This is a genomic window from Geminisphaera colitermitum TAV2 (assembly GCF_000171235.2).
In the GTDB taxonomy this organism is placed as follows: Bacteria; Verrucomicrobiota; Verrucomicrobiia; order Opitutales; family Opitutaceae; genus Geminisphaera; species Geminisphaera colitermitum.
This window is the reverse complement of record NZ_ABEA03000094.1, coordinates 57,012-110,241: the sequence shown is the minus strand read 5'-3', so window position 1 is coordinate 110,241 and position 53,230 is coordinate 57,012. Positions and strand designations below refer to the sequence as shown.

Sequence of the window (53,230 nt, the reverse complement as noted above, 5' to 3'; positions counted from 1 at the left end):
GAAGACACCCGTCCGGCCTCCCCCCCCCCCGCCGGAACCATCACGGAAAACGGTTACCACCAAGACCACCTCCAAACCTCCGGTCGTATAAGGAGGGCGGGTCTCCCGACCCGCCAGACGCGGCGCAGCCGCGCCCATCCGTAACACTACGCGTCGTCGCGCAGGTCAGGAGACCCGCCCTCCTGACAAAAAACCTCAGACGGACTGCGCCCGAATTTTTTGCGAAACGCCCCTGCGAAATGTTGCGACGTGGCGAAACCCGTTTCCATCGCCACCTCCGTGACCGACCGCCCTCCATCCTCCAGCAATTGCTTCGCCCGCTCCAGGCGGATCGTCCGAAACCGCGCGCACGGCGACTCCCTGCGATACGCCAAAAACAACCGCCCCAACGCCGACCGCGACATCCCTGACAACGACGCCAATTCCTCCAGCCGCAACGCATTGCCCGTGTTGGCTGTCATCATTTGTTCGATACGCTCGACACGCGCCAGATCCTCCGCCACCGCCCGAGCCTTTCCCGGCTCCTTCGCGCCATTGCCCGCGGGCAGCCGGTCAAACCACTTCCCCGGCAGCACCCGCAGACACAAATGGTGAAACAAAACCGCCACCCGCAAATTCGCCGTCACCACCCCACGAAACGCCGCCAGCGCCCGCGCATCCGCCAGCGCCTCGTGATCCAATTTGCAAACCATCCCGCTCCCCGCGCCCAACTCTGCCCACGGCGGCGTGAAATCCACCACCATATATTCCCCCGACCGACTCTCCGCGCGCGGCTCCCGTTCCAGCCCCGGCGCAATCCACACACCCTCGCCCGCGCGCAACCGGTGCACCGTGCCCTCCACCCGTTGCGCAACGACGCCCTCCAGCACGCAATAAAACTGGTGAAACGCCTGCGTGTGTGCGCGAAACGAATACCCCGCCTGAAACCGATGCGAATGCAGGCGGATCGACTGAATGGGAAAATACAACGGACAACTCACAACACCCGCATCTCATGGCACCACGCCCGCTGCGCGTCGAGCCATGTTCAGAAACCACCCGGCCAGACGACGTCAGGATTTACCACGACGCTCCTCGAGCAAACGCCGTGTCTCGCGCGCCCGCGCCTCGGTAATTGGGAAAAAATACAACAACACCAGCGCCGGAATCGCCGTGACCGACGGGATGAAATAAAAACAATAACGCATCTTGTCGATAACCCCCGCCGCCTGCTCCGGGCCGGCGGCGGAAATGTAGCCGGTGGCCGTAAGAATCACACCCGCCAAAACAGCAGTCGCCGACGTTGAGAGCTTGGAAATCCACGCCGAAATCGACGCGATCGAACCCTCGCGACGCAGCCCCGTGCGCAACTCGTCGTCATCACAAATATCGGCCTTGATCGACGTGATCAGCAGCCAGAAACCCATCCCCGCCGGCACCGTGAACACCAGCACGCCAAGACTCAGGTAAGGATTTGCCGGATCATAAAGCGCCCACTTCGCAAACGAACTCACAATCAAAAGCACCAGACAAAGCGCGAGGGATTTCCGTTTTCCGATACGTTGTGAAAGCCGGTTGAGCAAGAACACCGACACGACGCCGACCACCAGTGTGGCGTTGCCAAAAATCCCATTGTAAATCCCCTGCTTCGCCGTGTCGCCATCGAACAAATAATACAGGCCGATGTAAAATCCGAGGTACTGCACCGTGCGCGACCCCACGACGGTGAACAGAGTGATCGCCACCATCATCATGAACGGCTTGTTGCGCAGTGTCATGCCGATGCCTTTGAAGAGCCCGGTTTTTTCCTGTTCCCTGGCTTTGCCGAAATTGCGTTCGCGCAGGAACAGGATTGGGACGAGCCCGCTGACGATAATCAAGACCCCCACGCACACCCCCATCCAGCGTGCGCCGACGATCGTGTTGCCGCCCCAGACAGGCATTTGTGTGAACGCGTAAGTCCACGGCACTACAAGGCTGACGGCGGTGCCGAGGTAGGCGCGCCACTCCATGATGCGGGTGCGCTCGTTGTAATCGGGCGTCAGTTCGAATCCGAGCGCGGTCCACGGGATCGTGAAAAAAGTCTGGCAGGTGAAAAACAGCATCGCCCCGAGCGTGAACCAAATAAACAGACCCATGCTCCCGATGCCTTGGGGAACGAGCCAGACCAAGGGGAAAACGAGTCCCGCACCAATCGCGCCCGCCAGCATGAACGGACGTCGGCGCCCCCAACGCGTGCGTGCGTTGTCCGAAATGACGCCGACAATCGGATCGGTGATCGCATCCCAAAGCCGGCAAATCCCGATGCCCAATCCGAGCAAACGCGGGTCAAGATGGAGCGCGATATTGAAGATCGGGTTGGCGTTGCTGATGAGGGAATCGGTGCCGATGTGGTCCGAAAAATTCCCCATGCCAAACGCCATGCGACGTCCCACCGGCACACGATCCTCAGGTGCCGTCGGCTCTACCTTGTGAACCAGCCCCGAAGCTGCGGAAGCCGCAAGAGGAGCAGAAGTGGCAGGAATGGCGGGGGGGGGGAGGGATTGGGACATGCTTAGGTGATTTAGGTAATCGCTGTTAGTTCGCGTGGCTGACAGGTGGTCTTGTTGTGGAAAGTGGATTGAGAAAATTCCGTTCTGTATGGCTGTGTGGGGGGGGGGGGGGCGGAGAAGACGCGTCAGCGCCTGGGACCGCCGGCATCTTGCTGATGGCAAAGTGGCGCGGGCGTCCCGCCCGCATTCTGTTCCGAAGCGGGCGAGATGCCCGCGCCACTTTTGATGCCGACCCAACGACGCTGCGCATCGTCAGCCGGCAAGATGCCGGCGGTCCCAGGCGCTGACGCGTCTTCTCCGTCCCCTTACAATGGGAGCATTTTTAAAAACCAAAAAGATCAGCGACGTGCGCGTCGCCATACGAACACGCCAAGCAAACCACCAAAACCAAGCAACAGCGCCACCGTAGCCGGTTCAGGAATGGCGGAGGTGTATGTGACGGTGACGTTGTCGATGTCGAAGATCGTCCCATTGTCTGAACCTGCCCGATAGTAACCTATGAAAACCGCATCAAATGTGTAAGGATCATCATCTTTATTTTGAAGCGCATCCGCCGCGACGCTGTAAGTGCGAACAAATGACACATTATCCGTCACGTTGGTAAACACTGTCTTAAGCAGGAGTCCGTCGTCCGCCATGCGGGTGATGGAAAAGCTGAAGGACAGATGGTCTGTGCGATTGGTGCCGTTGGTGGAGAAAGCCGTTCCGACCGAATCACTCCCATTAGCTGTGAAGGTGGTTGTCCCACGCACAGTGCCATTCATCACTTGGGCTATCGGCGCAGTGGTTGCTGAACGGCTGTCTTCTTCCAGACGCGTGGAAATCCCATACCCAAAGGTGTCGGCGATGGAAAATGTGGACGTCGTGCTGCCCAACAGCCCGAAAGTGAAATAATTGCCAGAGTTACTTTTGTAAGCGGTTTCGGTTCCCTGAAAATCGAAATTCAACGTGAGCGAGTCGCCCTTGGACAAGTAGGTGGACTCAGTTAATTGCGAATAGTTCACCCCGTTTTTGGCGGAATGTTGAGTCGTAAGGTAACGCAATGCACCTCCGGTTCCGGCCAATAAAGACGTGGGAGTGCTGCTGCTGGTGACGGCTTCGCGGGTGTTCTCAATTTGTTTCCAATTGGCGGAGATTCCGCTGTCGAAATCCTCGTTAAGACGGTTGCCAATTTGCGCCTGCATCACAGCGGGCAGGGCGAACGACAAAAGCGCGGCAAGAGCGCTGAAATGGCGGATGAGACGAGATGTTGTTTTCATGGGTGTAATGGTTTTTCAGTTACAGAATGCGGACGGATTTATGTGCGTTCAGTGGGGGGATGTGTCGTCCGTTTGCGACGGGCAGACGGAGCGACACAAAACACATCAAGACGACCTGATTCAGGTTTCGCCACCCACTGCTTACTATACGTAAAGTTACACATTAGAGCATTTAAAATTGAGATGTAGCCGTTGTCTTAACGGTAGGGAGGCATCTCCGAGGCCTCCGAAACCACGCTCCAAGCACCTATGAGTTTCGTATTCACCCTCACACTACGCACGGCGGAGGCCTCGGACGGAGCGCAGCAGCGCGCAGATGGCATCGCCGAAGGCGATGGCCCAAAGGGCTGCCCTCGGCAGAGGGCACAAAGGCCTCCCTACCAGGGATCAAATGGCTACAGTTTAAATGAAACTGCTCTAATGGGCATCCCTTGAATGACAGGATGACTATGGAGCTTCCTTCGATGGAGCAGCCTTTGACCTGCTTGGACCAAAATGTGGCATACGCCGCAACTGAAGTAAGAGGTATTTCACACGGAAGCGCCCGTAGCGCAGGGCGGGAGGTCTTGCCTGCACTACGGGCAATCCCGCGCCACTTTCCGGCACAACAAATTCCCTGCTTCTCGCTGAAAACGTCGAAGCACCAATCCTACTGGGTTGTTTCTCCATCTGTGCGGAAGGGCGCGGCGGGCAGACCGGCTTGATTAAAAAGCGTGGCAACGGGGTCGTTGATCCACGCGTAACGAACATGGAGAGGCGCAGTCACGGACGGGTTCGTCAGGACGATGGTGTTGTCGCCTTCCAGCGTGACGCGGGCCGGGAAAAAAACGCCGTCGGCTCCGGCGATTTGGAAGGCCGGAGGAGTTGTCGCGTCGGCAGCAGCGGGGGCGGCGCGCAAGACGAGCGGTGAACCGCCGGTGTCGAAAGTCAGTCGGAGCCTTGCGTTTTTTGCGTCAGGCTTGGCGTCGAGCAGACGCGGGCTGGATGGCACATTTTTTTCACCGCAGGCAATGGCGCGGGCGAGCAAGGCGAGGCGTTCGCCGACCTCGCGTTTTTTGACAGGATGGACCGTGCCAGACTCGCCGACGTCGATAGTGATGGCCATGCCGGTTGCGGGTTCGGACAAGACGCGGGCTTGTTCATCGCGAAAGGCTGCCCAACCGGTGCCAAGCGGTTTGTGCGAGGCGGCATAGTTGGGGAGTTGCACGTAGAGGAAGGGCAGCGAAGGCGATTCCCAACGCGCGCGCCAGTCGCGGATCAGGCTGCGTTGAAGCGCGGCGTATTCACTCGATCGTGGCGTGTTGTTTTCGCCCTGATACCAGATCATGCCAGCGAGGGCGTAGGGGATGAGTGGGTGAATCTCGCCGTTAAAAATCACCGAGGGTTCGGAGCTGCTGCCGGGGCCAACGGGAGCGCGTGGTTTGCGTTGTTTGAAGTTGGCGAGCGTTCCGGCGGCCTCCGCTTCGGCGCGTGCTTTTTCCCAAGCAGCGAAGTCGGTTTTGTGTTTCTGCGCGCGTGCCGGGTAATCGGTGGCGAGTTCACGCCAGCGGGCACGCACGGCGGGACCAACGGGTGATGTATCGATGGATTCACTACTGATCCAGGCTTCGATGTCGGTGCCGCTCCAAGCGGTGTTGATGAGGCCAACGGGTGTGCCGCCGCGTTGCTGATGCAGGGCGCGTCCGAAGTAAAATGCAACGGCGCTCCAGCCGCGCACGGTTTTGGGTGAGGCAACTTGCCACTCGCCTTCGAGTTCGGTGAGCGGTGTGGGGGATTTGGCGCGCGTCACCTTAAAATGTCGGAGCGCGGGGAAGTTGGCTGTCTTTGCGTCGTCGCGTCCGCCCTCGGCCTGATTGACGTGCCAGACCATGTTGCTCTGGCCGGAACAAAGCCAGACATCGCCCGCAATCACATCGGGGATGGTGAGGGTGCTGTCGTCGCCCGCGATGATGAGATCGGCGCTCTGGCCGGATGGCAGCGCGGGCAATATCACGCGCCAGCGTCCGTCGTCAGCAGTAGTGGTTTCGGCTGAAACATCACGCCAGCTTACGCGGATTTTCTCACCCGGATTGGCAGTGCCCCAGACGGGCACGGGTTTGCCTTGCTGGAGAACGGCGTGTTCGGAAAACAGCGCGGCAGGTTTTGGCGCCGCAATGCATGAGAAACTGGATACAAAGAGCGTGAGGGCAAAGAATGTCGCGACGTAGTTCATGAGCGGATGAAGGGCGGTGTGGGGGGGGGGGGGAGATGTGGTGTCCGATGTAGGGGCTTCGCTTGCGAAGCCCGCGAGTGAGGTTGTGTGCTCCGTCCGGCTGGCACGGGCTTCGCAAGCGAAGCCCCTACGGGATTAGCTGATTTGCACGTTTTCCAAAGTCACTCCGGCGGCGTGCGTGAGGGTGGCGGGACGGGTGGCGTGGAGACGAAGATTGCGCAGGGTGATCGACTCGGGCGGGAGGGCGGCGTCACCGGTGATATCAAGCGCTTTGCCTGCGCTGGCGCAGGTGACGTCTTCGATGAGGATGTTGCGCATGCGTGTGGGCGAGGGTGTGTTGGATTGGAAGGCGCTGCCAACCTGTCCCTTGGCTACGCTGCCGTAATCCATGTGGATGATGATGGCTTCGTCGATGATGTCGCTCATGCGGATGTTACGCATGTGGATGTTTTCAACAAAACCGCCGCGTCCGGGTGCGCTTTTGATGCGGATGCCGCGTTCGGTGCCGCTGAAATCGCAGTCCTCGACCAGCACGTTGCGGATGCCGGAGGAGAGTTCGCTGCCGAGCACGATGCCGCCGTGACCGCGTCGCGTGCGTATCCGGCGAACAATGACGTTTTCCGTGGGACGGTTTTCGGCCCAGCCGTCTTGGTCGCGTCCGGATTTGAGGCAGATGCAGTCGTCGCCGGTATCGACCAGGCAGTCTTCGATCAGGACGTTGCGGCAATATTCGGGGTCGATGCCGTCGTTGTTGGGTCCGTTGCCGAGGATGCTGAGGCCGCGCAGGGTGACGTTTTCGCAACCGACGGGATGGACGAGGTAGGCGGGGCTGTCGCGCAGGGTGACGTTTTCAATGAGCACGTCGCGGCAGTTGATAAATTCGAGCATGTTGGGGCGAACGCAGTCGGCCACGGTGCCGAAGATGCGTTCGGCGATGGGCACGCGGCGCGCCACCATGTCGATGAGGCGACGAACGCCGTCTTCGTTTTTTTTCCATTCCCACCAGGCGTCGCCTTGTCCGTCAAAGGTGCCCCGGCCTGTGATGGCAATGTGCGTGGCGTCGCGGGCGTAGAGCAGCGGGTGAAAATTCATTACCCAGCATCCGGCGCGGTGGGCGAGGACTGGCGGTTGGTAGTCGGCGTGTTCGCGGCTGAAAACGACGTGCGCGCCGGTTTCGAGGTGGAGGCGGATGTGGCTGCGGAGGCAGATGGGGCCGGTGAGCCAGCGGCCTGCGGGGACGGTGAGGGTGCCGCCGCCTTGCGCAGCGAGGGTGTCGATGGCGTTGGCAAAGGCTGTCGTGCAGGATTGGATACCGCCTTCCTGCGCGCCGTGTTCAAGGAGGTTGGTCGCAGCAGGCGGAATCTGGAGCGGCGGGAGAGCGGCGAATGGGAGAGATGTCATTGCTCAGCGGGCGGGGACGGGGGCGGGAGGATGGCGTTGCGGCGGAGGAAGTTTTCGATCTTGCCCAGACCGTCCTTTAGGAGAGCAGGGTCTTTGCTGATGTAGCCGTGGTCGCCGCCTTCGTGCGGGTAAAATTCGCAGGTGTTGCCAGCAGCGAGCATGGCGTCGTGGAATTTTTGCGCGTTGGCAAAGGGGACAGTGCGGTCAGCGGTTCCGTGAAAGAGGATGGCAGGCGGAAGGCCGGAACGAACGTGGTCAACGGGGGAGAGTTCTTTCCAGCGGGCACCGATCTTTTTGTTTCCGTAGCCGGTGCGCGACGTGTCGATGACGGGGTTGAAAAAGATGAGCGCGTTGGCGGCACAGGAGATGGAAGTGTCTTCGCCGGGTTCGTCGATGTCGGGACCGATGAGGAGCGTGGTGGAAGCGGTGAGGTGTCCTCCGGCGGAGCCTCCGGCCACGGCGATGCGGGCGGGATCGATGCGGAGTTCGGCGGCGTGGGCACGCAGGTAACGCATGGCGGAACGGGCGTCGCGCACGCTGTCAAAAACAGTATTCTTGTCCGAGATGGTGCCACCGTAGGCGTTCTTTTCGGCTTCGCTCTGCTTGTGCATGTCCTTCCAGCCGGGGATCAAGCGGTATTGGAGCGCGAAGGTGACAAGGCCCATGTCGGCAAATTTTTTGGCGAGTTCGACGGCATTTTTGCGCGTGGGGCGTCCGTGGTCCCAACCGCCGCCGTGGATAAAGAGAAGCGCGGGACGGGCGTCAGCGGAGGGGGGGGAGGAGGCTGGTTCGTAAATGTAGAGGTGAAGCGGGATGTCACCTGCGGTTTTGTAAACGACTTTGTCCGGGAGCGGTGTGGTGACAGCGGGAGCAGCAGTCGCAGCGGTGACGGCGGAAAGGGTGGCGGTCACGATGATCGCAGCGAGAAGAGGTAATATGCGGAGAGGGTTGAGTTGGTGTTTCATAACAGGGAAAGGATCACATGTGCGTTGGGAAAAGAGAAGCGCACATCAGCGCGCTGGGCCTTTTGGAATGCGGTGATTTATCACCGCTTTGGACAACGCGATTTATCGCGTCGCCCGATGACACATCGAGGAGATGAAAGGGCTGGAGGGGCGGGCCGTTAAAACGGCCCGTCAAAGCGGCGATGAATCGCCGCACTCCACAATCGCGGGCGAGACGCCCGCGCCACGTCTTCTGATGCGTCATTGCGTAAGCTTGGCTTCCACGTTTGCGGCGCAGATGGCGCGGTCGGTGCCGGTGGAGTCTGACCAGCGGGCGACAAGTGGATAGAGCCAGTTGCGTTTTAGTGCGGAGGCTTCGGCAGGCGGAGTGACAGTGAAGGTGACTTCCGTTGCTTGGTCGGTGGGAATCTCGGCGGGCGTCACGGTCCAGCCTTGCACGGCGGCGAGACGGAGTTTTCCAGCAGTTGTGGTCGCGGAGGCGGCAGTCTGATCCACGAGTTGCACTTTGACTTGGAAGGGGACGCCGGGACGGATGCGGGCAGCGTGTCCGTCGATGGCGCGATCGGGCGTATCTATCTTTGGGATACCGATGAGCGGCGAGTAGTTTTTTAGCAGATACAGCACGCCGGCGCTTTCGATGGCGGGGAGTTTTACGCGGTGATGGTTTTTGTCGCCTTTGAGCGACGTGACTTCGACGGGGACGAGTCCGGCGTCTTCGGCGGGAGCCCAGAGGGCGCGAGTCCATGGGCCGCCGGGAAGGGGGAGTTCGAGCGTGGTGGCGGGAACGCGTTCGGCGGGGTCGGCTGAGCCGCGCACGGTGGCAACAATGGCGAGGTTGCCTCGGGAATCGACAACGGGTTGCTCGACGCGAATGATGGCGGCATCGGCTGCGGTGATGTTGCGTCCGCGCAGTTTGTAGGCGGGCGCGACTCCGGCGTCGCGCAGGAGCGAGGCGAGCCAGCGGCTGATGGCGCCGCCGGGTTGTGGCGTGGCGGCGTCGCCGGTATCGGCAGTTTCATTACCGTGAGAGGAGGCGAATGTGGAGACTTCGACGGGGAGGTTCACGTCTTCGCGAAGGTCGCCAGTCATGAAGGCGAGGTGTATGACGCGGCCGTTGCCAGCGGTGTTGGTGGTAACGAGCGGGCGAGCGTCGTCAGTCGCGAGGAGGGTTTTTGTTGTGGAGGTAGTGGTGCGCACGTCGAGGCGTCCGGTGGCGCGGACTCCAGTGAGCGGTGCCTGGCGTTTGCCGAAGGTGAAACGAGAGGCGGGAGTGTTGTCATAACGACCGAGCGCGACGCCGAGGATGGGTTCGAGCTGGCGTTTTTCACGGTGGAGTTCGTCGAAGTGGCCGGGGCGTTCGTCAGCAAGGAGGACGCCGCCGTTGCGAACGTAATGGGTGATGGCGGCGGCTTCGGTTTCGGCAAGGTGTTCGGCTCCGATGAGAACGAGTGCGTTGTAGTTTTTTGTCAGATACGCAGCGTCGAGCTTGGTTTCGGGAATGACGTCCACCCAGTAGCCTTGTTCGCGCAGCCAGCCGTAAACCATGACGCGGTGATTCATGGGGTATGCCCATTTGGATACACGGCGGTCGGTGCGTTCGGAGAGGACCGAATCGCGGCGGGGGAGGAGGAGGGCGAGGCGGGGGAGGCCGGGCGCGGGGGCGGATTCTTTCCAGAGGGTTTCGGTGCGGTGAACCATGTGCGCCCAGCGGGCGGCGTAGAACATCTTGGAGCGGGGTGTGCCGTCGGGCGCGAAGTGGCCGAAGCTGGCGTAGTCGCCTTTCGCGCCTTCGTAACCAGTGGTGAAGAAGTTGACGGCTTTGAGGCCGTTGGGGAGCACGCGCCAGAAGGTGGCCGCCCATTGGTGGCCGGGACCGCCGTGGTTGTTGGTTTCGGGGCACATGGTGCCGTAATCGCCGGGGTTGCCGTCAAGGGGGCGGATGATGTTGGTGATGTAGTTGATTTCGTAGGATTGACGGTCACCGGCACCGTAGATGTTGGAGCCTTGGAGTCCGCCGCTGATGGAGCGGGTGCGTTCGCCAAAGATGACGTTGTCGTAGGGTTTGTTGCGGTGGGTAAAGGGCATGTCGATCGTCTGCTGGGTGGATTTGTAGACGATGGGACGGTGTTGCGGATCAGCGGTGTGGAGGGTGTGGGCGAGGTCGGCGAGGAGAGTGGTGAAGTGTTCGCTTTGGAAGGTGTGCCAGGCGAGGTACTCGGCGGGGCGCTTGGCAAAGTCGTTGGGGGGGGGGAGGAGGTAGCTGGCGGAGTCGGCGATGGCGGCAAAGCTGGGGAGTTGGGTGCCCCAGGTGCGGTTGAGGTCGTCGATGTTTTTGAATTTTTTTGGTAGCCAGGCAGCGTAGGCAGCGCGGGCTTGGGGGGAGTGGTCGGGGTAGGCTTCCCATTCGTTGTCCATGCCCCAAAAGAGGGTGGGGCGGGCAGTGGGAGTGGCGGACCAAGGGGAGTCGGCACCGAGTTTTTGCATGTAGTCGGTGAGGTAAGCGCGAGTACCGGGGTAGTAGGTGTTGGCTGCGTTTTTGTGGGCGCGTGTTTTGAAGGGGGTGCCGTCGGGGGTTATGAGGGGGGGGAAATTGCCGTATTTGCCGACCGGGCCGGGAGGGCTCGGTTTTTTGCGGGTGAGGGAGTTGGCGGCGCGGGCTTGGGTGTAGTAAAGGAGTCCGTGGTCGGTGTTGAAGGAAAGGGCGTCGTCGGGGAGTTCAAAGGGGGAACCCGCGTAAAAGCCGTAATTGTCGGCTTGGGCTTGCCAGAGGTTGAATCCGGCTTGGACCACTTGGTGCGGCTGGCCGGGCCTCATGCCGATTGGCATGTAGCCTGACAAGGGAACTCCATCGGCACCGATTTGTAACGAATACGCGGATACGTGATCAAGGGGATCGCTTGGTGCCGCGTGAATAGACAGGAAGTGAATACCAGTCGCAAAGCAGATGGCTGCACGACTGGTTTGGATGAGGGAATGGAGCGTCATGGTTTAAAGAAAAAGGGCTCTCCAGGGACTTTCCAATTGATGCCGCCTTCGGCATAGGGAATGGCAGTGTCGTCAACAGTCTCGTCGGGATTGTCGTTGCCGCGACGGGTCACGATTGCGCCGGAAACCATGAGACAGTTCATTCTGCCATGATGGCGGTACTTGGGTGAAGTGCCTGTTTCGCCAGGTTTGCCTGATATGTCGTCACCATTGACGCCAAAACTCCGAGCTTCCCACAAGAGGAGCGTGCGGGAGGGCGCGGGAAGAGCAGAGTAGTGGAGCGATTTTTCAAAGTTTTGTTTGTCCTTCTCGCCAGTGCCCAGATTGAGGTTCTTGTTGTAGCGATAGCCGCGGCGGGTTTCGTGATATTCAGGATTTGCCGCATATTCTGCGGAGCAGCGGGAAAGCAGGGTGGGACAGGAGGCGCTACGACCAACCGCTTCGGTCCGTTTGATAACGGACATGTAGTAGCCGATTCCATCCACATTAAGCCACTTGGGATTGTTACTGCTGCCTTGAGGGAAGCGATCCTTGTTATCCACGACGAACATATTGAATGCCACGCCGTATTGGCGAAGCGTGGACACGCAGACGGATGCGCGGGCGGTTTCGCGCACACGGTTGACGACAGGAATGAGGATGCCCGCCAAGACACCGATGATGGCGATGACCGTGAGGAGTTCGATCAGGGTGAAGCCCCTTACGGCGCGAGGCCGGTATGAATATAAGACGGGGTGTTGCATGTGGAAGAAAGTTTTAAGGTTGTTCGATTGCGGGTGGGGAAAAGACGACTGTGAATAACGAAGACCACAAACGGGTTGAAATCCAGCGGATGCTTGCTTTACGTAAAGGAATGGCCCAATCCATCCCCATTTCCTCCGGCTCTGATTCTGTTGCTTCTGTTGCGGACAATTCCGCCAAGGCATCAAAAGCGAAGGCGGCGGGCAAAAGTGCGGGCGGCGAAGGGGAGAAATCAAAACCCGTGCCATTGCGTGTGATCGCAGCACAGGCGAACGTCACGCGCATGACGGTGTCGCTGGCCTTGCGCGGGCATCCGTCAATCCCACCACGCACGCGCAAGCGCATCACGGACATTGCCCAAAAACTCGGCTACCAGCCAAACCCGGAAATGTCGGGCCTGATGGCACGCCTGCGCACCGTCACGCGCACGCGCAACGAGGTCACACTGGCACTTGTTACCGATTTGTCGTGGGAGCGATTCCCCACCTACCGCGATTACTTCGACGGAGCCAAGCGGCAGGCGGAGCAACTCGGCTATTCGCTGGCCGAGTTCAACCTCAACCGGGAGCACATGAGCGAAAAACGCCTGAGCCAGATCCTATGGTCGCGGGGCATCGAAGGCGTATTGATTTTCCCACTGCTTTTCGAGCCGGGAGAATTCAGGTTGCAACTGGACTGGGAAAAATTCTCGGCGGCAACGATCGCGTTTTCCGTGGCGAAACCACAAATACACCGGAGTTCCTCGCACCACACGCAGGTGGTGCAGGAGGCGTTCCGGCGGCTGCACGGGCTTGGCTACCGCCGGATCGGGCTGGCGTTGCCCGCGCACCATGACGCGCGCACGGGACACCATTGGCGCGCGGGCTTTTTGTGCGCGCAACATCTGCTGACGGCCAAGGGCGCACAACCGGTGCCGCCATTGATCACGCCGCGATGGGACTTCGAAACATTCTCGTCGTGGTTTCATGAATACAAACCTGACGCCGTGCTGGGGATCGACCGCCCGGTGACAGACTGGATCGAACGCTGCGGCGCCCGGGTTCCGGATGACGTGGGTTATGCGAGCATCGACCTCACGGTGGCGGTGGGCAACGACGTGAGCGGCATGAATCAAAATTCGGTGGAAATCGGCGCGGCGGCGCTCGATTTGGTGGTGAGCGGTGTGCGGCAGCACGAACGCGGTGTCCCGAAGCACCCGAAGATCGTCATGATTGAGGGATTTTGGCAGGCGGGCGGTACTACGCGCCGCAAGCAGCGGTGAGGTCAAAAATCGCCGGCGCGTGACCGGCGATTTGGAAAGCGATACTTCCGGAGTCGGCGTCGGTGTCTGCCAGCCCCGGTGCGAGTCGGCATAGATTTCGAGAAACCCATCACTCGCGCCACCCTCCGCTGCACCATCACACCTGCCACCGAGTAACTGATCTTACGCGAAACATTCGTGGCGCGGGCGTCCCGCCCGCTTCTGAGGGAAGTGCCTCTCCGCCCTGTTTCATGGCGGCGCTCCGCGCCGTCTGCGGGCGGGACGCCCGCGCCACTTCCCAATCAAAACGCCATGAAATCCCGATGCCGTCAGACCCTCACGGCGACGGCGCGGGTTCCAGCCCAACGTAACCGGTTTCCTCAATCAAACGCTGGCCCTGCGGCGAAAGGAACCAATCGATGAGTTCACGCACATGCGGATTGGGAACGGCGAATTTTGTCTCCGACGGTTTTATTGGTGATGCCGTCACGGCGAAGACATCCACGGTGTAAGGATATTTGCCCGAACGAATTGCCGCAGGCGTGGGTTCCACGCCGTCGATCCGGAGCAAACGAATCGGACGCTCGGGGCCCATCTGCGTCGCGAACACCCGGAACGAATACCCGATGGCCTCGCTCCTGTTGCGCCAACCCGCCACGCGCTGGATGACGCCGCCCATGGCTTGGGCAAACTCCTCGCGCAACGGAGCGGGCAACGGCTCCCCGCCCATGACCTTGCGCTCCATCGCCGTCTGGCTGCCCGACCCCTTGGGACGCTGAAAGGGAACAATCTTTTCGTTGCGCCCGCCCACCTCGCGCCAGTTGCGGATCTTTTTCGTGTAGATGGCACGAATCTGGTCGGTGTTCAGCCCTTCGATCGGATTGTCCTTGTGCACAAAAAACACAAACGCCTCGCGTCCGATCGGCGTAAGATTGAGTGCCAAACCCGCCTCTCGCGCCGCCGCCTCCTGTTCGGGTGACGGACGCGCCGCAAAAATCAGATCCGCCCTGCCCTTGATCAACCACTCGTAAGCGCGTGGCGTGGTCGAGGCACCCACCAACTGGTCCACCTCGTAATCCTTCAGATTTTTGTAAATCGCTTGGGCGGCGGCAGCGAGAACCGGATACGCCGCCGTCGCGCCATCAAGCTGCGGATGCTTTTCGGAAATCGTCAGCGTGGGCGCATCGATTTTCACAAGCCGGTTGCCCTCGCGATGCGGATGGTAGTCCCGGGTATAAAACTGATCGGGAAACGATGCGTCCTCCGGGCGTCCGCCGACGAAACCGGATTTCATAATCAATACGCGCCCGACAATGGCGGCCAGCAGCACGGCCAGCGTCAGGCTCCAGACAACACGCCCTCGCAACGCCGAGCGTGGAGCCCCGACCGCGCGAAATCCCAGCGCCATCCCGCATCCGTAAGCAGCATAGATCAGCAACGGCGGGCCAAGAAACATCCACGGCGAAGGCACGCTCAACAACGCCCCAACAGAAGTCAGTAATGTTGACGGCAGATGGGTTAGCCCAAAGACGATGAGAAATATCGTAAACACCGCCCCCTCTTCAGGGGCAGGAAACAGCAAGCCTGCCAAAGCGACAAACAACGACCACAGGCTCGCGATGAGCACCGGCTGGTAACGAAGCCAGAAATCGCCCGGTGGCGGCGGACATTCTGCCATCCTCACTCCGTCATCAGATTTTGGATACGCGCGCAAAACAACTTTTTTCCCCTCGCGTCCGAGCAACCAGACCAACAGCGCGCCGGCGATGCTCACTGAAACGCTCATGCCGCTGTCCGGCAATATGCAGTCCAAGACTCCCGCACCAAGCACGGCGACCAGAAGCAAACCCTGAAAAATCACCGGGAATACCAATAACAGATACAGCAGGGAACGGCCAAGATACGGGGGCCTTTTCATAATGAAGCAATTCTCTGAAAAGCATATTCAATGCAACTCTTTGCGATAGCACGCCTGCGGCGTCAGACGCGCATTTTTTTTGCATGAGCAAGCCAGACTTTGAGGTTTGCCATCGTTCCACTTGCCCGCGTGGGGGCAGACCCCCATATCTTGGCTTTTCATGAGATTCATCGTGCGCATCCACCGCCATTGTTTCCTGTTCATTCTCGCCGCCATGTGTTCATGGCTGCCGATGTTGTCCGCCTCCTCCGCCGCCACCGGGTCAAGGCAGACGATCACGCTCGCACCTGGCGAGGCGACCGGCGGAGAGAGGGTTGCGCTCGACGACGGACGCAGCGCCGTCAGCCTGCCGGCAGCAAGCGATCCAAATACCGGATACAAATGGCGCCTGCCGGCCCCCCTCCCCCCCGGCTGGTGGGAAATGACAGTCGAGTTTGCCAAACGTCCCAAGGACTCCTCTCGCATAAAATTCTTTTTCGGCACTCCACTCGCCCCGGTTTTTGATCTCACCGATGCGGAAAACGCGTGGGGCATCGAACAGTTTCGCCTGCGCCTCTGGTGCACCGCCCCGCTCGCCTCGCTCGAAGTGCGTCCGCAACGCCACATGCCCGAGACCATTCGCGCCATCAAGCGCGTTACCTTCGCGCCCGTCGATGGACCCGCGCCATCCGCCTCGGCTGATGCCACCGCCAACGCCTCGATTGCACCGCGCATGCTCGGCCTCCTCGTGGAGACGACCACGTCCGCGTTGCCGTCCGGCCTGCCGCCCGGCAACTGGCAAATCAGCCCGGCTTTCCGTTTTCCCGCCGCTGTTCGCGGTACCCTTTCCGGTGCAATGACCGTCATTGGTGCGGATGGCGAACGCATCACCGCGCCCATGTCCCGGCGCGTGAACGTTTATCTCGATCAGGCGCCCGTGTCGCTTGAGTGGCCCGCCTCGGTCGCGGACAATACCCCCCCCTCCCCTGCTGCGCCCGGCACCGGCCTCATAAACCCCATGAGCATCAAAGGGGCGGTCTTGCAATCCGTGCCCCTCTACCAGCCCCGCCTGCCGCTCGATCGCAAAAACGCGCCGCTCCCCGTCGCCAGCCCGGACCGGCGGACGCTCGTCACGCTCTCCTTTGCAACCGGCACCGGCGTATCCGATATTAAAAGACAAGTTGCCCTTCCCCTCCTGCCTTGTGGAGCGCAAACCGCGGTCGTCACCAGTTGGGACGACGGCGCGGCCAACGACCAGCGCTGCGCCGCCGCGCTGGAGAAACATGGCTTCCACGGGACCTTTTTTCTGATGAACAACCAGGCCGGGCGCGCCGACTTTCTCGCCGAGTTGGAACGCCGCGGCATGGAGGTCGCCTCGCATTCGCTCAACCACCCGCACGCCTGGACCATCGCCCCCGGCCTATGGGCTGCGGAGTGCCTGCAAATGCGCCTGCGACTGGAGGCCGCCCTCGGCCATCCCGTGATCTCATTCGCGTATCCCTACAACCACGTCCCCGCCTGCGACGCGCGCGGCGACTACGTGCTGCGCGGCGTGCGCGAAGCCGGCTACCTCTCCGGGCGCACCACGCGCACCGGCGGCGAAACCATCACCGGCTACGCCGAACCGCTCGCCCTCGTTACCGACGCCCATTTCCTCGCCTCGCCCGACCGCCTCGAACAAGCCTGGCAGCGCGCCGTGTCGCAACCCGGCGGCGTATTCTATTTTTGGGGACACTCCTACGAAATCCGCACCGAGGCGGACTGGCAAAAATTCGACGCCTTTCTTGCCCGTTACGGACGCCAGCCCGGCGCCTGGTATGCGACGCAAGGCCAGTTGTTTCTCTGGCGCTGGCTGCGTGACAACGTCCGCATCGACAACATCACGGACACACGCAACGGCCAGCTCCGTGTCACCCTGAGCTGGCCCGAACTCGACCGCTGGCTGGCAAAACAAGTGCCGCTCACCGTACAAGTGCCCGCGGACGTGGCGCGGGTGACAATCGAGGCGGCTGGCACTGCTCCCCGGGAACTCCCGGCGACCGACGGTCTCGTGACGCTGCCTGCCGATCTGCTCTAATCTGCCGTCCTGTTTGAAAGGTCGCGAAGCCGAAGCAGAGAGCGACGGTTGGAAACCACCGCTCCTGTAGCCGTTGTCTTAACGGTAGGGAGGCCTCTCCGAGGCCTCCGAAACCACGCTCCATCTACCTATGAATTTCGCATCCTCACACTACGCACGGCGGAGGCCTCGGACGGAGCGCAGCAGCGCGGAGATGGCATCGCCGAAGGCGATGGCCCAAAGGGCTGCCCTCGGCAGAGGGCACAAAGGCCTCCCCCGTAACGCGAAAAATGTTTGGAATGGGTGCCGAAAAACCCTGAAACGGGTGCCAAGCGCGTAACGCGCGAAATGGGTGCCCCTCCTCCCCCCCCCCCCCCCGCCCCCCCCTCCATGCACACCCCATGCATCGCAAATGCAAAGCCCCCGCATGACTCATGCGGGGGCTAAAAATATCACCGCCGTGATGGAAATTCTGCTCAGGAATTAGTGGCGATCATGTTTTTAGTCGTTTATAGAAGCCGACCCATTCGGCCTCGGTGGTTTGTGGATTGGCTGATAACTGCCGCCACATGACCTCGGCAGGTGTGCCACGCTCATAGGTCGGGAGAAACGTGATGCCGGCGGCATCGAGGATGCGCAGCCAGCGTTCGAGGCTCTTGAGAGGGTCCTTGAGCACGGGTGGGCAAAGCACGACAAGTCCGAGCGGCGTCAGGACGGTCTCCTGTTCGATCGCGCGGGTGAGCACCGCGCGCAGTTGCGTGAACTGGATCGGCGTCAGGCCGGGCGGGAGCGGCAAATCCTTTAGCGCCGGCGCGAGGACGGGCGGCAGGATTTCCGGGAGCACGTAGGGCGCGGATGGCGTCCATGGGATTTCCTCGGTGCTGGCGGCATCGGCGGCGACCGCCTCCGCAATCGCCGCCTGCTCTGACGCGGGGACAGGCCCCAACAGATCGTCAAGATCGTCGCCAAGGGCTGTCTGCACGCCCGTTGTCATGGCGAGCAGGCAGCCGAGGCATAGCAGATTGAGGAGTGGTTTCATCGTCGGCAGCTTAGAGCGTGTAGTCACGAGATTGAAGCCCAGAGGATGGCACACCTGAATTGGACGGCAGCGAGGAAAGAGGAGGCTCGTTTTGCGTATCGGGTTGCGATGCCGCGCCATTGCTTGAGTCGTAGGAATGCATTTTCTACCAGATGCCTGATCCGATAAAGATAAGGGTCATATTCGCGTTGTTCTATGCGATTGGTCTTTGGAGGAATCTGCGGGCAGATGCCTGCGGCCTGCGCCATTTCGATGATGGCGTTGGTGTCATATCCCTTGTCGGCGATCAGATGGTCTGCGGCAATGCCTTCAATCAACCTGCCAGCCTGTGTGCAATCAGCCGTGGAACCCGCTGTAACAATGACTCGCACCGGCATACCATGCGCATCCACGGCCAAATGTAGTTTGGTGTTTCGCCCCCTTTTGTCAGACCGATCGCCTCGTTTCCACCTCTGGCTCCCGCCGCATGCGGATGGATTTTGACATGACTGGCATCAATCATCAGCCACTCAAAATCGGGCTCGTTCATCAGTTCCGACAACAGGCGCTCCCAATGCCCCTTGTCTCTCCAGCGACAAAAACGCCTGTGCGTGTTGCTCCACCCTCCGTAATCCTCTGGAAGATCCCTCCAAGGCGCACCAGTGCGTAAAATCCACAGAACCGCGTTGAGGAACTTGCGGTTGTCCTCCGCCACCCCTCCCCACGCTCCTTTCCTTCCAGGTAGCAGCGGCTCCAGAACGCTCCAAACTCGGTCCGAAATGTCGTGACGGTGTTGATCTTTCGCCATGCTGACATTCTCCATCACAAAAAAACTCAGTCAATCTTATCTCGTGACTACACGCTCTAGTTGGATTGCTTGATTTTTTCCGCGAGGTGCGCGCCGATCTCACGGACATCGTCCTTGCGCTTTTTGGCTGCTGCCGTCCGGAGGTCGGCCGGGAGCGTGGCAATCGCGGCTTCCTCGTCTTGCACGAGCTTGAGCGCGGCGGCGCGATTGGTGTTCCAGGTGGCGCGGACCAGGTTGTTGAAAAACCTGTCGTAGCCCGCACTCACGAGTCCTTTGCCGATCGAGCGCTGATAGAACGCGGGGAAGATTTGCTCGGTGATGCCAAGTGCTTTGGCCCGCCGAGCAACGGCACTGGCGACGCCGGGGCTGTCGGTGCCGGGCAGATCGGCGAGTTCGGCGGCCGTCGCATAGTATTGGTAATAAAAATACGCCTGCTTGCCGGTGCCGAGCGTGAGGAGCCGGGCGGCGAGTGCGCGGTCGTCAGCGTCCTGTGCGAACACCGAGGCGACTACGCCGTCAGCATCGGTGTTTTTGAGCGTCAGATGCCTCTTGATGAGCGTAGAGGCCACGCCCGGATTATTCTCGCTGATCTCATTGATGTGGTCGGCGATGAGCGCGGCAACCTCAGCCTTGTGCTCCAAGTTGTGCGCGAGGATAGCGGCCTTGCGCTGCGCGGTCAGAGTAGCGACGGCCTCCTTGTTCTGCGCCACTTTCGCTGCGGCGATCTGTGCGTCGTAGCTCTTGGCAACGGCGTCGGCGGCCTGATTGAGCGCAACGGCCTCGCTGGTGGACGAGGCGAATGCGAGGCCCGCGCCGAAAATAGCGAGAGCCGTGATGATGATGGATTTCTTCATAACGTTATGTTGTTTGGTATTTGTCTTAAAAATCCCGACGTATCGGGAAAGTGGATTAGGAGCTTGGAGCTAATAGCTTGGAAATGTGGTCACCCACTCGACGGAGGGGGTGCGCCAGAGCGAATGCCCGTCTGCATCCTGTTCGTGCTGGGTGTAGTCCATGAGGTTGTAGGTCCAGGCGAGGGCGGCGTTAGACGGCGTGATGGTGGCCGAGACCGGCACGTAGATCACGATGCTGCCAACGCGCCCGTTGGCGGAAATCTTGTTGCCGATGCCGCCGCTGTCCGTGAGGGGGAGGCTGCGAATCTTGCGCGTGTCTCCGCCCGCGATCGCGCCGGTGGCCGTGTAGTAGATGCGGGTGTTGGCTGGGATCACCTGCCCGCTGACGGAGCTGCCCGAGAGGTCCGGCGTGTGGATGTAAACGGTCAGCGTGCCGCTGGCGTAGTTGTCGGTCGCCAGCTTGAGCTCCGCGTCAGTGTAGCCGTCCGGCATCTGGATCGTGATCTTCGCGGCCACCGGTTGCGGCGTGCGGGCGTCCACGTAGCCTTTGTTCGTTGGATTTTCGAGCGCGGTGGGTGTCTGCACATGGAATTTCCCGCTCGCGTCACGCATTACGAGGCTGGATGCGCTGGCCGAAACATTGTAAGGAATCGACGTTTGTGCGCCAGCCGCCGAGACCCCGTAAACGGTCTGAGGGGTAGTCACCCGCTGCACGGCATTGTCCGCTTTCGCGCCCTGGGCGGCGGTGGCGAAAGTGCCATCGAGGGCGCCGGCAATGGCGGCGGAGTTCGCCTCCCAAAAGTTGGCCGGGGCGCGCAGCGTGCCGTCCGGGTTGGTGGCAACGGTGAGGAACGACGGCGGGGGGAGCGTCTGCGCAAGGAGGACGAATGGGGCAAGGGTCGCAGTAATGAGAAATAGGATACGATGGATCATGGCGGTGGCGGCTTGTGATAAAATGGGTCAGGCGGTGGCAGAGGCGGGGATGGGGGCGAGGGTTTCGGCGCCGGCCTCGCCGTCGATGGTGAGCGTGTAGAAACGGGCCTCGTCCACGCGGTGGCGGATTTGCAGGAGGGTGCCGAAGCTGGCGGTGTCGATGACGCGGTAGTTGGCGCCGGCGCGCAGGGCGTAGTCGTTGGGGCCGGGCACCACGGCGTCGTAGTCCGCCGGGTCGAAGGAGAGCGTTTCCGCGCCGGCGTCTCCTTCCACCCAGGGCGCATAAAAGGCGCCGGTGATGCGTCCTTTGATCTGGAAGAGGATGCCGGAGGCGCCAGGCCTGAAGCGGAAGTTGCCGACATCCGGCGGGACAATGGGGATGAGGTTGTCCGGCGATGGATAGGGAGGCAGGGCAGGGACGGGGGCGACTTCGCCGGCATAGGCTTGGCGGGCGATGTTGGCTTGGAATTGCCAGGTGAGGCCGTCGTCGCCGGGTTGGTCGTCGTCGGGATCGGAGTCGGGGGCTTTTACCTCCACGTCCACGTAAACCTGGATGCTCTCGTCGCCACCGAAGGCGTCGCGGAGGACCTGGGTGCGGAGATTGAGCGTGGCGGTGTAGTAAACGTCGGTGATGGCACCCTCTCCTTCGCCTTGGGTGGGTTCATCGCGGACGATGGTTTCAACAAAACTGTGGGCGGAGAAGAGAAGCGGGCCGGTGCCGCGCCGGCGTTTTCCACCGAGGATGATGGTTTCGGTGAGATCGAGGCGGACAATTTCTCCGCCGGCGACGGTATCGGCGAGCGGGCGGACAAAGCGGAGGCGGATCAAAAACTTGTCGTCTTCGATCCAGAGCGGGGTATCGGGCGGGGTGGCGTCATCCACCGAGCGGCGCAGTATATTGCCTGGTGTGCGCTGGGTGTTGAGGAATAGCTCGGCGACGCGGTTGAGTGGCATGGCTGAAAAGCTGCACTCTATCTGCACACGGGCCGCACGGACTATGCGGCGTGGCGCGCCTGATGGGGTCTGGCGCGAGGAGGGAAGGGGCTACTCGCCTTCGTCCGGTGGGGTGGACAAATCCACGTTGCACCAGCCTTCGGTGACGAGGGTCGAGAACGCCGGGTCGGTCAGTGCGAGCACGCGCCAAGGGGTGGCGAGGGTGGCGTTGGGGCCGCCCGCCGCCGCGCTCTCGGGGGTTTCCGCCATTGCCACATCCGCGAAATCTTCACGCTCGGCGACCTCGCCGTCTGTCTCAACGCGGGTGTATTCTTGGCATTCCAAAAAAACGGCCTTTTTGCCGGCGGCAATATCCGCCGGCGTGAGGCCGGAGTTGTCGTAGTGCGTGGTGACAACGACGGTCAGCGAACCGTCTTCGTTCAGCGTCTGCTCCGTCACCGGCTGGCCGATCTGGGCGAGCCCTAATGAGCCGGGGGGAATGGCGTAGGGATCGCGGATGCTAACGGGCTGGCCGTTGATCGTGTCGGCGGCGGGCCAGCCTGGGACGTTGCCCGTGGTGTGCTCCCATGTCGCCAGCGCGGGCGTGGGGACGGAGCCGCTTACCTTCTGCTGTTGCCACAGCCAGTTGGTCCCACGCTCGATCTCGTTGTCGAGGTAGACTTTTCCGTCAGGGCCGAGAGTCTTGCCGCTCGTGCCTGCGGGGTAATCCTGCATTTGCGCCTCGATGCGGATGTATTCATGCGTCTGTTCTGGTGGGATGCTGTCGCCGTCCGGCGATGTCAGCGAGAGGATGCCGTTCCAGTCCTTGTAACAAAAATCGTCAGGAAGGGTGGTGGCGTCTGACTGGCCGGGTATCGCCGGGCGCACTACCATCTCAACGGGGGCGGATTCGCCGCTCAGCCCAACGGTGAGGGGGAAGACAAGAGATTCTGCTGGGTCCGCCACTGCCCCGGACTGATGGCTGCCTGTAGTCTTGGCCCAATACGTTTTCAGCCGACCGACTACTTTCCAGCCTGCCCGCCCGTCGCGGGCGACCACGCGCAAGCGAACGTAATGATAGGCGCGGCGTCCGAATTGCGTGAGGTTGGCAATGTGGCCGAACACAACGGTATCTTCATTCGTTGTTACTCCTGTCGGGAAAACAGAGTTGGTGCCTTGGTTCGCGGCGATGTTCGGTTTCTCGTAATCGACCCAGCCGAACTCCGACCACGGGCGCGGAATGGGCCGCATATAGCGGATGATTTGTTTCTGGGTGTAGGAGCAGGCAAATTGCGCCGGTGGCTCGTCTTCGCCCTGCAAGGGATAGGATGCGCCGCTGAGTTTGCCGACCAGCATTACGGGGAACGGGGGGGGGGAGGGGGGGGGACCGATGCGTTTGACCGCGTGCGTGTGGGTGACGCGTCCGACCAGCCCGCGCGGGACGGACATCGCGTGCCGGTAGCGGATGAGCAAGAGGCGAAAGGCATCGCGGCCATCGTTGGCGAGGAGGAGGGAGGCAGGGGCGTCGGTGACGATGGACAGATTGGGGCGGAGGGCGATGCCGCCGGTGAGGGAACGCAGCCGGTCGTTCCACGGCATCACGGGGTTATTGCTATTGGCCGTGTCCGGCGGCACGTCTGCCCAATCAAAATCGTCCGCCGCCCAACCTTGCAGCCACTCGGCCATCATTGCCGGTGTCATGGGATCGGACCATGTCTCATGCAAAGAGCGGTGCCATGTTATGTGTCTGTTCCCGTTTTCCGAAGTGACATCTGACTCGTAGAGCGTGTAGTCACGAGATTGAAGCCCAGAGGATGGCACACCTGAATTGGACGGCAGCGAGGAAAGAGGAGGCTCGTTTTGCGTATCGGGTTGCGATGCCGCGCCATTGCTTGAGTCGTAGGAATGCATTTTCTACCAGATGCCTGATCCGATAAAGATAAGGGTCATATTCGCGTTGTTCTATGCGATTGGTCTTTGGAGGAATCTGCGGGCAGATGCCTGCGGCCTGCGCCATTTCGATGATGGCGTTGGTGTCATATCCCTTGTCGGCGATCAGATGGTCTGCGGCAATGCCTTCAATCAACCTGCCAGCCTGTGTGCAATCAGCCGTGGAACCCGCTGTAACAATGACTCGCACCGGCATACCATGCGCATCCACGGCCAAATGTAGTTTGGTGTTTCGCCCCCTTTTGTCAGACCGATCGCCTCGTTTCCACCTCTGGCTCCCGCTGCATGCGGATGGATTTTGACATGACTGGCATCAATCATCAGCCACTCAAAATCGGGCTCGTTCATCAGTTCCGACAACAGGCGCTCCCAATGCCCCTTGTCTCTCCAGCGACAAAAACGCCTGTGCGTGTTGCTCCACCCTCCGTAATCCTCTGGAAGATCCCTCCAAGGCGCACCAGTGCGTAAAATCCACAGAACCGCGTTGAGGAACTTGCGGTTGTCCTCCGCCACCCCTCCCCACGCTCCTTTCCTTCCAGGTAGCAGCGGCTCCAGAACGCTCCAAACTCGGTCCGAAATGTCGTGACGGTGTTGATCTTTCGCCATGCTGACATTCTCCATCACAAAAAAACTCAGTCAATCTTATCTCGTGACTACACTCCCTAGTCAAAATCCACACCGTCGATCCGGCGCGTGCAATGGGCTATGGTCATTAAATCCTTTGCGAATTGTGACATGGCCGCGGCACGCTCTTCGGCAGTCATGTTGGCCCATCCCGGCCCGCCCTCGGGGTTTTGCGGGAAACCATTCCAGCCCCCGTTTTTTTCCGACCAAGCATCATAGGCTCTGTCCAAGTAGGATGACAGGTCATCGTTGTAGCCAAGTTCACTGCCACCTATTGGCACACCTGATGGCCATCCTTCTGACACATCGTCAGGGTCCGGGCCCGAAAGTGCCTCATGATTTTCGACTTTGTGTTCGACCCCATCTGTCCACGTGATGGCGACGGTGGTTTTCCAGTTCCAGGATGGATAGGGATCGCGCTGTGAGACGCTCCACCCCGCCTCGCCAGAGGCAGTGCCATCCCATACCCATGCGCGGGCAACAGGCGACCATCGCAAGGTGCGTGTCTCCGAGTAAGAAAGATAACTCGAAGATGAGTAGCCATTCGGGGAGTAGGATTCGGAACCACTCCGATTGATGATAAAATTCCTGGTGCGAAAAACCGGAGGGGGCACAGTCTGCTCGCGCGGACTGCGAAAGATAGCAGGTGCCCAAAAGCGACTCCATCCACTGTAATTCTTCGTAACGACACGGAAGATATCTACGAAGCGAGTCGGCTGGTTGCTCTCGACTTCAAAACCGGCCACAACGGGCGAATATGACCGTAGTTCGTAGCTGATATTCGGATACGGAAGGTTGATGCGCGATGTGGAATTTGCGACGGTCGTGTTGCCGTCTGCGCGGCGGAAGAGCACGCAGGGCGAACCCGGTAAGATCGCATCGGCGGCTCCCTGTGTGCTCTGCTCCCTGCTCATGCCGTGGGCCTCTGGTTGCGGAAGAAGACGACCTCGCGCACCATCGTGACCGTGGGCGGATGCTCCGGCAGATCGGCGGCAGTGAATTGCACGTAGCCGCCAGCATTGCCCTGGATGAAGCTGCGAAAGGAACCTTGGTCGGCGTTGGATGCCAGGGGGGTCTTTGTCTGTGTAGAGCCGGTGCCGGAGACAGCGACCGAACAATTGCCGAGCAAAAGGTAGAACTTTGGCCGCCAGCCGTTCGCGCCGATGGGCGCGGGTGAGGGGAAGGTGTCGGTGGATGGCTGCGTCTTCAACCAGATGTGAGTCCAGAGGGCATACTGGTTGGTTGGACCGGGCCACTCGCACTCTAGATACACGCGTTGCGTCATGGTTTGCGCAACGTTGCGGGGGATTTCCACTACAGGCGTAGTGAAAGCATGCTGCCCGTCCGCACGCTCCGGCGCCGTGTAATCGACCGTGCCGAATGTCAGCCAGAAGCGATAAGGCACGTTGTCCGGGTCGGTCTGGTCTGACTCTGGCGCAACCCAGCCGACCGGTGGCGTGGTGGTGAGGGTCAGGGGCGCGAGAGTAACTGTTGCCGCGGCTGCGCCGCGCCTGGGCCGCTCGATGACTTCCGGCGTGGCACCGCCGGACTTCGTTTCCCAACGGATCGTCGCCGAATCCCGCGGCGTGATGCTCTTCGCGTAACGGATGAGCTGGTTGACCGTTTCGGCGCGGACCTGCTGGCCGGCGCGGACTTCATTGGGAAGAGTAAGGGCCATGTTTGCTAGGTGGTATAGAGGTCGGCGTCCCACTCCTCGGCACCAGTGAACTCCTGCACGCGCTCCCATTTGCCGCGCGTGCCTTGGTGTAGAGACTTGTCGGCGGTGGTCAGCCATTGGTAGCCATCGGGCGCGTCGGCGTAGGGTTTGGCTGCGCTGCGCTTGCCCATCTGCGTCGTCTTCGGCGCAACCCACTGCCGCGAGGTCTTGCGGACAACGGGGGCGGGATGCACGTAGGTCTCCTGTCCGCGCAGGAGTTTTTTAGCCAGATGCTGGGCATTGACGGTCAACGTCACTTCCTCTCCTTTGCCGTTTTTGTATTTGAAGGCGCGACGGAGGTCGCCGGCGGTCTCATTTTTCCATGCCTCGATGTCGGCAAGGTCGTTGTCGGTGAGGGCGTTCACACCCCCGGCACGGTAGCGGCGGTGCTGGGAGAGGGGGCGGCTGAGGTCCACCCACTCAACTTCCCAGGTGATTTGTTTGTCGATGACGGTGCTGGCACCGGAGTTGCCGCCTTCGTCGGCGAGGATGATTTTGAGGGTGCCGCTGGCGGTGGGGCCGGCTTCGTCGGGATAGACTTCGGTCTGGTCCACGTAGAGTCCTTCGGTGCCTTCGACGCCGGCGATGGTCTGGCCGGGTTTGGGGCGTTTGGCTTTGGCGGCGGCGTAGGGGCCGCGGTAGAGGAGTTCAACGCGGCGGCCGGCGGCCGTTTCTATTTCCCTCGGGTAGCCGGGTTGGAGGATAAGTTCGCGCGAACCGCGCCAGACGTGTTTTGTCGCCATGACGATTATGCGTAAACGGCGGTGGCGCCGGTGTTGGGTGTAAGGCGCGAGGCGATACGTTCGATGCCTTCGCGCATCTTTTCGGCGGCGGTGGCGGTGCGGCGGGCGTAGTCCACGGAGGGGCCGCCCGAGCCGCCGACGAAGCCGCCGATCTTCGCCAGGCGGTCACTGACGATGGCGGCAAGACCGCGGCTGATTTCCGCCGGTCCGGTAGTTTTCCCCTCTTCTTTTTTCTCCGTCGTAGGCGTATCCGCTTTTCCGATGGCGGCCTCGCGGGCACGATTCCACAAGTCGCCGAGCGTCTTCATGTCTTCACCAAGATCGAAAACTTTCTCGTTTTTGAATCCTTCGGCGGCCATCGCGCCGGCGACTTTGAGTTCCTGCATCAGTTGCTGCGAGGTGAACCCGGTCATTTTCGCCGCCTGGCCTGTCGCCCCCTTGGTCACGCTGGTAAAGGCGTTGTCGTAGTATTTGTTGATGTCGGAAAACTCCGCCGCCTTGAAGCCATCAAGACCGAGAGCTTTGCCGGCCACGGGGATTTTGCCGATCAGTTCCATGATGTGCTGACCCATCCAGTCGAGAGCGGCGATGACGGGCGAGGTGATGGCGGAGATGGCCGCGACTAATCCTTCACCGAGGCCGGTAATGGCGACCAGCAGGCCCGACCAGAAGTTTTTCCCGGAGAGCAGGCCGGCCAGTCCCATCATGAGGCCGCCGATGCCCTGCGCCAGCAGGTTGACCGCGCCTTTGATGGCGACGGTGAGCGTCGTGTTGATCAGGGTAAACATCGTGCCGTCCGCCCATGAGGTTTTGAAGAGGCTGACGGCGGTGAGCACGGTCTCAGACAATTTTTGGCCGAAGGGGGCGAGGTCGATGGAGTTGATTTTGTCGAGAACGCCTCCGAGGGCTTTCACGAGTGGCTCGGCCATACCGACGAAGAGGCCGCGGAGAGTCACGCCGGTGGCGGCGAGGGTGTCGCTGGCCTTGTCGAAGGCTACGGCGTTGCGCTGCAAGATGTCGGCCTGCGAGCCGACAACTTTCGCGGCATTGGCCATCGCGTCGCCGTCTTTGAAGAGAGCCAGCAGGCTCGCACCGCTGCGCCCGAAAATTTCCATCGCGGCGCTGGTCTGTTCCGCCGGGTTTTTTATGTCGCGGATTTTTCCGGCGATTGCTTCGAATTGTTTTTCCGCGCCCAGTTTTTTGAGCGCGGCGAGATCAATCCCCAGATCGGCAAAGATTTTTTTTGTCGGCTGGCCCGACTCGTTGAGGCCGGCAATGGCTTTTTGCATGAGGCCAATGGTGGGGGCAACGGCGGCCGCGTCGGAGAATGCCTGGCGCAAGCGGACGAGGTCGGCGACAGCGATGCCCGTGTTGGCACTGAGGTCTGAGAGTTCACCGCCCAGATCGAGTGCGCCCTTGATCCCCGCCAGAATGCCACCCACGCCTGCGCCGACTCCGGCCAGGGCGGCGAGTGGGCCGAGGATGCCGCCAATCGCCGAGCGCGCCGCGGCCAAAGGTCCGGTGAATCCGGCGGTGTCGAGTGAGAGGAGGGCGCGGAGGTTCATGGTGATTATGAGCTGTGAGCTTGGAGCTGTGAGCTAGGAGCTAGGAGCTGTGAGCTAGGAAAAGGCGGCGTGGATTTGGGCGCGCTCTTGGTAGGTGGGGCCTTTGGCCTCGTTGCCGTAGCGGGCTGAGATGGCAGCGTAGAAGGCGAAAGTCTGAGAGAGGGGGCGGGTCAGCGTGTATTCAATCGTCCATCCATACTCGCTCATGAGTGTGTCGATGACGGTCAGGACCCAGCCAAGTCCGTTGCCGGTCTCGCGGCCGCCGAAGAGGCGTTCCCAGGGGTCGTCGCTTTTTTTTTGGCGGGGGCGCCGGTGATGAGCGAGGCGAACGCCTGCATGATCTTTGCGCGGATTTTTGCCGCGATGTCCTCGATGAGCGGAAAGGGGAAGCGTGAGGCCAGGGCGATGACTTCGCGGTCGAATGCCTCGCGTCCGCGCCCGAGGATGGCGAATACCTCGACGGTGGGGCGGGTGAGCACATAGACGAGTATCATCATGTCGTTGAGCGTTATGTCGCCGCCGGAAAGTTGCTCCTGATCGGCGAAGGGGGAGTCGATGCGTTCGAGGAGGATGAAGTCGCCCGGCGTGATGTCGCGCAATGTGAGGTCGCCGATGGCAAGGGGCACGGGGGCGAAGGCATCGAGCACTTCGCCAGGTGTGCGCTGGCCGGCAGCCACGCGGGCGGTGCGGGTGGCAGGAGAGATGCGATTGCGTTTCTTGGGCATGGTTATGTCGGGTTCGGGATGCCGTCGTAGGCGGTGGCGTTGATGGAGTATTTGCGCACGTCGATCTGCGCCCACTTTTCGTCCACGTCGTCCACCATGAATTTGAGGTTGTCCGCGCCGAGTGTGATGACGGTGCCGGGTTCGAGCGTCGGTGCGGCGGTCTGCACGATCATCTCGAACGACGCCTGCCGGTTCTGGTTGTAGTAGATGACGGCCACAACGTAGCCGTTGTTGTCGCGGATTTCGGCCTTGTCGGCGCTGCGTTTGCGGTTGCCTGTGGTGATGATGGCGGAGCCGTAGTAGCCGCCCGTGCCCCAGAGCACGGTGTTGTCGCCTTTGATGGTCGGGTTGTTGGGCATTTTTGGAAAAGCTGAAAACTGAAAGCTGAAAAGCTAAATCAGGCTTCAGCAGGTGTTGGATGATTGGTGTTCGGTGTTTTTTTCAGCTTTCAGCGTTTCAGCTTTCAGCTTTTTCAGGTGTTGCGATAGGTGACGGGCTCGGGAGTGGCTGTAATGGAGAAACGGAGACGGTAGCCTTGCAGCGGGGTGCCGTCCGGGAGGGTGACGGGCTCGGCACCGTGATACATCACGTATCGGTTGCTGACGCCGTTCGGGAAAACATAGCTGCGGACACGGGCGCGGGTGAGGGCGACGAGACGCAGGAGCGAGGGGGCTCCGCCAGCGCGGGGTTTATAGAGTTGTTCCTGCGGATTGGCCGAGAGCCCTTTCTGGCAGGTGATGCCGACCGCGAATTGGTTGTCGAGAATGCAGCCGGCAAGGGGGTGATCTTGGGTGTTGTTGTCGCCGGCCCAGTGGAGCACGCAGCGCCAGCCGGTGGGTTTCTCCGCCAGCAATTCCAGAAAATTCCAAGGATCGTCCGCCACGGACAACCGGCCGCCGTGCTCTTTCACGAAGGGCTGCAAATCGTCGTGGAGGGTGCGGATGATGTCTTCGGGTTCGAGGCCGGGCATGTGTGGAAAAGCTGAAAGGTTGAAAACTGAAACGCTAATCAGACGGCGGTGCGGCCTGTGCGGCTGGTGGTCTTGGCCTGTTCGGCGACGATGGAGGCGGAGGGTTTTTCCCGCTGGATTTGCGGGGTGAGCGGGAGATCGCCGGAGGCGATTTTTTCGAGTCGGGCGCGGACTTGCTTCGCCTGGGCGGTCCAGGGATTTTTGTCCTCTCCCTGAAAACCGCGGCGACTGTAGAGCAGTTCGGCGGCGAGGGTCTGCGCGGCGTGCGTGACGAGGGCGGGGATGGGGTTGGAAAAGGGGACGGTGAAGCGGACGCCAAGGAGTCCGTCGATTTCCTTATGCACGGCGGCCACCACATCGGTCCACGCGGAGGGATCGGCAATGCCATCGTTGTTGTCGTCCAGCGCCTGAACGAGGAACTGAGCGGGGATGAGGCCGTTCATTTCGGCCATTGTGACGTAGGGAGTGGGCATGATGTGTGCGGTGGTGGTTGCGGTTGGCGGGTTCGGGTCAGTGGAGCCGCCCGGCAGGAGGAACCGGGCGGCTCGGTTGACCAGGACTACCCTCAACTCCGGGACAGACGGCCCGGAAAAGAGATCAGGCCGCGGCGGAGCCGTCCGAGCCGTAGATGACTTCGGGCAGACCGTAGCCGTAGCCGGTGCGCTTGTAGGCTTGATAGAGGAACTCGTGTTTTTTGAAGACGTGGTCGTCCTCGGGATCGTCCAGGGCGAGCATGTCCACGGGCTTTTCTTCCTGCACGATGATGGGCTTCACGGGCTGGGCAGCGTCGTAGAGGAACCATGCCTCGGGGTTGATCACGTCGATCTCGGGCCAGACGATGAGGCGGGCGGTGTCCTTGTCCACGTTTGTCTTGCCGTTGTCACTACGCTCGGCCTTGAGAATTTCGAAGCCGAGTGCCTCATTGGTGGCGCCGACGAGTAGCACCAGATCGCGGCCAAGTTTCATGGCGCGGCCGACGGCGTTTTTGCGCGTCTTGATGTTGACGCGGCCGGCGCGGTAGTTGGCCTGCGAGAGTTTCTTGGTGGTTTTGTTGGTGAACTTCGTTTTACCGGGGATCGGCTCGTGATCCACGTCGAAGAAGTTTTTGCCGGTGTAGCATTTGCGGGTGAAGCCGTTGCAGAGCAGATCGGCGACCATTTCGCCGTCATGCTGCTTGGCGGTGTCGCCCATGATCTGAAAGCGGGGGCGGTAGAGACCGACTGCGCCGGCTTCGTCGCGCTCCACATCGGCCTGTTTGATACCGATTGTGTCTTCCCATTCATCATTGGGGATAGTGTAGTTGTGGGCGCGAACGTTTTCGATTTTGATTTCGTCGATCAGCTTCTTCATGCCGGGGAAGGCGCCGAGCCAGTGATACACTTCCTCGGCGGCACTGGACTGGGTGCGCATGGCGAGCGAATTGGCTACGTCGTCAGGCGCGGCCTGATACGCGGCGAAAAAGATGGTGCGAAGCGTCTTGTAGAGGTTCGCGATGTTGTGCGGTGTGAGTTGCATGGTGATTATGAGCTGTGAGCTTGGAGCTATGAGCTTGGAGATAGGTTCTCGTGTTATTCGGTGATGGTGGTGGCGGCGGATTGGTGGCGGGTGTCGATCCACACGCCGTCGTCATCGACGGCGACGATGCGGCCGGCGGGGATGCCGGGGGCCGCGCCGGGCGCGGTGCGGACGGTGGTGGAGTTTTCCACGTAGGCTATGTTGCCGATGTGGGCGGCGGTGATGGCGGCAGTCGCGCTGTTGGCGTAGCGGAAGCAGCCGCGCTTGACGTTGAGAAACGCGTCGCTGTTGGCGCCGGCGGCGTTAAGGGCGTCGCCCTCGGCGCGGCCGATGACGCGGAGGCCGGCGGCGGCGCTGGCGGGGACGGCGAAGCCGGCGGCATTGAGGGCGGTGAGATTGCCGGCGTAGATGTCGGTGGCTCCGGCGACCGGCAGGTTGACGGTCGTCCCGGAGCGTTCAGGTGCATCGAATGTTGGCATGGTGATTATGAGCGGTGAGCTGTTAGCTTGGAGCTGTTAGCTGTTGTATTTTTTGAAGTCGTCGACGGTGACGCCTGCGGCTTTGAGCATGGCGGACTGGGTGGCATCGCCGGCGGGCGAGGCGGCATGGGTCTTGATGCCCTCGGGGGTGCGTCGTTCCATCGGCACTACACCGGCGGGCAGGTCGGCGACGATCTTGCGGAATTGATCCAGCGAGAGTTCGGCGGCGCTCTGAGGGATGAGTTTTCCGTCGCGGATGGCGGCGGCGGTGATGTGGGCGCGCTCGTTGTCATCCAGGCGCTTGATGAGCGCGGTGATCGAGGCGCTGTGGCTTTCGACGGTGGTCTTGAGCCCGGCGGTCTCCTGCTTGGCGGCGCTGGCGTCGGTGGCGGCCTGTTGGGCGGAAGCGGCGGCTTTCTTGCCGGCTTCGATTTGTTGTCCCAGCGACGTGATGGAGTCCTTGATTTGATCCGCGGTGGCGGTCGCATCGAGACCCACGATCGCGAGAAACAGTTTGGCGATTTCCTCGGGAGGCATGGTGGATTTTTGTTCGTTGGTGTTGTGCGTGCGGACACGCGAAAGAATTTTGCTGTCGAGCCCGTCGAGCCCGGACAGGCCGGCGGCGTGGAGATCAAGATGAAGCCCTTCGGTGGCGCCCTGGCGGCAGAGGGCCACGGAGTGGACGAAGACGACTTCGCCGGCGTCATTGGGCACGATGGCGGGGGAGATGTCGGGGTAGTGTTTGCCGGTCACGGCTTCCTTGCCCTCGGGGGTCCACAGGGCGGTATTGGGGATGTAATACAGTCCCTCTCCGGGGACGATCTCGAAGGTGCCGGTGGCGGCGATCTTGCGGGGCTCCTGCGAGGCTTTCCATGCTTCCGAGCCGGGGACGGTGTTGTGCTCGAAATCGAGCGAAAAGGTGTCGAAGCCGAGTTGCGCGGAGAGGCGGGGCAGCTCGCGCACGGTGGTCTCGTTAATGATGTAGTCACCATTGACGGAGGGATTGCGTCCCCACTTGCCGGCGAGGATGCGCGCGGGCAGATCACCGGTCGGAGCCGGTGCGAAGTGGAGGCGGAAGGAACGCAGGAACATGCGCCCAGCGTCGCAAAAAAGGCGCGCCTGCGCCTATGCGGCGTGGCGCTCCTGATGGGGTCTGGCGCAAAATGGGTAGGCTATTCCCCCGCTTTTTTCAGAAGAGCTTCGATTTTCTTGCGCGCCACCGATTCCACCTTTTCCCGGGCGAAAGGCGCCATCTCCGCATTGTCGCTGTCGCCGATGTAGGGGAGCATGGGACGCGGCGGCAAACCGCGCTTCGTGCCGAACTGGTGGAACACGGCATAAAACCGGTCGGTGCTCACCTCTGCCCGGCTGTTGGTGACGTTGGACACACGCCAGGAGCGCGCCAGCAGCACGTCGCGCTTCAGGATCGCCGTGGACTTCCCCGCCCTGATCTTGGCGGCGATGGTGCGGGCCGACAGCGGCGCCCACGGCGCGGCGCGCAGGCTCGCATCATTAAACGAGCGCGTCGTGATCGACGCGAGCTGCATGCCCATCGCCTCAAGGACGGGTTTTTTGTCCTGAATGCCGCGGGCCATCCGGGCGAGCGCGGGTGAGAGTTTATCTTGGACGGTGAGAGCCATGAGTGGACGCAGGACGCCGGACTTGGGACGCCGGGTCAGGCGGAGCGACTGGTTTCCTGCCAGTGTTCGAGGTCGTGATGAAAGGCCGAATACGCGCCGAGCTTGTCGCGCTGGCCGGGCGTGGCGGCGATTTCGCTCTTGAAGTTGCTGTAGTCGATCGAGGTCGAGAGCGCGGCGAAGATCGCGCCGATGGCCTCCTCGCCAACGACCAGGCGCCAGCGGTAGTCCGCCGGCTCGCTGCGGTGAATCTGCCACTTCGCGGACGCCGGCGTGGCGACGAGACGGCAGAGGTTTTCGAGGTCACGTTTCGCGCGGGCACGAACGTGATACTCGCCGGGAAGTTTTTGGACGATGGAGAAAAAGCCGATTTTGGTGCAGAGCCACATGGGAAATTAAGAATTAAGAAATGAAGGCAGGGGTTCGTTTCTAAACAGTTCAACCTGTTCCTGCCAAAACAGGGAGAACTCATTCTCGCGCATCCAGTCGGCCCAGGTGACGGCAGGACCAGCCAACTCGTCTTCCGGGTAAATGGAGGCAAACAGTTCGCCGTCCGCATTGAAAAAGTCGAAGGACTCTTCGCCGTCTGGTGCGATACGCGATGCTACCAAAAGGTGAGTGTGTCCCTGATGCTGCGCGCCCATCTCCGCGAACACGAGGCCGCGTCCGGGGAGCCATTCGACGGCACCCAGGTTGATGGGGCTTTTTTTCCCGTCATAAAAATACAGACGCGCCCCGCGCTGGACGGTGCGGGCCATCGCCTGCGTTGTTTTCTCGGTGTTGTTCATCTGGTTTTTTTCACGCGAACGATGTCATCTATTTTCCGCCCGTCCGGGAGTTCGGTGTATCCATGCCGGGCGAAGGTTTCGATGATCTTGGTGCGCTGTGTGGCGTTGTGGGCAATGATGGTATCCACGTCTTCGAGGAGGTGGAAGCCGTTTTTGAAGATGGTTTCGTTGGAACCCATCTTTGAGAAAGATGCCCACTCCTTTGCGTTGATGCCGCGGTCAAGCGCCGGGTCGATCCCGTGTCCGTTTTCGCCGGCGGGGCGAACGTCGCCAAAAACGTCACTGCGGAAGCTGTAGGCGTCGAGGCGGGCGAGGTTGCCGATTTTGAAGGTGATGCCGGGCGTCTTTTGGGCGGCGGCTTCCGATTTGATGCGAGTGAAAAAGTAGCTCGCGCCGCCCGTTCGCAAATCCGTGTCGGGGCTCATGCCGCTGGTGATCGGCACGCCGATGCGCAGCCGTTCCACGGTCGGAGTGATCTGCCCTCCACCGTTGAGCCAGCTATCGACAAGCTGGTCGATGGCGCCGGCGGGGTTGTGATGCAGCGTGTAGCCCTTCATTTCCTTGGCGACTTTTTCGCGCGGCATGTCCCAGCGGTCCCAGTGCTTCCAGCCGTAACCAAAAGCGTTTTCCTTTCCGTCTGGCGAGTAGGCGCGGCCGTCGCCCACGTCGATGCCGAGCTTCTGTTTCACCCAGCCGCGTAAGCGAGTCACGCGGTCTGTCTCGCCGGCCTTCTCGTCGGAGACGATGGCCTGCCAGCCGGCACGTTCGGACTCGGACAGATTTTTGTGGATGAGAGAGAGGTTGCGGGCCAGGTAAGTGAGTTCGCGGCGGGCAGGCGTGGCGGGCGCCACGTCCACGCCCAGCGCCTCGGCTGCCTTGGCGGCGGCCTCGATGGCGGACATGCCGCCGCGGCCGGGCACGGCGATTTCCACGACACCGCGCAGCGCATAGGGGGTGTCCTGGTCGTCGGGCAGGATGGCGCGAATCTGCGCCCCGGTGCCTGCGTGCGTGCCGCCGACCGCGTTTTTCACCTGATAGATGGACGCGCCGGTATCCTCGGCAAAACCACGCCGGCGCTCCTTCGCCGAGTAGGCCCAGGGCGAGGTGGCGAGCGTGAGGTCTCCCCCGCCCTTCGCCGGCTTCGGCGCGGGAGGCTGATACGCCGCCAGCGTCTTCGGGGCGCGTTTCTCGCGCATGGCCGCTTCCAGCTCCTCTATTATAGTAGTGTAGTGCGCCCTCATGGCCGCCGGCTCCTTCGCCAGCGCCGCCTTGACCGCGTTGAGAGGAGAGAGCTTGGCCGGGGTGTAAACGCCATCCTTCGCGTGATAACCGACGTGCTTCACGACGGGCAAAAGTTTTTCCCAATACGCATCCTTGAACGCCTTCAGAGACGACAGCTCTTTGTGTGCCTCACGGATGGCCGCCCCGCCGGCCGGCGTGAGTTTGAAGCGGGCGATGGTGTAGTCCTGGCCGCCGCGCCTCTCGTTATACCAGAGGACTTGCAGGTCTTCGACCTTGTCGGCGTCGCCGAGGTGGGCTTTGCCCAGGATGCGGGCATCGGCGACTTTCTCGGCAAACTCCGGCGTCCATCCGCCGCGCAGATCGTTGAGGCGGCTTTCGAGATCATCGAAACGCGCCTGCATCGTCTCGCGCAGTTCCGCCGGCGTCGCGGCCAGCACGGCCGCACGCTTCCCGACGACCTCGGCGAGCTGATCGCGCAACTCGGCCTCCGACAATCCGCCAAACACACGCGCGGCAGCGGCGTTGATCGCGGGATCGCGCAGGGTGGCGAGTTCATCGACCTTCGCGCCGAACGAGGATTTGAGTGCGCCTTGGGCACGGAAGCGGAGCGAGCCGCCGTTGTCGATCCGCCACACTTTTATTCCCGAACCGTCCTTGCCGACGAGCATGTTGTCCAAGCTAAGACCGGCCACGTCGTAGTTGCCCAGGAGCGCATCCGCCACAAAGTGCTTGCGAGCCTCGGCCAGAAGCGTGGCCTGTTCCTCCGGCGTCGCTTTCGCCAGGGCATCCGCCAGTGATTTTCCCTCGATAAATTCCGCCAGTTTCACCGGTTTTCCGGCCTTGTCGGTGTAGAGTTTGGCGGCGGGGACGTTCGCGCCGAGCGCGCGATAGAGTTCGTCTGACAGCACTTCCTCCTGGACGTGCGCCGGCGAATTGCCGCGCTTCAGGACGAACCGGCGGCCGTCCTGCGACTGGACGAGCATCGCGCCCGTCGAGCCGCCCAGCGGGCGGACTTCCTTGAGTTTTTCCAGATCGGGCCAGCCGTCCGCCGGCGTCGCGGTCGGGAGCTTGCGCTGGAGCCAATCCCAAACCGAACCGCGGCCCTTGCCGAGAGATGTGCCCTGCGACCAGGACTCAAAGGTTTTCCAGATTTCCGGCGTGTCGGCATAGCGGGCTTGCAACCCATCGAAATCCAGATGCAGGTCGCCGGGGTTGTGATAAAAACCCGAGCCGCCGAATTTTTCCCGCGGGCTGCGCACGTCGAGTTGCCGGGGGACGCCGCCCTCCGCTACACTATATAATACACCGCTCTTTTCGGCCATCTCCAGATTCGCGCCCTTCACGACGCGGCGGGCCTCGGGCGGCTTTTTGGCATCCGCCTTTTCGAGATCGGCTACATCATCCTCCGAAAGCGGAGTGACAAAACAACGGCAACCGAACTCCCAGGGTGGATAGTGCGACTGCCAGAATGACGAGTTTGCCGGGAAAACTTTTCCGTCCAGAGCGGCGTGTGTGTCGCGCACCCGCTCGTCATCCGCACTCTGATACTGCCAGAAGGGAAACACATCGCGCTGGCGATCCATCACTTGGTATTGGGCAGCGGAATACGAGGAATAGCCATGCACGCGGAGCAACAGTTCGGCGCGTTTCTCCGCGCCGTCGCCGAGCCAAGGGCAAATGTCGCCGGCGATGCCTGCCTTGATCGCATCCCAATCCCCACCCGCCGGGAGCTTCGCGATGGCATCGCGGGTCTTTTTCAAGACCGCCATGCTTTCGACGCCGGTGATGGTGTAGGCGAGCCCGCGCAGTTCTGGCAGCAGCCCGTCGAAGACACTGCGCGAGACGGCCGCCTTGTCCTTGATGAACTTGGCGGCGTCCTTGTTGGGCGATGGCGTGAAGAGGAAGGTAGGCACGGGATCGTGAAAAATGGGTGGATGAAAATCGAATTTAAGCGGGGTGTTTTTCAGGGGTGCGCGTTGTGCCGTGCATTGGGACGGAGGCGGGTTCCTGACAATGCACGGGCAATGCACAAACGCGCTGGCGGGTGGACTCCAATGCGGCAAAGGAACGGGCGCGGAGGGTGTCGATGGCGTCGGCGAACTGATGGATGAGGGAGGCGGCGCGAACGGCGGCGCTTTTCTGCCTCCGTGTCAGATAGGAATTTTCCTTTTGACCACGCAAATAGGCGGTGATGCTGCGGGCGTGTCCGCGCAGAAGGAGGGTCTGGCATTGCTCCCTTTCGCTCTCGGCGAGGGCGCAACGGCAACGATGGGCGCACTCAAACTCGAAGGCATCGCAAGGACCGTAAGAGACGCGGGAGACGGTGTCGCACGCATCCGCAAGCCTGGCAGCGAGGCGTTCGACGCGAGCAAGGGCGGCGAGAATGGGGCATCCGTAATCTCCGCGCGGCACTTCGAGGAACGCGGGTGTGACCACGCGCGGCAATTCGTCCTCACGAATGGGAAACGTGAAGTCAGTGCTCCACCAAGCACTCATTGCATTTTTGTAGTCGGTTTCGGTCATGATATACGAAGAGGGGTTGGGAGAATCACTTGTTCGGCCGGCGCCGTATCTCGCCTTCGCGCAGCCAAGGGACAGAGCCAGTTGCCATGCGAGTTAAGATGTCGGAGGGCCAGCGGTGCTCGATGTGACCCTGCCGAATGAGCACGGCGATATGTGACGCCTTGATACAATGCGGCACCTTTCCCCAATCATCTCCGATGTATGAGAGCGCCAGCTTGGCTGCGGAAGAGAGCGGCCGAGCTGGCCGGATCTTCGGACGCTTTAGAAATGCCCGATATGCTTGTCCCTTTGTCATTGGATACATGGCCGAACCTTTCACTCGACGCGACCTGTCGGCGCGTCATTCGGGGTGTTCGGTGGAGTGAATGTGCTGGCCTTCCTGCGTGATAGAAATGGGCCAAAGGCACGGCCATTGAGTGTAGGGGCGAGGTGACCCCAGCCACCTTGCCAGACGTAGAGACAACCGTGACGGATGGATGTCCCAACCTTGCAGATTTCACGTTTGCCGGATGCAAATTCGATAATCCACCAACCAGCGCGGTCAGGGTATTCCTTCCAGCCCACCGAACCAGCCGGTCGCGCCAATGTCTCATTGTCATTCGCCATGTCGCACCTCCGGGTTACGCTGAGGGTCTAGTTTCCGACCGCAGCGGGAGCACGTAGAAGACAGCTGACCGTCATCTCCTCTGCACCACGGGCAGCCATGTTCACGAGGTGGCATTTCCTCAACCTCGAATGAGTCGTGACCAATATCGGCATCCTTTAGCACTGTCTCTGCATCAGCCTCAATCTGCTCCTTTGTTGCGCTGGCGGCGTGAACGGTGACATATCCGACCTCCACACCATCCTTAAATCCTTTTACTCTATAGATCATAATTTTGTATCCTTTATTAAAATACGCGTAACAATTCATCCCTCCGAACGTTGCGCGTCGGAGGTTTTTGGGTTACTCACCTCACGGATCAGCGTCTTCACGTCGCGATGAACGCGCTTCTCGTAGGTGTGTTTTCTCTGTTGTTCGCGTTCCCATTTATCCATTTCGGCGGACATGGTGCGCGGCGCGGGTTTGCGTGAGTATTGGCCTCTCATAGCTCGTTGTCGTCGTAGTTCCATTGGTCTGCGCTGTCGTCGATTTCGTCGCAGAGTCCGCCTGCGAGCACACCTGCGCACGGCACATCACCAGACCGGCATCGGCAGTGTTGAGCCATGCTCTCGACCCAAGCCTGATATTCGGGATCATCCGTCATATCGAGAGGCGTCACGTTTTCGCATTTCGGTTTCATGGTTTTCGCTCCGCCTCCCAGCGGGCGGTTTTTCCGTGGACTTCGCGGGTGATGGCGGGAGGGGCCACGTCGTGACAGGGGAGGTCATGCCATTTGCCCCAGCGATACAGGCGGACGGAATAGGGGGTGTAGGTGGTGTGGAAAAGCAGGCCGGGTTTTATGGCCGATCCATCGTTGGCGGCGGCCACGGCCAGGCGAATGGCTTCCTCCGACGTGGTGGCCGTAACGACCGCCTCGCGAAAGGCCGTCATGGCGAGCCGCACATGGTAGCGACGCTGTTCGTGAGGGAGTTGCGGATCGGTTTCGGCGGCGGCGAGGCCGGCCACATGGGCGGACGCGAGTTGCGCCCGTGCGCGCTGCGTTGCCATGTCGTGGTCATCGGCCAAAAGTTGTCCGATAGGTTTCATCCGATGGCGGCGCTGTAGCGCTTGCGGTTACTGAGGGTCTGACCCGGTTCAGTGCGTTCCCAAAACTCCGGGTCTGCGGTTGCCTCTTCGTGTGCGAGGTAGCCGTGGTAGGAAAATTGATACAAACCGGGCGTCACCTGGCGTGCCTGGACAAAACCGGCGGTGCAGAGGCGCCGCATCCCCTGCACGGAAATGCCGATGCCCAGCCGCGCGAGGTTGCGCTTGGTGATGCTCACCCATTGCGGGCAAATTTTAGCCATCCAGCGCCACGTGCCATCGCCGGCAGGCACGGACTCCGCCACGGCGACGGGCGGAACGGAGTCCTCCGACAGGGGCAGATACTTTTTTCCCGGTATCACTTCCACCATGACGCCCGGCCTGGCGCCGACGACGGGAATGAGCGAGGGAGTGTTCGTGAGGCTACTCATTTGTTTAGTAGTGGCGACGGTTGACGGAGAAAAACGGGAAGGAGGTTTGGACACTTGGAGCTATGAGCTGTGAGCTATGAGCTTGGAGCTTGGAGCGGATAGTCGCCTGCGCTTCGCCGGGGGTGGCGGCGCGGTAGATGCCGCCGTTGTCGTTGCGGCCGTCGAGCACGGCCAGCCCCGCCTGCACCAGCTCCGTGACGCGGGGACGGACGGCGAGGACATCCCACTGCATTGACTCGGCGAGCGCGCGGGTGTCGCACGGGCCGTAGGCGCGCAGGCCGGCGAGCACGGCGGCGCGGTTGGCGGCGTGTCCGTCGCGGCGAGCGGCGTGGTGGTCGTTGCGAATGTCGGCGGGAGTCATTTTTGGAAAAGCGGAAATCAGGCAGAGTGTTTGCCGTGGACGGGCTGCACGCGGAGGGGGAGCGCGGCAGTGAGTGCCGAGAGTTTTTCCCAGTTGCCGAAGATCGAGCCTCGCATGGCGAGAATGGCGCGCTCAGACCGGCGGGCGATACGACGGGCGGATTCGTAGGAGGGAAAGAGTTTGATAAAGTCGGAGGACACGCCGCGCACGCCAGTGATGGCGGCGGCGGCAGGCTGACCGTCTTTGGTGAGGATGAGGTAGCCGATAGGCGCGGGCCGGGCCGGATGGGCTTTTCTGGTTTTTCGTGTATTCATGTTTCGGATTTTTAAACCACTAATGATCACTAATGGTCACTAATTCGGACCGGATTTTATTAGTGTTCATCAGTGTGTATTAGTGGTTCAAAACGGGTTTCCGTCGTCGGAGGTGGTGAGTGTGCCGAGGTTTTCCCGGACGTAATGCGGGGCCTTGCGCGCGGGTTTTGCGACGGCCTTGCGGCGGTTTTTGATGGTGAAAAACAGGTGCCAGAGTTGCTTTTCCTCGGCGTCGCCGAGGTCGCATTTATACTGACGCCGGCAGATGGCGGCGGCGTAACCTTCGTTCAGATCGCGCTCGGCGAGGGCTTCTTGGAGTTTGAAGAAGACACGGATGCGACCTTCTTCGGCGTGGCGGAGGAGCATGTTGAGGGCGCGGCCGGACTCGCCGAGCATGTCGGAAAAATGCGCGAGCAAGGGCAGGTAGTGGAGTTCGGATACACACTCGCGTAGCGACTGCACGCCACCAGTTGCCTTGCCGGTCTGCCACTTGCGCCACTCCTCAAAACAGGCGGTCTTGCTGAGATGGGAGTTGATCAGCTCGAACTCCTCGCGGTCCGGCTGCGCGTCGTAGGCGCGTCGCGCGAGCTGCGCGACGCGGGCTTTCTGGTCGTTGGTGAAGAGGGTCATGGTGGGTTGGATTTGGGACGCAGGACGTGGGACGCCGTGGGTGGTTCAGGTTTCGGCCTCTTCGACGGCACCTTCCTTGAGAAGCTTTTTGACGAGCTTATCGACGGCGCTGTCGGAGTGTTTGATGAAGACTTGCTCCCCGGCCTGCTCGCTGGTGATGCCGAGTTTGGCGAGGTCTTTGGCGTCGAGATTGCCCAGGGCGGTGGCAGAGGGCTTTTTCTTGATGATGAGGTAAGTCTCCGCATCCAGCCCGAACATTTTTTCGATGCGGGCGACGGTGTTTTCGTCGTCTTCTCAAACGAGTTTTCCCTTCCCTTTTTGAAATCCGATTTTGATGCCGTGAAGGGTGATCGTCTTGGGGTTGGTGAAGAGGCCGGGGTGTTGCTGGATGACGGCCGCCAGCGTGGCCTGCGTGTCGGCGGCGACGGCGAGCGCGGTCTTGATGCCGGGCAGTTTGCGACGTTGGGCGTCGCGGATTTCGTCTTCGAGGGCGTTGACGCGCTCGTTCAAAACGCGGCGCGCTTCGGCGTAGGCTTTGGTGTGAACGTCGATCAATTCGAGCGGCGTCACGGATGATGCGATGGTGGACATGGTGGGTGATTTTGTTTTGGACAGAATTAACAGAATTTTCAGAATTGAGTTTCTCCGCGCCTCCGCGTCTCCGCGTGCGTTATTCCTTCCTCTCCATCGGGATTTCGTTGTCGGTGCGGAGCATGAGCACGGGGGTCTTGGACTTGATCCAGACTTGCTGTTCTTTGAAGTGCTTGGCCGGGATGTTTTCGATGGCGTCGCCCATCGTTTCGGCGGGCAACATGCGGCCTTTCTTTGTAGTGTTGAACTCGTAGGCGGCGCGGTGAATGCGTTCCTGCGTGGTGAGGACGCTTTCGTTTTCGGGAATCTGAAGAACCCAGCCGACAAGATCGTTTTCGGGGAGCGTGCCCTCGGGATCGGAGATGAGGATGCACCACTGTTTTTTGACGGCGGGCGGCGTTTCCTCGTCCACTTCGGGCTGCACGAGGGCGTTCATTTCTTCGATGATCGCCCGCATGACGGGCGGTTCGAGTTCGTTGCGCTTCAGAATTTCGGCGACTTTGTTGACTTCGATTTTAGGCATGGCGGTGTGTGAGTTACGGGAGGATGAAGAGGAGGGTGATCAGGAGGGCGGTGCAGAAGCCGGCGGCGAAGGCGTTGGCGAAGGTCAGGGCGAGCGTGCGCCGTGGCAGCGTGATCGTCGGCGGGGCGTCGGGCAGGGAGAGCGGGAGCGGGGGGTTCATGCGCAGAGGGTTTCCAACTCATTAAGCGCCTCGGCGAGGGCGTCGGCTTCGACGGCCAGTTCGACGGCGTCGCCGCAGCATGTGCCGAGGGCGATGGAGATGGCGGTGTTGTCGGTGGCAACGCACGTATCGGGATTACGGACGATTTGCTCGATCACCGTCAGTTGTTCGCTGAGGGAACCAAGATGCCCGAGGAGGCCGCAAAGGCGCGTGCGCATCTCGGGGATGGTGCCCGAGGGCAGACGCAGGCGGGAGGGTTGGGCGTGGCGTGCTTTTTTCATCACGCGGCCTCCTCTCCGATGGTTTGCATCGGGTCGGGCGTGAGACTCTCCATCTCCTTGAAATTGTGCCAGGCATGTAGCACGAATCCCCATGAGAGAGCTTTGCCCTTTTCCCGGGCCAGATCAGCGGCCTCCTTCAGGATCATGCACCATCGGCCCAGACCGTCGTCCCGGTTCACCTCCGTTTGGAGTGCAAACGGATTTTTGGTGAGTGCCAGGCGCCGATCATTGCCATCGTCATCGACGACGGTCACGCGGATGCCGAGTTCCTGATCCGGGATCGGCGGAAGTCCGTAGTGGGCGGCAATGGCGGCGAGGTCCGCGTTGCTGGACACGGCGGGGAGCTGCAACGGGATCATGCCGCGGCGGACAAGCCGCTGCATGGAGCCCGTGTGCTTCCCATGATACAGCCGCTCCCGGAAGATGTTCGCGCCGGCGAGGACGACGCCGCACTTTTTCCGGTCGTGGATTTCGCGCACAAAATTCAGAATGCCCGTGCTGCGCAGGGCGCTCCCGCATTCGCTCAGGCACTCTTCGCATTCGTCCACGACGAGGAGCATCCGACTGTCAAAACAGTTGATGATGGCCCGCTTCAGATCGTCCGGGCTCATGCGATAACCGAGGCCAAGCACGGCGGCCAATTCGCGCACAAAGGCCGTGATCGCGCCTCCGGCGGGGACACGCACATACTTTGTCTCACCGTGGTTGTGGCGCCGCGCATACTCTTCGAGCGACCAGGTCTTCCCGATCTGTGAGTCGCCAAAAACGAACAGGATTTTCTGGTGAATGAGGGCGCGCCGGCAGAGGTCGAAAATACGTTTCGCCAGGCGCGTCTCGACAAAGGCGCTCTGCACGATGGCAGCGCGCTGGTCCTCGATTTTCCGCAGTCGCTGTATGGCTTCGACCATCGGTGCCAACGCGGTTTCCGTGCGCCCGCCGGTGAACATGTGGTAAACACTGTCCTTGTGGTAGGATTCGCCATCGGGCTTTTTGAGCAGGGCGGCAAATTCGACGTGAGACAGGTTTTTCGACCGGCAGAAGCCGGCGGCCCAGCGGATGGCCTCGCGCTGATGCACTGGCAGGTCAGCCGTGACCATGTGAATTTTGTCGCCGGGGATATAAAACTTGACTGAGGCGCGTCCCAGGGGGCCGCGGGTGACGGTGTCGGATTGCTCTTTGTCGAGATCGTCGGCAGTGACGGTGGGGAGGGTGGGTGTGTCTGTCATGGTCATGGTGTGTTGGATACGTGAAGGGTCAATCGAGGTCTTCAAAAACGACGGCGGGGGCCGAAGCAGCGGCGGGGGAGGTCTTGCCGGAACGGGGTGCGGCAAAGGCGGAGAGGGAGTAATCGAGGGTGTCGGAGAGGGACGCGGGACGGTGGACGCCGGATGCCGGGGACGTGGCGAGATCGAGGTCTTCGACCACGACGGGCGCGGCCTTCGCACGGGCCATGCGCACGGGTTGCACGGGCTGCGCAAGGTCGGCGCGCGGGGCCTGCGAGCGGGCCGGCGCGCCGCTCTCCACGCGGGCCACGTTGCCGCGCCCGTCGTGCGTATGCTGCACGCGGCGCGCGCCGGCGCCGAAGACGCCGATGCTCGTGCCGGCGGCACGGACCTGCGTGTTGCGGATTTTTTTGGCAACCACGTCGGCATCCTCGCCGCGCTGGCCGGCGGGCCGGTGGTCGATTTGCGGACGATCATCACCGGGCGGCGCGGTGAAGAGGCGTTCAAACATACGGTATCCGGCACGATTGCGCGGGCTGGTGTCGGCGTTAAAAATGACGGCGCCGGCGGCGGCCTCGTGCGGATCGAAGCAGCACCAGACCTTGTGCTGGCGTTCCAAATACGGGATGCCCTCGCCGGCGCAGCGGAAGTAGAAGGGGACACGGTAGCCGTTGACGCTCACCTGGACATGGCCGGCCATTACCGCACCCACGGACACGAGGCGTTTGACGGGGAGAAAATGATAAAACAGATCAGGCGGGCAGGCGGGGAGGCGCCGGCCGGGGCGGGCCTGCATGTCGCGCCACCACACGTCATCGGGGGCGACGTGCTCGCCGGTGTGGCGGTCGTAGCGGGCGCGGGTGTTGAGTTTGGTGAAAGAACGTTCGAGGGCGGCGAGGAGCTTTTCCCAAGGGATGAATCCGCAGTCCGCCGGGTGCTTGCGGCCTTCGTTGACGGCCAGCATGTCGGCGGTGGGCTGTTCGTATTCGCCGCGGGTTTTGCCGATGCGGACGCCCTCGACGCCCATCACTTTGTGCAACATGCGGAAGCCGCCTTCGATGTTGGCCTTGCCGTTGGATGAAAACATCGTCTGCACCGGGATGAGCTGATGCAGGCCGCCCCAGCGGGTGCCGTCCGCCTGCTTGTGACCGAGGATCATTTCGCTCTCCCATGCGGCGCGCTCGAAACGGAAGCAGGCGGGGAGGCCGTGCGCCTCCACCAGCCAGCGGGCGGCGCGCACGATGTCCTCGGCGCGGTAGCTGTCGCGGTCGCGGGCCACGGCGCAGGCGTAAAGCCATTTGCCGCTGCGCAGATCGCGGAACACGAGGAGCTGGCGGCCAACGGAAAACGTGCCGTCCGGGAACACCACATAGTAAGGCACGTCGCTGGATACGTCGTCGGCCTCAATGATGTCGCCGCTGACAATCTCGCGGCGGGTGCCGTCCTCCAAAATCTCAAACATGCCGCGGCGGGTGGTGTAGCTGACGCCCTGCGCGTGCTTCTTGCCCCGGAAATTTTCCCACTCCTCCTCGGTAAAGCGGACGGCCTTGACGAGGCTCGGCGGGTAGTCGCGTTTTTCCCGGTAGCGGTTGAGCAGATCGCGCGTGGCGTGCGAGCAATCGGGCGAGTCGGCCAGGTATTCGAGGGCGAGGGGCAGGGATTCCGTTTTGAGGAGGAAGCGTTTGGCGATGCCGATTTCGTCGTCGCGGAGAGCAAGCGCCACGGCAGGGCGTCCGGTGGCGCCGGCGGGCATGAGCGAGGCGAGCGAGCCGTCCCATGCTTTGCGATAGCGGCAAAGATTGGCGACCGGCTCGCAGAGCGCGGCGGCGGCGGCCTTGAGCGAGGGATACCGGGACAACGCCTCGACCAGCGTGCGGCGACGCTGCGCCTCCTCCAACTGGAAGGGCGTTGGGCCGCCGTCCGGCACGGTAACGGCGGCGGGGGCGAGATCGGGCGTTGCGGGTGTATCGGTCATTTTGCTACGTCTCTCCTCCAGCGGCACAGGTTGGTGGCGGAAATGCCCAGACAATGGGCGACTTCGTTGAGCGACATCCCGCCCTTCGTGGCCGCGTTGAGCAGGCGCACCAGAGCGGCTTTTCTGAGCGTGGAGATTCGTTTCCGCTTCATCCGATGATGCCCTCTTTTCGCCAGGCGGCAGCGGTGGCGGCGCAAACTTCACGCGGCCATGAAACGGCGCTTACCACGACCTTGGCGGTCAGTTCCTCACGCTCCGGCTGCTTGATCTTCTCCCAATACTGCCAGCGCGTATTCAGGCTCTTGAGGGTCTCCTCAATGAGATTTTTGGGAGAACTGGTGACTTTGTTTTTTCCCTCCGTCGCCAGCTTGCCAGCGATGGCCTGGATGGCTCCGCCGAGACCGAGTTCGCCGCTGATAATCCGGTGCTCGAACTGTTCACGCAGCTTCGGGCTTTCCGAAAAGCGTTTGTGGAGGTCGAGCGCCTGAAAGAGAAAGGTGCGTCCTAGACCGAGTTCGTCGGCAAGAGATTCGACAGTTTTCCCCGAGCGTTCGCTGAGCGAACGCTCGGGAGCTTTGCCGGATTTCAGGTTGGCCATTTGCCGGGCTTTCGCCTCGGCGACAGCGGGCTTAAGCATGGGAGCCAAGAGGTAGGCGAGCGCCGATTTTGGGAGGTGCCGGCGATTGGCGAGCGACGACATAGCGACCTCCGCCACCTCCGACGCATCAACGATCCGGCAGGGAACGGAAATGCCAAGAAAGGCGGCGGCGTTGCGACGGTTGCGCCCGTCAACGATGCGGCGTTCGGAGGTGATGAGCACCGGGTAGTCGAATCCGCGCTCGCGCACGGAGGAGACCAGAGCTTGAAACTCCGGCTCGTTGTTCGCCCATACCGGGATATGCGCGAGGATGGGATGTTCGGTGAGTTCCGCAGGGAGGAACGTGAATTGCTTTGTAGTGGTATTTTCTGACATGGGAAAAAATCAGGCGGCGGCGGATTGGCGTGGCGCGGGCGTCTCGCCCGCATGGGCGGTGCGGCAGAGGCAGTTCTCGCGGCTGGCAGCCAACCAGGCTTTCCACCACCGGGCTCCGCCCGGCGTGGCGATGAAACGATCCGCGGCGCGGGATGTGGCCGCCTTGGCCTTGCGAATCTCCGCGTGTTTGGCCCGGAGCTGGCGTTTCAGTTCGACCAGCTCGGCTTCCATGCGGGTCGTCCCGGGCAGGGCCAACCACTCCCGGTGCAGGGCTATTTCGGCCTCCGTGCAAAAATCCGCCGGCATCGGCATCTGGCGATACGTGGTTGCAGGTGTCGTCGTGGTCATGGCGTAAAAATCAGAGGGGGAAATTGCGTCCCGCTACGCGTTGCGCGGCGCAGGCGGGGGAACGGAGGAAACTGTCGCGATCGGCCCAACCGGAGCGCCAAAGCCGGTAAAACCGGCTGCGCGGGGTGACGGGGCAGGCGTCGATGGCCTGCCCGGCATCGCGGGCGGCGATGCCCGACACGTAGGGATTGCGGCCGAGGCGGCGGTGTGATGGCGTCGGGGTCATGAGCGACGACCTTTCTTCCTTGCAGAAGCGCGTGGCTGCGCTGGAACAGCAGCTTTTTGAACTGCGCATGGAGATGCAGGCGTTGCCGAAACCGGAGGTGTCGTGGCAGAATCTGCTCCCGCTTGAACGGGCGATTGGCCAGTTGCAGGGCGAGGTGGAGGGACTGAATACCCGGGTGGGCGAGCTCGGGCGAGCTGCGCAAAATACCCCTCAAAAAACCCCAGCGAGCGCTGGAATTTCCGGCTGAAGGCGACCCAGGCCGCTTCCGCCTCGCGCAGCTCCTTCAGCAGCGCCTGGTAGTCTTCCAGAGATACGCTGGGCAGACCCGGAGCCGTGCCGGATTCCAGCCACTTGGCAGACACACCCAAAATGCCTGCCAGCGCATTGAGCGTGCGACGCTGCGGGATGCTTTTCCCATGTAACCACGCACTCACGGTGCCCGATGAGCATCCGAGCCGGCGCACCAGATCGGCGGCTGAAATCTTGCGCGCCCGCATGACCACGCCAATACGTTCCGCAAATGTGCTCATGACCGGCCCTCCTGCTGGCGGAGCCTGCTCACTGTTGAACGAAGATGCCTGGACAGATCGGCTGCGATTCGGCGGAAGTCGGAGAGCAGGATATTGTCGGCAGACTGCCTGACCCGTGCCGCAAAAGCATCCCACCCGTCATCGAAAAGGTGCGCGGCCTCCTTCTCCGGATGGCATAGAAGAAACAGGGCTGCCGCGACATGGAATGTCTTAAACTCAACCGAGTCAGAAAACCATCCGAGCAGCCGAAGTCCCAGCATGTGCCCGTTCCCTATGGGCTGGAATTTCAGCCGGGTGATACGAAGCCCGCTCTTCATGACCGGCCCTCCTTCAGCGCCTGGTAGCGGGCGAGGAGCGGGCTCTTGCGGTCGCCGGTCAACACGCGATACAAGTGACTGTAGGTGACTCCGAGGGTGCGGGCATCGGCCACGATGCCCGGGAAACGGAGGGAACCCTTCCCCCAGCGTTTAGGCTCGCCCGGCGTTCTTGCGGCATTAATCATGATGCTCACATTTCTTCCAAAAGTGAGCACGTCAAACGAAAAGTTAGCAAATCCTCAAAAAATGTTAGCACGCCTTCGGGAAAAGCATGGGTTAAGTCAGTCGCAAGCTGCCTCACTCTTGGGAGTATCTCGAAATTATGTTTCCATGATTGAAAATGGCCGACGACCAAGCAGTAAGTTTGTGAGCAGACTCAACGAAGAGTTATCAAAAAGTGAGCATTCGGAGGGAACTCCCACCCCCTTGGCAAAAGATCCCGATGCGCTGTTGGATCTTTTTATCAAGCATCTTCCCCTGACAGAGCTCATATCAAAACTTGAGCAGGTCCAGGCCGACCCCACTCTTACGATCAATCAAAAATGGGGATTCGCTAATTTCGTTATTCCAAGGCTTCGCAAACACTTGAATGACGAGATGGCTAAATCTAAAAAGACCGCATGAACATTCCCCGATTCCTCACCCTCACTGCGGCGTCCCTCGCGTTGGCTTGCGCCGCATTTGCCGCCGATCCCGCACCGCAGCCGGAGCGGCAAGATATCACACTTGCTGACGGCCGCGTGCTGAAAAACGCGAAGATACTAAACCACACGCCGGCTTTGGCCGCGGTGCTACATGCAGACGGGATGTCGTCTGTCCCTCTGGACCAGCTCCCCAAGGACGTGCAGGAACGTCTGGGCTATTCTTCCGAAAAGGCCGCCAGCTACACCGCGCAACAGGAGGCCACCCGGGCCAAATACGCCGCAGAGGAAAAAGAGAAAGCGCGTCTGGCAGAACTGGAGAAAACACGGGTGACATTATTCGGGCGGGTGGATGGAGTCGGGGTGGAGGGTGTCCTCATCTATTGTGAGGAACCCTATTCTCCTCCTCCAAGGCCCATAAGAGCGGACCGACTGGCGCAGATCGGCGGAGGGTCCGCAGCCTACGCGCCCCCACGCGCGCCCGCGTCGGCATCCCCGCCTCCCCCTCCCAGCATCTACGGCACTTTCTGCATCCGCGACTACCCCGACCGGGGAAAATTGGGGGAGGGCGACAAGATCAGCGTAGTGGTTTATCCTGCCGGGACAATCGAGTCATTCACATACCCTGGCGGGTCACGCATCACTGCCCAGTATCGGGCGTTCTCCATGTCGCCTCCGCCAGCGAAATAACCCCGCATCCCCGCGCCAGACCCCATCAAGCGCGCCACGCCTGCTAGGCGTCGGCGCCTTTTTTTTGCGACCGTGCGGGCCGCATGTCCATTGTCGCCGCGTTCCTCTTCTTCGCCGCCCTTCCGCTCGCCGCCCTCGGCGACATCGCCGCACCGCATACGCCCGACCCCTGGTTTCTCGGGATGCTGGTCGTCGGTCTGCTCACGCTCGTCACCCTCGCCGACAAGGTGGATGGTTTTATCCAACGCCGCCGGCGTCAGCCGCCCGTCGATGTCGATTTGGGGAGAGTCACCTCCTCCATTGCCGCGCTCACCGAACTGGTAAGGAAAAACGAGGAGCGCATCGCCCGACTGGAGGAAAAACACGAGGAGGCGTTCGCCGCGCAACGCTCCTACTCCGCCAAATCCAACCGTGAGATTTTCGACACCATCCGGGCCTTGAGCGACACCGTGAGCAACAATTTCCGCCAGGTGGAAAACTCCCTCGGCAACCTCAAGGGCACCTGCGACCAGCTCAACGAACGCCTCAAACAACGCTGACCCTCCTCCCATGCACCTGACCGCCGAACAGAAAAACGACCTCCGCACCGCCACTCTCATTGTGCTGGCGCGAGCCAGGCAACTGGCCTTCCCCGCCCGCGTCATCCACTCCCGCGTCATCCGCTCCGCCTTGCTCGATTACGAAGTCACGCTCGGCCAGGTGTGCGATGAAATCAACACGCTCTGCCAGCGCGGCCTGGCATCTTCCATCAAAGACCCCGTCACCGACGAACTCCACTACCAGATCACCCCCGCCGGCCTCGCCGCCTGCCCCGAGAAATAAAATCACCTTCCCGCGCGACGCTGTGCGCACCGCAACGCCGTGCGGGGATTACCAATGCAGCATAACCCGCCGGAGGACGGTGCGCCTCCGGCGGTTCCCACGTAAGTAAAAATACAATACCATGAGCAAAGACACGATCATCAAACTCATTCAGCAAGTCCTCACCTTCGGGGGCGGCTTTCTCACCAGCTCCGGGCTGGCTACCAGCACGGAAATCGTCACGGGCGCCGGCGCGGCCGCCACTCTCGTCGGTGTCATCTGGGTTATCGTCGCTCGCAAAAAGAGCGGCGAAAAAGTCAGCGACACCACCACCGACAACTAACCACCGGCAACGATGTGGGGTGCGCTCGAATGGTTTTTTCGCGCGGCTGCGGCCGCGCTTTATATCTATGCGCTGCGCTACCCTGACCGCATCGAGAGAGAATGCGAAGCCCTCGAAAATGAAATCACAACTCTACGCCGCAGCACTGATCCTGCCGATCACGAGCGCGCTGATGCTCTGCACCAGCGGCTGCTCATCAAACGCCGCGTCGCAGCGGACGCTCTATCAGCCGCCCATCTTGCATCTCCTAAAAGGAAGACCAATCCAGACAGCGGAAGGTCTATACACACCGCAAGTGGATGAACTCTGGCACTCAGGAGAACGCTACGCCGCGCGCGAGCGCGAAGTCTGGGCGCTCGCCGCCGCGCTGGCCGAAGCGCGTGAACAAAACAAGGAATCACAATGATTGAATGGATTAAAAACTACCAATTCAACGGGCTGCTGGCCATCTACACATACTGGATACCACTGACCGTCTGTTCGGCTACCTATATTTGCCGGATAATCGACAAATACCGGATCGACGTGAAGGCCAGCACGAAGCCTTTTTATCGGCCGGAACTCACGGTGGGTTTCATCGTGTGGCATATCATCATCGCCACCCTCCCGGCAATAAACCTGTTCGCGCTGGTGTTTGACTGCGCGTCGTCGGTTTTCCGGTGGCTCGGCAAGGTGCTGAATGTGCCATTGGTTCGCGCACGCCCCTCCAATACCCACGCCAATACGGCTCCCTGATCTGCCATGTCCGAACCCGCCCGCAAAGGTAAGATCGCCCGCCTTCCCCGCGTCATCCGCGACGAGATCAACCGTCGCCTTCTCGATGGCGAGCCCGGCAGCAAAATCCTGCCTTGGCTCAACACCCAGGAGACCGTGTTGCGCGTGCTGGACGAACATTTCGGCGAGGAGCCGGTGACACCACAAAACCTCAGCGAGTGGCGCCAAGGCGGATACCAGGACTGGATTAAGCGACGCGAACAGGTGGAAACGACACGCGACCTCGCTGCTCTCAGCCTGAAACTCGCGGAGGGTATGAGCCCCACTGAAGGGGCCGCGCGCATCGCCGGCGGGCAAATGCTCCTCGTGCTCGAATCCCTCGACATCGAGGCCCAAAAAAACCTGCTCCGCCAGAAACCCGAAACCTACCTCTCCCTCCTCGATGCCCTGGCACGGGTAAAGCGCGCCGAAGCCGACGCCAAAAAAGCCGAGGCCGCGAAGCGCACCACGGATCAGAACGAACGTCGGCTGGAACAAAACGACCGGCGCCTGGCTCTGGACGAAGCAAAATTCCAGCGGACCACCTGTGAACTTTTCCTCAAGTGGCATGAGGATCAGCGTGCCCGCGAAATTGCCGACAGCCCGGCACCGCAGGCAGTCAAAATGGAAAAATTGCACGAACTCATCTTCGGCAAACCGCCTGCCCAAACGGAGGAAATCTAAATGGACGAGCCCGATCCCCTCATCAGTTTCCGCGGCTGCCAGAATCGTGTATTCTGGTTGGTGATACGCATGTTGTTTCTTCTCTGGCGCCGCCAGTTGGGGAAGAGCTTCACACTGGCAAGCAAAGGCTTGTCACGGATGATCCTTCGCAAAAACCACCTGTGTGTATTCGGCTCCGCCAGCATCCTGCTTGGTTCCGAATTTATCCGCAAGGAAGCGGAGGTCTGGCAAAAGGTGATGGAAAAGTTTCGCCAGATAGCGAAAGACAAAAACCTCCTGCTCACGACCAACGCGGATGGCCTCGATTTCGACGCCGTATGCGACCTGTTTGAGCATCAAAAACTGGAAACCCGCATCTACCACGACCGCACCAGCTACAGCCGCTCGCGTGTCGTGGCTCCAAACCCGGCGACGGCCGTGGGATGGACGGGGGATGT

General features: G+C 61.2%; 63 protein-coding genes and 3 pseudogenes (2 of these 66 only partly in view). 13 read left to right on the top strand and 53 right to left on the bottom strand.

Annotated features, from left to right (window positions below; all coding sequences use genetic code 11):
- Positions 1-144 carry the end of an HD family phosphohydrolase gene (locus tag OBACDRAFT_RS29650; RefSeq protein WP_425601737.1) on the top strand. It extends 2,142 nt beyond the left edge of the window, so 144 of the gene's 2,286 nt are visible here — the last part of the coding sequence; its start codon lies beyond the left edge, outside the window; the stop codon is at positions 142-144.
- Between the two features lie 2 nt (positions 145-146).
- On the opposite strand, the gene OBACDRAFT_RS10550 is transcribed toward OBACDRAFT_RS29650, so the two are convergent.
- The 8 genes from OBACDRAFT_RS10550 to OBACDRAFT_RS25265 form a co-directional block, all read right to left on the bottom strand.
- Positions 147-968, bottom strand: a complete 822-nt coding sequence (locus OBACDRAFT_RS10550) for a helix-turn-helix transcriptional regulator (protein WP_232766991.1) — start codon at positions 966-968, stop codon at positions 147-149.
- Positions 969-1,052: 84 nt separating this feature from the next.
- The gene (locus OBACDRAFT_RS10545) at positions 1,053-2,531 is read right to left on the bottom strand and encodes an MFS transporter (protein ID WP_232766989.1); all 1,479 of its coding nucleotides are present in this window, start codon (positions 2,529-2,531) and stop codon (positions 1,053-1,055) included.
- A 338-nt stretch (positions 2,532-2,869) separates the two neighbouring features.
- Complete coding sequence (locus OBACDRAFT_RS10540; RefSeq protein ID WP_043585385.1) at positions 2,870-3,790, bottom strand: PEP-CTERM sorting domain-containing protein; 921 nt, start codon at positions 3,788-3,790, stop codon at positions 2,870-2,872.
- A gap of 649 nt (positions 3,791-4,439) precedes the next feature.
- The gene (locus OBACDRAFT_RS10535) at positions 4,440-6,002 is read right to left on the bottom strand and encodes a sialate O-acetylesterase (protein WP_043585381.1); all 1,563 of its coding nucleotides are present in this window, start codon (positions 6,000-6,002) and stop codon (positions 4,440-4,442) included.
- Between the two features lie 135 nt (positions 6,003-6,137).
- The gene (locus tag OBACDRAFT_RS10530) at positions 6,138-7,403 is read right to left on the bottom strand and encodes a glycoside hydrolase family 28 protein (RefSeq protein WP_052361669.1); all 1,266 of its coding nucleotides are present in this window, start codon (positions 7,401-7,403) and stop codon (positions 6,138-6,140) included.
- Positions 7,400-8,368 carry an alpha/beta hydrolase gene (locus OBACDRAFT_RS10525; RefSeq protein ID WP_052361667.1) on the bottom strand — a complete coding sequence of 323 codons (969 nt, stop codon included), beginning with the start codon at positions 8,366-8,368 and terminating at the stop codon, positions 7,400-7,402. The genes OBACDRAFT_RS10530 and OBACDRAFT_RS10525 overlap by 4 nt, the downstream gene beginning before the upstream one ends.
- A 240-nt stretch (positions 8,369-8,608) precedes the next feature.
- On the bottom strand, positions 8,609-11,353 hold the full coding sequence (locus OBACDRAFT_RS10520; protein WP_081721956.1) for a beta-galactosidase: 2,745 nt from the start codon (positions 11,351-11,353) through the stop codon (positions 8,609-8,611).
- Positions 11,350-12,096, bottom strand: a complete 747-nt coding sequence (locus OBACDRAFT_RS25265; RefSeq protein WP_052361662.1) for a type II secretion system protein — start codon at positions 12,094-12,096, stop codon at positions 11,350-11,352. Before OBACDRAFT_RS25265 ends, OBACDRAFT_RS10520 begins: the two co-directional genes overlap by 4 nt.
- A gap of 50 nt (positions 12,097-12,146) precedes the next feature.
- Here OBACDRAFT_RS25265 and OBACDRAFT_RS10510 point away from each other — a divergent pair, with 50 nt between their 5' ends.
- Positions 12,147-13,355 carry a LacI family DNA-binding transcriptional regulator gene (locus OBACDRAFT_RS10510; RefSeq protein WP_157837023.1) on the top strand — a complete coding sequence of 403 codons (1,209 nt, stop codon included), beginning with the start codon at positions 12,147-12,149 and terminating at the stop codon, positions 13,353-13,355.
- A gap of 316 nt (positions 13,356-13,671) precedes the next feature.
- Here OBACDRAFT_RS10510 and OBACDRAFT_RS10505 read toward each other — a convergent pair whose 3' ends face one another.
- Positions 13,672-15,252 carry a PstS family phosphate ABC transporter substrate-binding protein gene (locus OBACDRAFT_RS10505; RefSeq protein ID WP_043585380.1) on the bottom strand — a complete coding sequence of 527 codons (1,581 nt, stop codon included), beginning with the start codon at positions 15,250-15,252 and terminating at the stop codon, positions 13,672-13,674.
- 160 nt (positions 15,253-15,412) lie between these two features.
- Between OBACDRAFT_RS10505 and OBACDRAFT_RS10500 the strand changes: the two genes are divergently transcribed.
- On the top strand, positions 15,413-17,308 hold the full coding sequence (locus OBACDRAFT_RS10500; RefSeq protein ID WP_052361657.1) for a polysaccharide deacetylase family protein: 1,896 nt from the start codon (positions 15,413-15,415) through the stop codon (positions 17,306-17,308).
- A 472-nt stretch (positions 17,309-17,780) separates the two neighbouring features.
- Here OBACDRAFT_RS10500 and OBACDRAFT_RS10495 read toward each other — a convergent pair whose 3' ends face one another.
- The 42 genes and pseudogenes from OBACDRAFT_RS10495 to OBACDRAFT_RS10300 all read right to left on the bottom strand — a co-directional run bounded on the left by OBACDRAFT_RS10495 (position 17,781) and on the right by OBACDRAFT_RS10300 (position 48,034).
- Entirely contained in the window at positions 17,781-18,326 is a 546-nt protein-coding gene (locus OBACDRAFT_RS10495; protein WP_043585379.1) for a hypothetical protein, read from the bottom strand.
- Between the two features lie 23 nt (positions 18,327-18,349).
- Positions 18,350-19,113 (bottom strand): annotated as a pseudogene (locus OBACDRAFT_RS26465) (IS5 family transposase).
- Between the two features lie 56 nt (positions 19,114-19,169).
- Positions 19,170-19,967, bottom strand: coding sequence for a hypothetical protein (locus OBACDRAFT_RS10480; protein WP_043585378.1), 798 nt, complete (start codon positions 19,965-19,967; stop codon positions 19,170-19,172).
- 69 nt (positions 19,968-20,036) lie between these two features.
- Positions 20,037-20,900, bottom strand: coding sequence for a hypothetical protein (locus OBACDRAFT_RS10475; RefSeq protein WP_043585377.1), 864 nt, complete (start codon positions 20,898-20,900; stop codon positions 20,037-20,039).
- A 27-nt stretch (positions 20,901-20,927) separates the two neighbouring features.
- Positions 20,928-21,854 carry a hypothetical protein gene (locus OBACDRAFT_RS30680; RefSeq protein WP_043585376.1) on the bottom strand — a complete coding sequence of 309 codons (927 nt, stop codon included), beginning with the start codon at positions 21,852-21,854 and terminating at the stop codon, positions 20,928-20,930.
- Between the two features lie 90 nt (positions 21,855-21,944).
- Positions 21,945-23,534 carry a hypothetical protein gene (locus OBACDRAFT_RS10465; RefSeq protein ID WP_157837021.1) on the bottom strand — a complete coding sequence of 530 codons (1,590 nt, stop codon included), beginning with the start codon at positions 23,532-23,534 and terminating at the stop codon, positions 21,945-21,947.
- Positions 23,535-23,625: 91 nt separating this feature from the next.
- Positions 23,626-24,389: pseudogene (locus tag OBACDRAFT_RS26460) on the bottom strand (IS5 family transposase).
- A 56-nt stretch (positions 24,390-24,445) separates the two neighbouring features.
- Positions 24,446-25,321, bottom strand: coding sequence for a hypothetical protein (locus tag OBACDRAFT_RS28175; RefSeq protein WP_157837020.1), 876 nt, complete (start codon positions 25,319-25,321; stop codon positions 24,446-24,448).
- Positions 25,318-26,085, bottom strand: coding sequence for a hypothetical protein (locus tag OBACDRAFT_RS10450; protein ID WP_043585374.1), 768 nt, complete (start codon positions 26,083-26,085; stop codon positions 25,318-25,320). Before OBACDRAFT_RS10450 ends, OBACDRAFT_RS28175 begins: the two co-directional genes overlap by 4 nt.
- Positions 26,086-26,090: 5 nt before the next feature.
- A complete protein-coding gene (locus OBACDRAFT_RS10445; protein WP_043585373.1) occupies positions 26,091-26,867 on the bottom strand; it encodes a hypothetical protein in 777 nt (258 codons plus the stop codon).
- A 5-nt stretch (positions 26,868-26,872) separates the two neighbouring features.
- Entirely contained in the window at positions 26,873-28,432 is a 1,560-nt protein-coding gene (locus OBACDRAFT_RS10440; RefSeq protein ID WP_043585372.1) for a hypothetical protein, read from the bottom strand.
- A gap of 54 nt (positions 28,433-28,486) precedes the next feature.
- Entirely contained in the window at positions 28,487-28,639 is a 153-nt protein-coding gene (locus OBACDRAFT_RS28170) for a hypothetical protein (protein WP_157837019.1), read from the bottom strand.
- 17 nt (positions 28,640-28,656) lie between these two features.
- Positions 28,657-29,157 (bottom strand): hypothetical protein, encoded by a 501-nt coding sequence (locus OBACDRAFT_RS10435; RefSeq protein WP_043585370.1) that lies wholly within the window; start codon positions 29,155-29,157, stop codon positions 28,657-28,659.
- A 2-nt stretch (positions 29,158-29,159) separates the two neighbouring features.
- The gene (locus OBACDRAFT_RS10430; RefSeq protein ID WP_043585368.1) at positions 29,160-29,516 is read right to left on the bottom strand and encodes a hypothetical protein; all 357 of its coding nucleotides are present in this window, start codon (positions 29,514-29,516) and stop codon (positions 29,160-29,162) included.
- Positions 29,517-29,629: 113 nt separating this feature from the next.
- On the bottom strand, positions 29,630-30,127 hold the full coding sequence (locus tag OBACDRAFT_RS10425; RefSeq protein ID WP_043585363.1) for a hypothetical protein: 498 nt from the start codon (positions 30,125-30,127) through the stop codon (positions 29,630-29,632).
- Between the two features lie 38 nt (positions 30,128-30,165).
- Positions 30,166-30,600, bottom strand: coding sequence for a phage protein Gp36 family protein (locus OBACDRAFT_RS10420; RefSeq protein WP_043585362.1), 435 nt, complete (start codon positions 30,598-30,600; stop codon positions 30,166-30,168).
- A gap of 124 nt (positions 30,601-30,724) precedes the next feature.
- Positions 30,725-31,642, bottom strand: coding sequence for a Mu-like prophage major head subunit gpT family protein (locus tag OBACDRAFT_RS10415; protein WP_043585361.1), 918 nt, complete (start codon positions 31,640-31,642; stop codon positions 30,725-30,727).
- Between the two features lie 53 nt (positions 31,643-31,695).
- Entirely contained in the window at positions 31,696-32,121 is a 426-nt protein-coding gene (locus OBACDRAFT_RS30675; RefSeq protein WP_043585360.1) for a hypothetical protein, read from the bottom strand.
- A 36-nt stretch (positions 32,122-32,157) separates the two neighbouring features.
- A complete protein-coding gene (locus tag OBACDRAFT_RS10405; RefSeq protein ID WP_043585358.1) occupies positions 32,158-33,213 on the bottom strand; it encodes a phage protease in 1,056 nt (351 codons plus the stop codon).
- An 80-nt stretch (positions 33,214-33,293) separates the two neighbouring features.
- A complete protein-coding gene (locus OBACDRAFT_RS10400) occupies positions 33,294-33,761 on the bottom strand; it encodes a phage virion morphogenesis family protein (protein ID WP_043585356.1) in 468 nt (155 codons plus the stop codon).
- 35 nt (positions 33,762-33,796) lie between these two features.
- Entirely contained in the window at positions 33,797-34,147 is a 351-nt protein-coding gene (locus tag OBACDRAFT_RS10395) for a hypothetical protein (protein ID WP_043585355.1), read from the bottom strand.
- A gap of 6 nt (positions 34,148-34,153) precedes the next feature.
- Entirely contained in the window at positions 34,154-34,516 is a 363-nt protein-coding gene (locus OBACDRAFT_RS10390) for a hypothetical protein (protein WP_157837018.1), read from the bottom strand.
- Positions 34,517-34,542: 26 nt separating this feature from the next.
- Positions 34,543-37,701 (bottom strand): phage minor head protein, encoded by a 3,159-nt coding sequence (locus OBACDRAFT_RS25260; protein ID WP_052361653.1) that lies wholly within the window; start codon positions 37,699-37,701, stop codon positions 34,543-34,545.
- A gap of 34 nt (positions 37,702-37,735) precedes the next feature.
- Entirely contained in the window at positions 37,736-38,311 is a 576-nt protein-coding gene (locus tag OBACDRAFT_RS10380) for a hypothetical protein (protein ID WP_043585352.1), read from the bottom strand.
- A 909-nt stretch (positions 38,312-39,220) separates the two neighbouring features.
- On the bottom strand, positions 39,221-39,361 hold the full coding sequence (locus tag OBACDRAFT_RS10375; protein WP_157837017.1) for a hypothetical protein: 141 nt from the start codon (positions 39,359-39,361) through the stop codon (positions 39,221-39,223).
- Between the two features lie 35 nt (positions 39,362-39,396).
- Entirely contained in the window at positions 39,397-39,594 is a 198-nt protein-coding gene (locus OBACDRAFT_RS10370) for a hypothetical protein (protein WP_043585349.1), read from the bottom strand.
- The gene (locus OBACDRAFT_RS10365) at positions 39,591-40,001 is read right to left on the bottom strand and encodes a hypothetical protein (protein ID WP_043585347.1); all 411 of its coding nucleotides are present in this window, start codon (positions 39,999-40,001) and stop codon (positions 39,591-39,593) included. Before OBACDRAFT_RS10365 ends, OBACDRAFT_RS10370 begins: the two co-directional genes overlap by 4 nt.
- Entirely contained in the window at positions 39,998-40,429 is a 432-nt protein-coding gene (locus OBACDRAFT_RS10360) for a hypothetical protein (protein ID WP_043585345.1), read from the bottom strand. Before OBACDRAFT_RS10360 ends, OBACDRAFT_RS10365 begins: the two co-directional genes overlap by 4 nt.
- A 4-nt stretch (positions 40,430-40,433) precedes the next feature.
- Positions 40,434-40,790: a hypothetical protein gene (locus OBACDRAFT_RS10355; protein WP_043585343.1), complete on the bottom strand. Its 357-nt coding sequence runs from the start codon at positions 40,788-40,790 to the stop codon at positions 40,434-40,436.
- Positions 40,791-40,807: 17 nt separating this feature from the next.
- Positions 40,808-41,104, bottom strand: coding sequence for a hypothetical protein (locus OBACDRAFT_RS10350; protein WP_043585341.1), 297 nt, complete (start codon positions 41,102-41,104; stop codon positions 40,808-40,810).
- 87 nt (positions 41,105-41,191) lie between these two features.
- The gene (locus OBACDRAFT_RS10345) at positions 41,192-41,734 is read right to left on the bottom strand and encodes a hypothetical protein (protein WP_043585339.1); all 543 of its coding nucleotides are present in this window, start codon (positions 41,732-41,734) and stop codon (positions 41,192-41,194) included.
- Positions 41,735-41,779: 45 nt separating this feature from the next.
- Entirely contained in the window at positions 41,780-41,992 is a 213-nt protein-coding gene (locus tag OBACDRAFT_RS10340; protein ID WP_043585337.1) for a hypothetical protein, read from the bottom strand.
- A 36-nt stretch (positions 41,993-42,028) separates the two neighbouring features.
- A complete protein-coding gene (locus OBACDRAFT_RS10335; protein WP_043585335.1) occupies positions 42,029-42,325 on the bottom strand; it encodes an O-fucosyltransferase family protein in 297 nt (98 codons plus the stop codon).
- Between the two features lie 79 nt (positions 42,326-42,404).
- The gene (locus tag OBACDRAFT_RS10330; protein WP_043585333.1) at positions 42,405-42,848 is read right to left on the bottom strand and encodes a hypothetical protein; all 444 of its coding nucleotides are present in this window, start codon (positions 42,846-42,848) and stop codon (positions 42,405-42,407) included.
- 13 nt (positions 42,849-42,861) lie between these two features.
- Entirely contained in the window at positions 42,862-43,008 is a 147-nt protein-coding gene (locus tag OBACDRAFT_RS28165; RefSeq protein ID WP_157837016.1) for a hypothetical protein, read from the bottom strand.
- A complete protein-coding gene (locus tag OBACDRAFT_RS10325; RefSeq protein ID WP_043585331.1) occupies positions 43,005-43,289 on the bottom strand; it encodes a hypothetical protein in 285 nt (94 codons plus the stop codon). Before OBACDRAFT_RS10325 ends, OBACDRAFT_RS28165 begins: the two co-directional genes overlap by 4 nt.
- Entirely contained in the window at positions 43,289-44,515 is a 1,227-nt protein-coding gene (locus tag OBACDRAFT_RS10320; RefSeq protein ID WP_198529878.1) for an AAA family ATPase, read from the bottom strand. Before OBACDRAFT_RS10320 ends, OBACDRAFT_RS10325 begins: the two co-directional genes overlap by 1 nt.
- Before the next feature lie 28 nt (positions 44,516-44,543).
- Positions 44,544-46,487 carry a hypothetical protein gene (locus tag OBACDRAFT_RS28160; protein ID WP_043585327.1) on the bottom strand — a complete coding sequence of 648 codons (1,944 nt, stop codon included), beginning with the start codon at positions 46,485-46,487 and terminating at the stop codon, positions 44,544-44,546.
- Positions 46,484-46,639 carry a hypothetical protein gene (locus OBACDRAFT_RS28155; RefSeq protein ID WP_157837015.1) on the bottom strand — a complete coding sequence of 52 codons (156 nt, stop codon included), beginning with the start codon at positions 46,637-46,639 and terminating at the stop codon, positions 46,484-46,486. Before OBACDRAFT_RS28155 ends, OBACDRAFT_RS28160 begins: the two co-directional genes overlap by 4 nt.
- Positions 46,636-47,460, bottom strand: a complete 825-nt coding sequence (locus tag OBACDRAFT_RS10310; protein ID WP_043585325.1) for a ParB N-terminal domain-containing protein — start codon at positions 47,458-47,460, stop codon at positions 46,636-46,638. Before OBACDRAFT_RS10310 ends, OBACDRAFT_RS28155 begins: the two co-directional genes overlap by 4 nt.
- Before the next feature lie 9 nt (positions 47,461-47,469).
- Positions 47,470-47,808 carry a hypothetical protein gene (locus OBACDRAFT_RS10305; RefSeq protein WP_043585323.1) on the bottom strand — a complete coding sequence of 113 codons (339 nt, stop codon included), beginning with the start codon at positions 47,806-47,808 and terminating at the stop codon, positions 47,470-47,472.
- Positions 47,809-47,818: 10 nt separating this feature from the next.
- Complete coding sequence (locus OBACDRAFT_RS10300; RefSeq protein WP_043585321.1) at positions 47,819-48,034, bottom strand: flagellar basal body L-ring protein FlgH; 216 nt, start codon at positions 48,032-48,034, stop codon at positions 47,819-47,821.
- Here OBACDRAFT_RS10300 and OBACDRAFT_RS29630 point away from each other — a divergent pair.
- Complete coding sequence (locus OBACDRAFT_RS29630; protein WP_043585319.1) at positions 48,033-48,281, top strand: hypothetical protein; 249 nt, start codon at positions 48,033-48,035, stop codon at positions 48,279-48,281. The two genes, OBACDRAFT_RS10300 and OBACDRAFT_RS29630, sit on opposite strands and share 2 nt — an antisense overlap.
- Before the next feature lie 109 nt (positions 48,282-48,390).
- On the opposite strand, the pseudogene OBACDRAFT_RS31235 reads toward OBACDRAFT_RS29630, so the two are convergent.
- Both OBACDRAFT_RS31235 and OBACDRAFT_RS27535 read right to left on the bottom strand, forming a co-directional pair.
- Positions 48,391-48,564: pseudogene (locus OBACDRAFT_RS31235) on the bottom strand (helix-turn-helix domain-containing protein); the annotation flags it as partial.
- 313 nt (positions 48,565-48,877) lie between these two features.
- Positions 48,878-49,066, bottom strand: coding sequence for a hypothetical protein (locus OBACDRAFT_RS27535; RefSeq protein ID WP_043585316.1), 189 nt, complete (start codon positions 49,064-49,066; stop codon positions 48,878-48,880).
- Between the two features lie 22 nt (positions 49,067-49,088).
- Between OBACDRAFT_RS27535 and OBACDRAFT_RS26450 the strand changes: the two genes are divergently transcribed.
- The 9 genes from OBACDRAFT_RS26450 to OBACDRAFT_RS10240 all read left to right on the top strand — a co-directional run.
- Positions 49,089-49,505, top strand: a complete 417-nt coding sequence (locus tag OBACDRAFT_RS26450; RefSeq protein ID WP_198529877.1) for a helix-turn-helix domain-containing protein — start codon at positions 49,089-49,091, stop codon at positions 49,503-49,505.
- The gene (locus tag OBACDRAFT_RS10275; RefSeq protein ID WP_043585312.1) at positions 49,502-50,212 is read left to right on the top strand and encodes a hypothetical protein; all 711 of its coding nucleotides are present in this window, start codon (positions 49,502-49,504) and stop codon (positions 50,210-50,212) included. Before OBACDRAFT_RS26450 ends, OBACDRAFT_RS10275 begins: the two co-directional genes overlap by 4 nt.
- A gap of 83 nt (positions 50,213-50,295) precedes the next feature.
- The gene (locus OBACDRAFT_RS10270) at positions 50,296-50,751 is read left to right on the top strand and encodes a hypothetical protein (RefSeq protein WP_043585310.1); all 456 of its coding nucleotides are present in this window, start codon (positions 50,296-50,298) and stop codon (positions 50,749-50,751) included.
- Positions 50,752-50,761: 10 nt separating this feature from the next.
- Positions 50,762-51,034 carry a hypothetical protein gene (locus tag OBACDRAFT_RS10265; protein WP_043585307.1) on the top strand — a complete coding sequence of 91 codons (273 nt, stop codon included), beginning with the start codon at positions 50,762-50,764 and terminating at the stop codon, positions 51,032-51,034.
- A 121-nt stretch (positions 51,035-51,155) separates the two neighbouring features.
- Positions 51,156-51,356, top strand: a complete 201-nt coding sequence (locus OBACDRAFT_RS10260) for a Pam3-gp28 family putative phage holin (RefSeq protein WP_043585305.1) — start codon at positions 51,156-51,158, stop codon at positions 51,354-51,356.
- Between the two features lie 118 nt (positions 51,357-51,474).
- Positions 51,475-51,762 (top strand): hypothetical protein, encoded by a 288-nt coding sequence (locus tag OBACDRAFT_RS10255; RefSeq protein WP_043585303.1) that lies wholly within the window; start codon positions 51,475-51,477, stop codon positions 51,760-51,762.
- A complete protein-coding gene (locus OBACDRAFT_RS10250) occupies positions 51,759-52,091 on the top strand; it encodes a hypothetical protein (RefSeq protein WP_043585301.1) in 333 nt (110 codons plus the stop codon). The genes OBACDRAFT_RS10255 and OBACDRAFT_RS10250 overlap by 4 nt, the downstream gene beginning before the upstream one ends.
- Positions 52,092-52,097: 6 nt before the next feature.
- Positions 52,098-52,793, top strand: coding sequence for a hypothetical protein (locus OBACDRAFT_RS10245; RefSeq protein ID WP_043585299.1), 696 nt, complete (start codon positions 52,098-52,100; stop codon positions 52,791-52,793).
- Positions 52,794-53,230, top strand: partial view of a hypothetical protein gene (locus tag OBACDRAFT_RS10240; protein ID WP_043585297.1) — the 5' portion only. It continues 469 nt past the right edge of the window; only the first 437 of its 906 coding nucleotides appear in the window; its start codon is at positions 52,794-52,796; its stop codon lies off the right edge, out of view.

What these genes read in the sequence shown, in the direction of transcription:
- OBACDRAFT_RS10545 (WP_232766989.1), bottom strand. Translation starts at nt 2,531, where the DNA reads ATGTCCCAATCCCTCCCCCCCCCCGCCATTCCTGCCACTTCTGCTCCT.
- OBACDRAFT_RS10540 (WP_043585385.1), bottom strand. Translation starts at nt 3,790, where the DNA reads ATGAAAACAACATCTCGTCTCATCCGCCATTTCAGCGCTCTTGCCGCG.
- OBACDRAFT_RS10535 (WP_043585381.1), bottom strand. Translation starts at nt 6,002, where the DNA reads ATGAACTACGTCGCGACATTCTTTGCCCTCACGCTCTTTGTATCCAGT.
- OBACDRAFT_RS10530 (WP_052361669.1), bottom strand. Translation starts at nt 7,403, where the DNA reads ATGACATCTCTCCCATTCGCCGCTCTCCCGCCGCTCCAGATTCCGCCT.
- OBACDRAFT_RS10525 (WP_052361667.1), bottom strand. Translation starts at nt 8,368, where the DNA reads ATGAAACACCAACTCAACCCTCTCCGCATATTACCTCTTCTCGCTGCG.
- OBACDRAFT_RS10520 (WP_081721956.1), bottom strand. Translation starts at nt 11,353, where the DNA reads ATGACGCTCCATTCCCTCATCCAAACCAGTCGTGCAGCCATCTGCTTT.
- OBACDRAFT_RS25265 (WP_052361662.1), bottom strand. Translation starts at nt 12,096, where the DNA reads ATGCAACACCCCGTCTTATATTCATACCGGCCTCGCGCCGTAAGGGGC.
- OBACDRAFT_RS10505 (WP_043585380.1), bottom strand. Translation starts at nt 15,252, where the DNA reads ATGAAAAGGCCCCCGTATCTTGGCCGTTCCCTGCTGTATCTGTTATTG.
- OBACDRAFT_RS10500 (WP_052361657.1), top strand. Translation starts at nt 15,413, where the DNA reads ATGAGATTCATCGTGCGCATCCACCGCCATTGTTTCCTGTTCATTCTC.
- OBACDRAFT_RS10495 (WP_043585379.1), bottom strand. Translation starts at nt 18,326, where the DNA reads ATGAAACCACTCCTCAATCTGCTATGCCTCGGCTGCCTGCTCGCCATG.
- OBACDRAFT_RS10480 (WP_043585378.1), bottom strand. Translation starts at nt 19,967, where the DNA reads ATGAAGAAATCCATCATCATCACGGCTCTCGCTATTTTCGGCGCGGGC.
- OBACDRAFT_RS10475 (WP_043585377.1), bottom strand. Translation starts at nt 20,900, where the DNA reads ATGATCCATCGTATCCTATTTCTCATTACTGCGACCCTTGCCCCATTC.
- OBACDRAFT_RS30680 (WP_043585376.1), bottom strand. Translation starts at nt 21,854, where the DNA reads ATGCCACTCAACCGCGTCGCCGAGCTATTCCTCAACACCCAGCGCACA.
- OBACDRAFT_RS10465 (WP_157837021.1), bottom strand. Translation starts at nt 23,534, where the DNA reads ATGACACCGGCAATGATGGCCGAGTGGCTGCAAGGTTGGGCGGCGGAC.
- OBACDRAFT_RS28175 (WP_157837020.1), bottom strand. Translation starts at nt 25,321, where the DNA reads ATGAGCAGGGAGCAGAGCACACAGGGAGCCGCCGATGCGATCTTACCG.
- OBACDRAFT_RS10450 (WP_043585374.1), bottom strand. Translation starts at nt 26,085, where the DNA reads ATGGCCCTTACTCTTCCCAATGAAGTCCGCGCCGGCCAGCAGGTCCGC.
- OBACDRAFT_RS10445 (WP_043585373.1), bottom strand. Translation starts at nt 26,867, where the DNA reads ATGGCGACAAAACACGTCTGGCGCGGTTCGCGCGAACTTATCCTCCAA.
- OBACDRAFT_RS10440 (WP_043585372.1), bottom strand. Translation starts at nt 28,432, where the DNA reads ATGAACCTCCGCGCCCTCCTCTCACTCGACACCGCCGGATTCACCGGA.
- OBACDRAFT_RS28170 (WP_157837019.1), bottom strand. Translation starts at nt 28,639, where the DNA reads ATGAGCGAGTATGGATGGACGATTGAATACACGCTGACCCGCCCCCTC.
- OBACDRAFT_RS10435 (WP_043585370.1), bottom strand. Translation starts at nt 29,157, where the DNA reads ATGCCCAAGAAACGCAATCGCATCTCTCCTGCCACCCGCACCGCCCGC.
- OBACDRAFT_RS10430 (WP_043585368.1), bottom strand. Translation starts at nt 29,516, where the DNA reads ATGCCCAACAACCCGACCATCAAAGGCGACAACACCGTGCTCTGGGGC.
- OBACDRAFT_RS10425 (WP_043585363.1), bottom strand. Translation starts at nt 30,127, where the DNA reads ATGCCCGGCCTCGAACCCGAAGACATCATCCGCACCCTCCACGACGAT.
- OBACDRAFT_RS10420 (WP_043585362.1), bottom strand. Translation starts at nt 30,600, where the DNA reads ATGCCCACTCCCTACGTCACAATGGCCGAAATGAACGGCCTCATCCCC.
- OBACDRAFT_RS10415 (WP_043585361.1), bottom strand. Translation starts at nt 31,642, where the DNA reads ATGCAACTCACACCGCACAACATCGCGAACCTCTACAAGACGCTTCGC.
- OBACDRAFT_RS30675 (WP_043585360.1), bottom strand. Translation starts at nt 32,121, where the DNA reads ATGCCAACATTCGATGCACCTGAACGCTCCGGGACGACCGTCAACCTG.
- OBACDRAFT_RS10405 (WP_043585358.1), bottom strand. Translation starts at nt 33,213, where the DNA reads ATGTTCCTGCGTTCCTTCCGCCTCCACTTCGCACCGGCTCCGACCGGT.
- OBACDRAFT_RS10400 (WP_043585356.1), bottom strand. Translation starts at nt 33,761, where the DNA reads ATGGCTCTCACCGTCCAAGATAAACTCTCACCCGCGCTCGCCCGGATG.
- OBACDRAFT_RS10395 (WP_043585355.1), bottom strand. Translation starts at nt 34,147, where the DNA reads ATGTGGCTCTGCACCAAAATCGGCTTTTTCTCCATCGTCCAAAAACTT.
- OBACDRAFT_RS10390 (WP_157837018.1), bottom strand. Translation starts at nt 34,516, where the DNA reads ATGGCCCGCACCGTCCAGCGCGGGGCGCGTCTGTATTTTTATGACGGG.
- OBACDRAFT_RS10380 (WP_043585352.1), bottom strand. Translation starts at nt 38,311, where the DNA reads ATGACCGAAACCGACTACAAAAATGCAATGAGTGCTTGGTGGAGCACT.
- OBACDRAFT_RS10375 (WP_157837017.1), bottom strand. Translation starts at nt 39,361, where the DNA reads ATGTCCGCCGAAATGGATAAATGGGAACGCGAACAACAGAGAAAACAC.
- OBACDRAFT_RS10370 (WP_043585349.1), bottom strand. Translation starts at nt 39,594, where the DNA reads ATGAAACCGAAATGCGAAAACGTGACGCCTCTCGATATGACGGATGAT.
- OBACDRAFT_RS10365 (WP_043585347.1), bottom strand. Translation starts at nt 40,001, where the DNA reads ATGAAACCTATCGGACAACTTTTGGCCGATGACCACGACATGGCAACG.
- OBACDRAFT_RS10360 (WP_043585345.1), bottom strand. Translation starts at nt 40,429, where the DNA reads ATGAGTAGCCTCACGAACACTCCCTCGCTCATTCCCGTCGTCGGCGCC.
- OBACDRAFT_RS10355 (WP_043585343.1), bottom strand. Translation starts at nt 40,790, where the DNA reads ATGACTCCCGCCGACATTCGCAACGACCACCACGCCGCTCGCCGCGAC.
- OBACDRAFT_RS10350 (WP_043585341.1), bottom strand. Translation starts at nt 41,104, where the DNA reads ATGAATACACGAAAAACCAGAAAAGCCCATCCGGCCCGGCCCGCGCCT.
- OBACDRAFT_RS10345 (WP_043585339.1), bottom strand. Translation starts at nt 41,734, where the DNA reads ATGACCCTCTTCACCAACGACCAGAAAGCCCGCGTCGCGCAGCTCGCG.
- OBACDRAFT_RS10340 (WP_043585337.1), bottom strand. Translation starts at nt 41,992, where the DNA reads ATGTTCGGGCTGGATGCGGAGACTTACCTCATCATCAAGAAAAAGCCC.
- OBACDRAFT_RS10335 (WP_043585335.1), bottom strand. Translation starts at nt 42,325, where the DNA reads ATGTCCACCATCGCATCATCCGTGACGCCGCTCGAATTGATCGACGTT.
- OBACDRAFT_RS10330 (WP_043585333.1), bottom strand. Translation starts at nt 42,848, where the DNA reads ATGCCTAAAATCGAAGTCAACAAAGTCGCCGAAATTCTGAAGCGCAAC.
- OBACDRAFT_RS28165 (WP_157837016.1), bottom strand. Translation starts at nt 43,008, where the DNA reads ATGAACCCCCCGCTCCCGCTCTCCCTGCCCGACGCCCCGCCGACGATC.
- OBACDRAFT_RS10325 (WP_043585331.1), bottom strand. Translation starts at nt 43,289, where the DNA reads ATGAAAAAAGCACGCCACGCCCAACCCTCCCGCCTGCGTCTGCCCTCG.
- OBACDRAFT_RS10320 (WP_198529878.1), bottom strand. Translation starts at nt 44,515, where the DNA reads ATGACAGACACACCCACCCTCCCCACCGTCACTGCCGACGATCTCGAC.
- OBACDRAFT_RS28160 (WP_043585327.1), bottom strand. Translation starts at nt 46,487, where the DNA reads ATGACCGATACACCCGCAACGCCCGATCTCGCCCCCGCCGCCGTTACC.
- OBACDRAFT_RS28155 (WP_157837015.1), bottom strand. Translation starts at nt 46,639, where the DNA reads ATGAAGCGGAAACGAATCTCCACGCTCAGAAAAGCCGCTCTGGTGCGC.
- OBACDRAFT_RS10310 (WP_043585325.1), bottom strand. Translation starts at nt 47,460, where the DNA reads ATGTCAGAAAATACCACTACAAAGCAATTCACGTTCCTCCCTGCGGAA.
- OBACDRAFT_RS10305 (WP_043585323.1), bottom strand. Translation starts at nt 47,808, where the DNA reads ATGACCACGACGACACCTGCAACCACGTATCGCCAGATGCCGATGCCG.
- OBACDRAFT_RS29630 (WP_043585319.1), top strand. Translation starts at nt 48,033, where the DNA reads ATGAGCGACGACCTTTCTTCCTTGCAGAAGCGCGTGGCTGCGCTGGAA.
- OBACDRAFT_RS10300 (WP_043585321.1), bottom strand. Translation starts at nt 48,034, where the DNA reads ATGACCCCGACGCCATCACACCGCCGCCTCGGCCGCAATCCCTACGTG.
- OBACDRAFT_RS27535 (WP_043585316.1), bottom strand. Translation starts at nt 49,066, where the DNA reads ATGATTAATGCCGCAAGAACGCCGGGCGAGCCTAAACGCTGGGGGAAG.
- OBACDRAFT_RS10275 (WP_043585312.1), top strand. Translation starts at nt 49,502, where the DNA reads ATGAACATTCCCCGATTCCTCACCCTCACTGCGGCGTCCCTCGCGTTG.
- OBACDRAFT_RS10270 (WP_043585310.1), top strand. Translation starts at nt 50,296, where the DNA reads ATGTCCATTGTCGCCGCGTTCCTCTTCTTCGCCGCCCTTCCGCTCGCC.
- OBACDRAFT_RS10265 (WP_043585307.1), top strand. Translation starts at nt 50,762, where the DNA reads ATGCACCTGACCGCCGAACAGAAAAACGACCTCCGCACCGCCACTCTC.
- OBACDRAFT_RS10260 (WP_043585305.1), top strand. Translation starts at nt 51,156, where the DNA reads ATGAGCAAAGACACGATCATCAAACTCATTCAGCAAGTCCTCACCTTC.
- OBACDRAFT_RS10255 (WP_043585303.1), top strand. Translation starts at nt 51,475, where the DNA reads ATGAAATCACAACTCTACGCCGCAGCACTGATCCTGCCGATCACGAGC.
- OBACDRAFT_RS10250 (WP_043585301.1), top strand. Translation starts at nt 51,759, where the DNA reads ATGATTGAATGGATTAAAAACTACCAATTCAACGGGCTGCTGGCCATC.
- OBACDRAFT_RS10245 (WP_043585299.1), top strand. Translation starts at nt 52,098, where the DNA reads ATGTCCGAACCCGCCCGCAAAGGTAAGATCGCCCGCCTTCCCCGCGTC.